This window comes from Halospina sp. K52047b (assembly GCF_008709855.1).
In the GTDB taxonomy this organism is placed as follows: domain Bacteria; phylum Pseudomonadota; class Gammaproteobacteria; order Pseudomonadales; family Oleiphilaceae; genus Halospina; species Halospina utahensis_B.
In genome coordinates this window covers 113,652-171,322 of record NZ_VYJH01000002.1, presented here as the reverse complement: position 1 = coordinate 171,322, position 57,671 = coordinate 113,652, and the positions used below count along the sequence as shown (strand labels likewise).

General features: G+C 61.6%; 46 protein-coding genes and 5 tRNA genes (1 of these 51 only partly in view). 11 read left to right on the top strand and 40 right to left on the bottom strand.

Annotated elements, in window-relative coordinates:
• Positions 1–30: 30 nt before the first annotated feature.
• The 16 genes from F3089_RS03230 to F3089_RS03155 all read right to left on the bottom strand — a co-directional run bounded on the left by F3089_RS03230 (position 31) and on the right by F3089_RS03155 (position 17,529).
• Positions 31–1,899: a SurA N-terminal domain-containing protein gene (locus F3089_RS03230; RefSeq protein ID WP_192497259.1), complete on the bottom strand. Its 1,869-nt coding sequence runs from the start codon at positions 1,897–1,899 to the stop codon at positions 31–33.
• 87 nt (positions 1,900–1,986) lie between these two features.
• Positions 1,987–2,063, bottom strand: a tRNA-Asp gene (locus F3089_RS03225).
• 27 nt (positions 2,064–2,090) lie between these two features.
• A complete protein-coding gene (gene hupB / locus F3089_RS03220) occupies positions 2,091–2,363 on the bottom strand; it encodes a nucleoid-associated protein HU-beta (protein ID WP_095617009.1) in 273 nt (90 codons plus the stop codon).
• Positions 2,364–2,572: 209 nt separating this feature from the next.
• The gene (gene lon, locus F3089_RS03215; RefSeq protein WP_151439414.1) at positions 2,573–4,990 is read right to left on the bottom strand and encodes an endopeptidase La; all 2,418 of its coding nucleotides are present in this window, start codon (positions 4,988–4,990) and stop codon (positions 2,573–2,575) included.
• A gap of 160 nt (positions 4,991–5,150) precedes the next feature.
• A complete protein-coding gene (gene clpX, locus F3089_RS03210) occupies positions 5,151–6,434 on the bottom strand; it encodes an ATP-dependent Clp protease ATP-binding subunit ClpX (protein ID WP_077531515.1) in 1,284 nt (427 codons plus the stop codon).
• 84 nt (positions 6,435–6,518) lie between these two features.
• Complete coding sequence (clpP, locus tag F3089_RS03205; RefSeq protein WP_095617011.1) at positions 6,519–7,154, bottom strand: ATP-dependent Clp endopeptidase proteolytic subunit ClpP; 636 nt, start codon at positions 7,152–7,154, stop codon at positions 6,519–6,521.
• Between the two features lie 89 nt (positions 7,155–7,243).
• Complete coding sequence (tig, locus tag F3089_RS03200) at positions 7,244–8,548, bottom strand: trigger factor (protein WP_151439413.1); 1,305 nt, start codon at positions 8,546–8,548, stop codon at positions 7,244–7,246.
• A gap of 455 nt (positions 8,549–9,003) precedes the next feature.
• Positions 9,004–9,867 carry a hypothetical protein gene (locus tag F3089_RS03195; RefSeq protein WP_151439412.1) on the bottom strand — a complete coding sequence of 288 codons (864 nt, stop codon included), beginning with the start codon at positions 9,865–9,867 and terminating at the stop codon, positions 9,004–9,006.
• Between the two features lie 79 nt (positions 9,868–9,946).
• On the bottom strand, positions 9,947–10,663 hold the full coding sequence (locus tag F3089_RS03190) for a M48 family metallopeptidase (protein ID WP_151439411.1): 717 nt from the start codon (positions 10,661–10,663) through the stop codon (positions 9,947–9,949).
• Positions 10,660–13,746, bottom strand: a complete 3,087-nt coding sequence (locus tag F3089_RS03185) for a type I restriction endonuclease subunit R (protein ID WP_151439410.1) — start codon at positions 13,744–13,746, stop codon at positions 10,660–10,662. Before F3089_RS03185 ends, F3089_RS03190 begins: the two co-directional genes overlap by 4 nt.
• A gap of 20 nt (positions 13,747–13,766) precedes the next feature.
• A complete protein-coding gene (locus tag F3089_RS03180; RefSeq protein WP_151439409.1) occupies positions 13,767–15,059 on the bottom strand; it encodes a restriction endonuclease subunit S in 1,293 nt (430 codons plus the stop codon).
• Positions 15,052–16,779: a type I restriction-modification system subunit M gene (locus F3089_RS03175; RefSeq protein WP_151439408.1), complete on the bottom strand. Its 1,728-nt coding sequence runs from the start codon at positions 16,777–16,779 to the stop codon at positions 15,052–15,054. The genes F3089_RS03180 and F3089_RS03175 overlap by 8 nt, the downstream gene beginning before the upstream one ends.
• Positions 16,780–17,064: 285 nt before the next feature.
• Positions 17,065–17,149, bottom strand: a tRNA-Leu gene (locus tag F3089_RS03170).
• A gap of 42 nt (positions 17,150–17,191) precedes the next feature.
• Positions 17,192–17,267, bottom strand: a tRNA-His gene (locus F3089_RS03165).
• 62 nt (positions 17,268–17,329) lie between these two features.
• Positions 17,330–17,406 (bottom strand) — tRNA-Arg (locus F3089_RS03160).
• Positions 17,407–17,452: 46 nt separating this feature from the next.
• Positions 17,453–17,529, bottom strand: a tRNA-Pro gene (locus F3089_RS03155).
• A gap of 140 nt (positions 17,530–17,669) precedes the next feature.
• Here F3089_RS03155 and folD point away from each other — a divergent pair.
• Positions 17,670–18,521 carry a bifunctional methylenetetrahydrofolate dehydrogenase/methenyltetrahydrofolate cyclohydrolase FolD gene (folD, locus tag F3089_RS03150; RefSeq protein ID WP_151439407.1) on the top strand — a complete coding sequence of 284 codons (852 nt, stop codon included), beginning with the start codon at positions 17,670–17,672 and terminating at the stop codon, positions 18,519–18,521.
• A 202-nt stretch (positions 18,522–18,723) separates the two neighbouring features.
• On the opposite strand, the gene F3089_RS03145 is transcribed toward folD, so the two are convergent.
• The 3 genes from F3089_RS03145 to F3089_RS03135 form a co-directional block, all read right to left on the bottom strand.
• Complete coding sequence (locus tag F3089_RS03145) at positions 18,724–20,904, bottom strand: malate synthase G (RefSeq protein ID WP_151439406.1); 2,181 nt, start codon at positions 20,902–20,904, stop codon at positions 18,724–18,726.
• Positions 20,905–21,034: 130 nt separating this feature from the next.
• Positions 21,035–22,414: a cysteine--tRNA ligase gene (gene cysS / locus F3089_RS03140; protein ID WP_151439405.1), complete on the bottom strand. Its 1,380-nt coding sequence runs from the start codon at positions 22,412–22,414 to the stop codon at positions 21,035–21,037.
• A 27-nt stretch (positions 22,415–22,441) separates the two neighbouring features.
• Positions 22,442–24,121 (bottom strand): glutamine--tRNA ligase/YqeY domain fusion protein, encoded by a 1,680-nt coding sequence (locus F3089_RS03135; RefSeq protein ID WP_151439404.1) that lies wholly within the window; start codon positions 24,119–24,121, stop codon positions 22,442–22,444.
• A 127-nt stretch (positions 24,122–24,248) separates the two neighbouring features.
• Here F3089_RS03135 and F3089_RS03130 point away from each other — a divergent pair, with 127 nt between their 5' ends.
• On the top strand, positions 24,249–24,758 hold the full coding sequence (locus tag F3089_RS03130; protein WP_151439403.1) for a peptidylprolyl isomerase: 510 nt from the start codon (positions 24,249–24,251) through the stop codon (positions 24,756–24,758).
• Positions 24,755–25,495, top strand: coding sequence for a UDP-2,3-diacylglucosamine diphosphatase (locus tag F3089_RS03125; protein WP_151439402.1), 741 nt, complete (start codon positions 24,755–24,757; stop codon positions 25,493–25,495). Before F3089_RS03130 ends, F3089_RS03125 begins: the two co-directional genes overlap by 4 nt.
• Here the strand turns inward: F3089_RS03125 and F3089_RS03120 are convergent, their stop codons facing one another.
• From F3089_RS03120 to F3089_RS03050, 15 genes are all read right to left on the bottom strand, one after another.
• Positions 25,496–26,110 (bottom strand): MiaE family protein, encoded by a 615-nt coding sequence (locus F3089_RS03120; RefSeq protein WP_151439401.1) that lies wholly within the window; start codon positions 26,108–26,110, stop codon positions 25,496–25,498.
• Between the two features lie 82 nt (positions 26,111–26,192).
• Complete coding sequence (putP, locus tag F3089_RS03115) at positions 26,193–27,674, bottom strand: sodium/proline symporter PutP (protein ID WP_192497258.1); 1,482 nt, start codon at positions 27,672–27,674, stop codon at positions 26,193–26,195.
• A 37-nt stretch (positions 27,675–27,711) separates the two neighbouring features.
• Positions 27,712–30,897, bottom strand: coding sequence for a bifunctional proline dehydrogenase/L-glutamate gamma-semialdehyde dehydrogenase PutA (gene putA, locus F3089_RS03110; RefSeq protein ID WP_151439399.1), 3,186 nt, complete (start codon positions 30,895–30,897; stop codon positions 27,712–27,714).
• A 93-nt stretch (positions 30,898–30,990) separates the two neighbouring features.
• Positions 30,991–31,638: a dTMP kinase gene (tmk, locus tag F3089_RS03105; protein WP_192497257.1), complete on the bottom strand. Its 648-nt coding sequence runs from the start codon at positions 31,636–31,638 to the stop codon at positions 30,991–30,993.
• Complete coding sequence (gene mltG, locus F3089_RS03100; RefSeq protein ID WP_151439397.1) at positions 31,638–32,693, bottom strand: endolytic transglycosylase MltG; 1,056 nt, start codon at positions 32,691–32,693, stop codon at positions 31,638–31,640. Before mltG ends, tmk begins: the two co-directional genes overlap by 1 nt.
• Entirely contained in the window at positions 32,693–33,511 is an 819-nt protein-coding gene (locus F3089_RS03095; protein WP_151439396.1) for an aminotransferase class IV, read from the bottom strand. Before F3089_RS03095 ends, mltG begins: the two co-directional genes overlap by 1 nt.
• Before the next feature lie 92 nt (positions 33,512–33,603).
• Positions 33,604–33,840 (bottom strand): acyl carrier protein, encoded by a 237-nt coding sequence (gene acpP, locus F3089_RS03090; protein WP_077531530.1) that lies wholly within the window; start codon positions 33,838–33,840, stop codon positions 33,604–33,606.
• Positions 33,841–33,966: 126 nt separating this feature from the next.
• A complete protein-coding gene (gene fabG, locus F3089_RS03085; protein WP_151439395.1) occupies positions 33,967–34,707 on the bottom strand; it encodes a 3-oxoacyl-ACP reductase FabG in 741 nt (246 codons plus the stop codon).
• Positions 34,708–34,732: 25 nt separating this feature from the next.
• A complete protein-coding gene (gene fabD / locus F3089_RS03080; RefSeq protein WP_151439394.1) occupies positions 34,733–35,674 on the bottom strand; it encodes an ACP S-malonyltransferase in 942 nt (313 codons plus the stop codon).
• Between the two features lie 19 nt (positions 35,675–35,693).
• Positions 35,694–36,698 (bottom strand): phosphate acyltransferase PlsX, encoded by a 1,005-nt coding sequence (gene plsX / locus F3089_RS03075; RefSeq protein ID WP_225741656.1) that lies wholly within the window; start codon positions 36,696–36,698, stop codon positions 35,694–35,696.
• A gap of 7 nt (positions 36,699–36,705) precedes the next feature.
• On the bottom strand, positions 36,706–36,885 hold the full coding sequence (rpmF, locus tag F3089_RS03070) for a 50S ribosomal protein L32 (protein WP_077531533.1): 180 nt from the start codon (positions 36,883–36,885) through the stop codon (positions 36,706–36,708).
• A 36-nt stretch (positions 36,886–36,921) separates the two neighbouring features.
• Positions 36,922–37,488, bottom strand: coding sequence for a YceD family protein (locus F3089_RS03065; RefSeq protein WP_151439393.1), 567 nt, complete (start codon positions 37,486–37,488; stop codon positions 36,922–36,924).
• 41 nt (positions 37,489–37,529) lie between these two features.
• Positions 37,530–38,564, bottom strand: a complete 1,035-nt coding sequence (locus F3089_RS03060) for a S49 family peptidase (RefSeq protein WP_151439392.1) — start codon at positions 38,562–38,564, stop codon at positions 37,530–37,532.
• 15 nt (positions 38,565–38,579) lie between these two features.
• Positions 38,580–39,239: an HAD family hydrolase gene (locus tag F3089_RS03055; RefSeq protein ID WP_151439391.1), complete on the bottom strand. Its 660-nt coding sequence runs from the start codon at positions 39,237–39,239 to the stop codon at positions 38,580–38,582.
• Entirely contained in the window at positions 39,236–40,213 is a 978-nt protein-coding gene (locus F3089_RS03050; protein WP_151439390.1) for an RluA family pseudouridine synthase, read from the bottom strand. The genes F3089_RS03055 and F3089_RS03050 overlap by 4 nt, the downstream gene beginning before the upstream one ends.
• A gap of 647 nt (positions 40,214–40,860) precedes the next feature.
• Here F3089_RS03050 and rne point away from each other — a divergent pair.
• Together rne and F3089_RS03040 are read left to right on the top strand one after the other, a co-directional pair.
• A complete protein-coding gene (gene rne, locus F3089_RS03045) occupies positions 40,861–43,983 on the top strand; it encodes a ribonuclease E (protein ID WP_151439389.1) in 3,123 nt (1,040 codons plus the stop codon).
• Between the two features lie 9 nt (positions 43,984–43,992).
• Positions 43,993–44,532: a YecA/YgfB family protein gene (locus tag F3089_RS03040; protein WP_151439388.1), complete on the top strand. Its 540-nt coding sequence runs from the start codon at positions 43,993–43,995 to the stop codon at positions 44,530–44,532.
• On the opposite strand, the gene F3089_RS03035 is transcribed toward F3089_RS03040, so the two are convergent.
• Positions 44,520–45,398: a PHP domain-containing protein gene (locus tag F3089_RS03035; RefSeq protein ID WP_151439387.1), complete on the bottom strand. Its 879-nt coding sequence runs from the start codon at positions 45,396–45,398 to the stop codon at positions 44,520–44,522. The genes F3089_RS03040 and F3089_RS03035 overlap by 13 nt on opposite strands.
• Positions 45,399–45,510: 112 nt before the next feature.
• Here F3089_RS03035 and F3089_RS03030 point away from each other — a divergent pair, with 112 nt between their 5' ends.
• Together F3089_RS03030 and F3089_RS03025 are read left to right on the top strand one after the other, a co-directional pair.
• Positions 45,511–45,810 (top strand): YciI family protein, encoded by a 300-nt coding sequence (locus F3089_RS03030; protein WP_151439386.1) that lies wholly within the window; start codon positions 45,511–45,513, stop codon positions 45,808–45,810.
• A gap of 65 nt (positions 45,811–45,875) precedes the next feature.
• Positions 45,876–46,565 (top strand): TIGR04211 family SH3 domain-containing protein, encoded by a 690-nt coding sequence (locus tag F3089_RS03025; protein WP_202405640.1) that lies wholly within the window; start codon positions 45,876–45,878, stop codon positions 46,563–46,565.
• A 12-nt stretch (positions 46,566–46,577) separates the two neighbouring features.
• Here F3089_RS03025 and F3089_RS03020 read toward each other — a convergent pair whose 3' ends face one another.
• The 4 genes from F3089_RS03020 to ppsA all read right to left on the bottom strand — a co-directional run bounded on the left by F3089_RS03020 (position 46,578) and on the right by ppsA (position 50,839).
• Positions 46,578–46,889, bottom strand: coding sequence for a PilZ domain-containing protein (locus F3089_RS03020; protein ID WP_151439385.1), 312 nt, complete (start codon positions 46,887–46,889; stop codon positions 46,578–46,580).
• 89 nt (positions 46,890–46,978) lie between these two features.
• Complete coding sequence (rraA, locus tag F3089_RS03015) at positions 46,979–47,461, bottom strand: ribonuclease E activity regulator RraA (protein ID WP_192497274.1); 483 nt, start codon at positions 47,459–47,461, stop codon at positions 46,979–46,981.
• Positions 47,462–47,502: 41 nt separating this feature from the next.
• Complete coding sequence (locus F3089_RS03010) at positions 47,503–48,426, bottom strand: alpha/beta fold hydrolase (protein ID WP_151439383.1); 924 nt, start codon at positions 48,424–48,426, stop codon at positions 47,503–47,505.
• Positions 48,427–48,466: 40 nt separating this feature from the next.
• Positions 48,467–50,839, bottom strand: a complete 2,373-nt coding sequence (gene ppsA, locus F3089_RS03005) for a phosphoenolpyruvate synthase (RefSeq protein ID WP_151439382.1) — start codon at positions 50,837–50,839, stop codon at positions 48,467–48,469.
• A 168-nt stretch (positions 50,840–51,007) separates the two neighbouring features.
• On the opposite strand from ppsA, the gene ppsR reads away from it, so the two are divergent.
• Entirely contained in the window at positions 51,008–51,826 is an 819-nt protein-coding gene (gene ppsR / locus F3089_RS03000; RefSeq protein ID WP_151439381.1) for a posphoenolpyruvate synthetase regulatory kinase/phosphorylase PpsR, read from the top strand.
• Here the strand turns inward: ppsR and F3089_RS02995 are convergent, their stop codons facing one another.
• Positions 51,827–54,751, bottom strand: a complete 2,925-nt coding sequence (locus F3089_RS02995; RefSeq protein ID WP_151439380.1) for an insulinase family protein — start codon at positions 54,749–54,751, stop codon at positions 51,827–51,829.
• Between the two features lie 143 nt (positions 54,752–54,894).
• Here F3089_RS02995 and F3089_RS02990 point away from each other — a divergent pair, with 143 nt between their 5' ends.
• From F3089_RS02990 to F3089_RS02980, 3 genes are all read left to right on the top strand, one after another.
• Positions 54,895–55,359 carry a hypothetical protein gene (locus tag F3089_RS02990; protein WP_225741655.1) on the top strand — a complete coding sequence of 155 codons (465 nt, stop codon included), beginning with the start codon at positions 54,895–54,897 and terminating at the stop codon, positions 55,357–55,359.
• A 120-nt stretch (positions 55,360–55,479) separates the two neighbouring features.
• On the top strand, positions 55,480–56,760 hold the full coding sequence (locus tag F3089_RS02985) for an MORN repeat-containing protein (protein ID WP_151439378.1): 1,281 nt from the start codon (positions 55,480–55,482) through the stop codon (positions 56,758–56,760).
• A gap of 48 nt (positions 56,761–56,808) precedes the next feature.
• Positions 56,809–57,671, top strand: partial view of a response regulator gene (locus F3089_RS02980; protein ID WP_151439377.1) — the 5' portion only. 223 nt of this gene lie beyond the right edge of the window; the window shows 863 of its 1,086 coding nt (coding positions 1–863); its start codon is at positions 56,809–56,811; its stop codon lies off the right edge, out of view.

Genomic DNA, 57,671 nt, shown 5'->3' with positions numbered 1-57,671 from the left:
GGTTTGACGACCCGGCTCCATAGGGGGGAATCAGTTGCGGTTGATGTCCGCTTCAGCTCTGAGGGACTCAATGTAGGCCTGATAGGCCATCTGGCCATGGCGCCGCCCCAGAGAGGCTCCAAGGTTCGAGGCCATCATGCTGACCGTGGCGGAATCCGGCGGATTGACTGCATCAAGACGGATCAGGGCGACAGCATTGGGCAGATCCACAATACGGGTGCTGGCACCGCCGTTCTGTGGCGCCGGCATCTCAAAGGCGGCATCCCGGACCACGGCCTGCGCCTGCAGGGAACGCCGGTTGACGCCCTCAAAGGACTCCCATTCCGTGCCGGTTCCCATATCCGGTTCAGGCAGCCCGGCATCCGCCGACATGTCCGCGGCCATGCCTTCCAGGGATTCCCTCAGCGCCTCGCGAGCCTTTTTCTGGCGCACAAGCTCCGTGACCTCTTCGCGTACCTGGTCAAAGGACTTCTGTTCGCGCGGATAGTACTCGCGCACCCGCGCCACCACGGAGACGCCATCACCGGTTTCCACCACCTCAGTGTTGAAACCTTCCTTGCGCACCTCCTCTGTGAACAGCTGCTCGCGCAGTCCTTCATGGTCGAAGGGAGCCCTGGCCTGATCGGGCCGTACCCCATCACGGGTCTGGATGGAGGCATCAATGAGCTCAGCTGGTGCCTGGAGGTCATACTCGGAATAGGCCATGTCCGCCAGCTCCTCGCTCAGCTCCACATAGCGGCGCTCTGCCCTCTCCCGGGCGATGGTCTCGCGCAGGGACGCCTCCATGCTCTCAAAGCTCGGAGGCTCCTCTGAGCGCACATCCAGCAGCTTGATGAAATGCTGACCGAAGGAGGTACTGACGGGCCCAACCACCTTACCGGTCTCCTCAATACTGAAGAGGGCCTCGGAGAAGGATTCGTCAAAGTCTTCCCGTGAAGAGAAGCCGAGCTTGCCACCCTCATCCGCGGTGGCTCCGTCATCGGAGTATTCCGCTGCCAGCTCGGCAAAGGAGCGGCCCTGCTTCAGACCTTCCTGCACCGCCTCGACAGCGGCTTCGGCATCTTCCCGGTCCTCACGGATCAGGATATGGGCCGCATTGCGCTGTTCATCAGCCTGCATGGACTCAACACGCTCACGGTAGCGGTCCCGGACCACTTCCTCTTCGATCTCGGAGGGATCCACCAGCTCGGAACGGTCCAGTGTGATCCAGGACGCATCAACGGATTCGCTCTGGACAAAGCGCTCCTGGTTGTCCTCGTAGAAGCTCCTGAGTTCCTCGTCAGACACTTCCATGGACTCCGCGCGCTCACCAACCGGAATCTGAAGGACAGAAAAATCCCGGGTCTGGGTCAGCAGCGAGGCCACCCGTTCCGTTTCGGAGGGCGCACTGAAGGCGCTGCCCTGGATCACAGCCTGGATGACACGGCTCAAATGATCCTGCTCCAGCATGGTCCGGAACTGGTCCACCGTCATACCCTGGTTGCGGACCGCCTGTATGAAGCGCTCCTGGCTGAACTCACCGTTGACCCGGAACTGCTCGGCACCGGTGATCATGCGGTCCAGATCGGATTCCGAAACCTGGAGCCCGCGGGAGCGGATGTCCTGACCAATCAGCTTGTCCCGGATGAGTGAATCCATGACCTCTTCATTGAGTGCGTCCATGTCGATCCGGGATGAGTCCGGGTTTTCCATTTCCTGCAGCCGCTGCTGCCGCCGGATCTGGACCGCACGTTCGAATTCCCGCTCGGTGATGGGCTCACCGTTGACCGTGGCGATCTCGTTCTCGCCGCTGCCGCCCACGATGGAGTCCAGCCCCCAGATGGACAGGGACAGGATCAGGACCACGATGATGGTCTTGGCGATCGTTCCCTGGGCGTTCTCCCGGATGTTCTGAAGCATTCCGCGTTCCCCTGTGTGCCCGCACTTCCACGGGTGACCTGTGTTTAACGTAAAAGGGCGCATCCCTTACGGCATGCGCCCAAAGTCTGGCGGAGCGGACGGGACTCGAACCCGCGACCTCCGGCGTGACAGGCCGGCATTCTAACCAGCTGAACTACCGCTCCGTCGAAACAGAATGGCGGGATCCGCCGTTACTGGACGGCGTCCTTCAGGGCTTTGCCGGCCTTGAAGCTGGGTACCTTGGAAGCGGCGATCTTGATCTCCTCACCGGTCTGCGGGTTGCGGCCGGTGCGTGCTGCCCGCTCCTTGACGGAGAAGGTCCCGAAGCCTACCAGCGTGACCGGATCACCCTGCTTGAGGGATCCGGTGATGGAATCAACCATCGCGTCCAGTGCACGACCTGCTGCGGCCTTGGAAATATCGGCAGAATCTGCGATAGCGTCGATCAGTTCGGACTTATTCACACTAAACCCCTTTTTCTATCTGGTTCCATGTTGGACGTTGTGTTTCTTTTTCGGCGCCAATGACTATGGCACACGCCATCGGAGAATTCCATGGCCGCAGGCCGGGACATCCCTCACCCTGCGAGCCCTGACAGGGTGGCCCATGGCTCCGCTGAGAGGCGAAATACGTTATACCAACGGCCTTTAAACAGTGTCAATGACTCCACCTTTCAGTGGGTATTCACCCGTTCGTTACCGTCGGCATCCTCATCACGGCTGCCCGGATGGGCGGGAGCATCCGCGGGCAGCGGTTCCGGCTGCCGGGTCAGCGCGATATCGAGCACCTGGTCGATCCATTCCACCGGACGGATTTCGAGAGATTCCTTGATGTTGTCCGGAATTTCCTTCAGATCGCGCACGTTCTCTTCCGGAATCACCACTGTCTTGATGCCGCCCCGGTGTGCCGCAAGCAGCTTCTCCTTGAGACCACCGATCATCAGAACGCGGCCACGGAGCGTGATCTCGCCGGTCATCGCCACGTCCGCGCGCACCGGAATGCGGGTGAGTGCGGAAATCAGCGCGGTGCACATGCCAATGCCCGCGCTGGGACCATCCTTGGGGGTCGCACCTTCCGGCACATGGATGTGCAGGTCCTGCTTATCCTGGAAATCCGAGGACAGCCCCAGCCCTGGGGCACGGCTCCGGACCACTGTCAGGGCCGCCTGTATGGATTCCTGCATGACGTCGCCCAGTGAGCCGGTCTTGACCACCTTGCCCTTGCCGGGCGTCACAGCGCACTCCAGAGTCAGCAGTTCGCCACCCACCTGGGTCCACGCCAGGCCCGTGACCTGCCCGATCTGGTTCTCTTCCTCAGCCAGACCGTACTTGTGGCGCCGGACGCCGGCATAGTGCTCCAGTGTCTCGGGGGTCACCTCCACGGCATGACGCTCGCCGGCTTCCACGTGCTCACGCACCACCTTGCGGCAGATCTTGGCGACTTCGCGTTCGAGGTTCCGCACACCCGCCTCACGGGTGTAATACCGGATGATGGCCTGCAGTGTCTCCTCGGGCAGGCTCAGCTCTTCTTCCTTCAGCCCGTTCGCCTTGAGCTGCTTCGGCAGCAGGTAGCGGCGGGCGATATTGACCTTCTCATCCTCGGTATAGCCGGGAATACGGATGATCTCCATCCGGTCCAGCAGGGCATCCGGGATGTTCATGGAGTTCGACGTGCATACGAACATCGTATCCGACAGATCGTATTCGAGCTCCAGGTAGTGGTCACTGAACGTGTGGTTCTGTTCCGGGTCCAGGACTTCCAGCAATGCCGAGGACGGATCACCACGATGATCCATGCCCATCTTGTCCACCTCGTCCAGCAGGAAGAGCGGGTTCTTCACGCCCACCTTGGACAGACGCTGGATGATCTTGCCGGGCAGCGCCCCGATGTAGGTGCGGCGGTGACCACGGATCTCGGCCTCATCGCGCACACCACCCAGCGCCATCCGGGTGTACTTGCGATTGGTCGCGCGCGCGATGGACTGCCCCAGTGACGTCTTGCCCACACCGGGCGGGCCCACGAGGCACAGTACCGGCCCTTTCACCTTGCGGACACGGCTCTGCACCGCGAGGTACTCAAGAATGCGTTCCTTGACCTCATCCAGACCATAGTGGTCTTCATCCAGAATGCGACGCGCACGGTCGATATCGTGGCGCACACGGCTGCGCTTTTTCCACGGAATGGCCAGCATCCAGTCAATGAAGCCCCTGACGACGGTCGCTTCCGCGGACATGGGCGACATCATCTTGAGCTTGTTGAGCTCCTGCTCGGCTTTCTCCCGGGCCTCCTTGGGCATGCCGGAAGACTCGATCTTCTGCTCGAGCTCCTCAAAATCCTGGCCGCTGCCGTCGCCGAGCTGCCCCATCTCCTTCTGGATGGCTTTCATCTGCTCATTCAGGTAGTACTCACGCTGGCTGCGCTCCATCTGCTTCTTGACGCGGCCACGGATGCGCTTTTCAACCTCGATCAGGTCAATCTCGCTGTCGAGCTTGCCCAGCAGCTGCTCAATACGATGGCGCAGGTCCAGGGTTTCAAGCAGTTCCTGCTTCTCAGCCACCTTGAGTTCCAGGTGGGAAGCCATGGTATCCGCCAGGCGGTCCAGCTCCTCGATGCCCTGCAGGGAGTTGCTGACCTCGTTGGGCACCTTCTTGGACATGCGCGCGAATTTCTCGAACTCCTCCATCAGGGTCCGGACGAACACCTCTTCCTCACGCGCCTCAACGCCGGTCTCCGGAAGCTGGCGGCAGCTGGTGGTCACATACTGGTCGTCGCCACCCAGCTCGTCCACGGATGCCCGTGCATGCCCCTCAACCAGGACCTTGACGGTCCCGTCGGGCAGCCTGAGCATTTGCAGCACCGTGGCGATGGTGCCTATGCCATAGAGGTCATTACGGCCGGGATCATCCGTCTCCGCATCCCTCTGGGCGACGAGCAGGATCTGCTTGTCGTTCTCCATGGCGGCTTCAAGGGCATTGATGGACTTCTCCCGCCCGACGAAGAGCGGAACCACCATGTGCGGAAACACCACCACATCACGCAGGGGCAACATGGGGAGTTCAAAAGGGGTATGGCCCTGGGGCTGCTCTGTCATGATCTGACCTCTGAACTGGGGAAGTGGGCGACGCCGGGATCCTGAGAGTGGGCACAGTCCCGTTTCGCTGACTCTCTAGAGAATGGGGGTTAAGAGGGGCGGCTTCAACCCGCCTGCCAGCCGGAAACTGACAGACGGGCTGAAAACAGGGATACCGGAATCAGTCCTCCGGAACCGCGCGGGCGGTTTCATTGTTGGCGTAGATCTTGATCGGGTCGGATTCCCCGTTGACCACACCTTCATCAATCACAACCTTGCACACATCCGGCTCGGAGGGGATCTCATACATGGTATCCAGAAGGATGCCTTCCATGATGGAGCGCAGCCCCCGGGCACCGGTGTTGCGTTCCATGGCCTTGCGGGCCACTGCACGCAGTGCGTCCTCGCGGAAATCCAGCTCCACGTCCTCGATCTCGAACAGCTGCTGATACTGCTTGGTCAGCGCGTTCTTGGGCTGGGTCAGGATCTCGATCAGGGCATCCTCGTCCAGCTCCGTGAGGGTCGCCACAACGGGCAGACGGCCCACGAACTCGGGAATCAGGCCGTAGCTCACCAGATCCTGCGTCTCAATGTGCTTCAGGATCTCGGATGTGCTCTTGCTATCAGACTGACCGACCACCTGGGCCGCAAAACCGATACTGGTCTTCTCGGAGCGCTCCCGGATCACCTTGTCCAGCCCCGAAAAGGCACCGCCACAGATGAACAGCATGCCCGCGGTATCCACCTGCAGGAATTCCTGCTGCGGATGCTTGCGGCCACCCTGGGGCGGCACGGATGCGACCGTGCCCTCAATCAGCTTGAGCAGGGCCTGCTGCACACCCTCACCCGAGACGTCACGGGTAATGGAGGGGTTGTCCGACTTGCGCGAGACCTTGTCGATCTCGTCAATGTAGACAATGCCGCGCTGGGCCTTGTCCACATCGTAGTCGCACTTCTGCAGCAGCTTCTGGATGATGTTCTCAACGTCCTCACCCACATAGCCAGCCTCGGTCAGCGTGGTGGCGTCCGCAATGGTGAACGGAACGTTGAGCATGCGTGCCAGCGTCTCCGCCAGCAGCGTCTTGCCGCTGCCCGTGGGGCCGATCAGCAGGATGTTGCTCTTGCCGAGCTCCACTTCCGGGCGCTTCTCACCGAAACGCAGACGCTTGTAGTGGTTATACACGGCCACGGACAGCACCACCTTGGCCCGGTCCTGGCCGATCACGTACTCGTCCAGCGTTTCCTTGATCTCGTGGGGAGAGGGCAGACGGTCGCTCGGCTCTTCCTCGGTGGTCTCCTGGATTTCCTCGCGGATGATGTCGTTGCAAAGATCCACGCATTCATCGCAGATGAACACCGACGGGCCCGCGATCAGCTTGCGGACCTCATGCTGGCTCTTGCCGCAGAAGGAACAGTACAGCAGCTTGCCGTTATCGTCGCCCCTGCCGCTACCTTTCTCTGCCATTGGATTACCTCTGTTCTGGTTCCGGCCGCCTTGCATTGACCGTGTGCCACGGTCGAGCGACAGAAATCGGGAGTGATACCAGTATTAGGTATTCCCCGAGCGTTTATCAAGTACGGCATCAACGAGGCCATACTCCGCTGACTCCGCAGCGTCCATGAAGTTGTCCCGGTCCGTGTCCTGGGCGATCTGTTCATAGCTCTGGCCGGTGTGCTCCGCCAGGATGCTGTTCAGCCGCTCCTTGGTCTTCAGGATCTCGCGGGTGTGGATCTCAATGTCCGAGGCCTGCCCCTGGAAACCGCCCAGCGGCTGGTGGATCATGACCTTCGAATTGGGCAGACAATAGCGCTTGCCCTGCGCGCCCGCTGCCAACAGCAGGGCACCCATGGACGCCGCCTGGCCCACGCAGAGCGTGGAGACATCGGACTTGATGAACTGCATGGTGTCATAGATCGCCATGCCGGCAGTCACTGCCCCACCCGGCGAGTTGATGTAGAAATGGATGTCCTTGTCCGGATTCTCGGACTCCAGGAACAGCAGCTGCGCAACAATCAGGTTGGCCGTATGGTCATCCACCGGCCCCACCAGAAAGATCACGCGCTCCTTGAGCAGCCGGGAGAAGATGTCAAAGGACCGTTCACCCCGGGCGGTCTGCTCGATCACCATCGGGATCAGACCGGAATTGGTGACGTCGCTCGCGCCGTCGGATATCTGCTGTGTCATGGGTATTGTCGTCTCCCGGTTGTTGCCTGTATGGCGGGTTTCAGAACCCCAATTGTAGACGAGCTGGCCGGGTTTTCACCCCCGGAGCCTCACGCACCCTGCTGGGGCGGCTTCACAGCATCCTCATACTTGTATTTCTTCTGCTTGACCTTGGCATTTTCAAGGACGTGGTCCACAACCTGATCCTCAAGCACCGAGGATTCAATCTGCTGCTTTTCTTCCTGGTTGTTGTTGTAGTACTCGACCACTTCATCCGGATCCTGATATGTGGAGGCGATCTCGCGGATCTTCTCATCAACCCGCTCGCTGTCCACCTCAAGATTCGCGTCCTGCACCAGCTGCTGGAACAGCAGACCGGTCTTGATGCGGCGTTGGGCCTGATCCTGGAACAGCTCGGAAGGCAGCTGTGAAGGATCCATCTGGCCACCGAACTGCTGCACCGCCTCCTGCTTCATGCGCTCGATCTCCTGATCGACCATGCCCTGGGGCACTTCCAGCTCTGTAACCTCGAGGAGGCCGTCAATGACCTGCTGCTTGATGCGGTTCTGGATGCCGTTCTTGAGCTCGCGCTCCATGTTCTTGCGCACTTCCTCGCGGAACTCCTCCTCGGTCTCGGCTTCAACGCCGAACTGCTCGAAGAATTCCTTATCGAGGGTGGGCAGCTGCGGTTCCTCAACCTTCTTGACCGTCACCTGGAACTGGGCTTGCTTACCCGCCAGTTCCTCGTTCTGGTAATCTTCCGGGAAGGTCACATCAAGGGTATGCTCCTCACCGGTCTTGGCGCCTACCAGCTGGTCCTCGAAACCGGCGATCATCTGGCCGTCTCCAAGAGTCAGCTGCTGGTCCTCGCCGCTGCCGCCCTCGAATTCCTCACCGTCGATGGTGCCGGTGAAGTCGATGGTCATGACGTCCTTCTTCTTGGCCTTGCGCTTGACCTCTTTGTAGGTAGCCTGCTGGCGGCGCAGGTTGTCGATCATCTTGTTGATGTCCTTGTCCTGTACTTCGGACCAGGGCTTCTCAACACTGATCTGGCTCAGGTCGCCCACCTGGATCTCGGGCATGACCTCGAAAACGGCAACAAATTCAAAGTCCTTGCCTTCCTCTACGGTCTGGGGCTCAAACCGCGGCTGGCTCGCCGGCTGTACGTCCTGCTCCTGGATCGCCTCCATCCAGGCATTACGCATCACTTCGCCGAGAACTTCCTGGCGTACGCCCTGGCCAAAGCGCTTGCGCACGACCTTCATGGGAACCTTGCCCGGACGGAAACCGTTGAGACGAACCTGTTTCGCGGCTTCGCGCAGGCGTTCATCGACCTGCTGCTCAACTTCCTCCGCGGGCACGCCAATCGTCATGCGACGCTCGATGTTGGACGTCGATTCAAGGGAGACTTGCATGGAATATCCTCAGTTATTGCCGTTCCGATTCAATGTAAAGCCGGGGATCATAGAAATGTGAACGCGACTTGGCAAGGCCGCGGCTTTCGGGGCGCTGATTCTATCACGTTCTGACCGCGCACTCCGATAGGGAAAGATCCGGGAAAGGGAAAGAAGTGGTGCAAAGGAGAGCTTAGAACCGGTGTGATAGTTCAACCACTTATGGCCATCATGCGGTTCGTTAGACACATAGTTAGACAAGCGACCAGCTGCTCAATTTTTTCACCACTTCTGCAACCCGATTAGCCATGGCTGCATTGAGCGGCGGATGATGCCGTATTTGCCGGTCAAGGACAACCCAAGTTGCCACTCATCAGGGGCAATGCGGACGTCGATGCATGAGCTATGGCGTTCTCTTACCAGCTCCGCCAAGCCAGTGAGCTCCAGCCGCCAGAGCACACACCTTTGGTTCTGGACTAGCTCCCGCCACAAGCAGCTCCCCCAAATACAGAGTAGGCCTGTAATACCGCCGATACCGCAATGACAAATGTGACCAAGATCAGAATACGCTCGCGCTTCGCTTCGCTGGACGCGCGGCTGAGCTCCTCATGCCAGGTGAGAGATGACGTAATCGCTTTCCCCGTCGTTTTATACGAGAGGGCATTCTTCCCATTTTTCAACTCACCTGACTCAACCAGTGACTCGAGAACCCGAACAAGCTTGTTCATTTCCGATCGCCTACGAGAACTTGGGAGAAATACATGATGCCTACCCTGCACTCGAGTCTGGATCTCGAGGTAGCTGATATCACGGAAAGGAGATGGACGTTTCTGATCCTCCAGCTCAATGGCAGCATCGAGAACAGCGACTCGATTATTGATCGATTTGACCAGCACCGAGGCCCGCTTGCGATACCAAGCTTCTGAAATCGACGCAAGAGCAGACTGAGCTTTGTGAAGATTGGTCCAGCGAAGGAAATAAGCTTGATACGGAGTTGAGAATCGAAACTGTTTACCCCTATAGAAGTGTGTCACCTCGAACTGATATTGACCCATCCGGGAATAACTCATCGGAAATTTCGGGTTTTCATTTTCCTGAGGTGATTGACGGGTGAGGCACATCGAGATCGTGCCGTCATCATCAACCTCTACGAGGTATCGGTGCCTCCTCGGTGTTGCTGCCTCATCACCTTCGAGGTTCTCCTCATACCGATCCAAATAGATCCAGTACGCATCGTAGTCATCTCTAGCAGTAGAGATGCGATCTGCAGGTGTCTCAACGCTTTTGAGGTAGCGAATAGCTTTGGCCTCACGAGACTTCTGAAAATCCCTCTCCGTCACTATTTGTCTCCCGAACTAACGCCATTACATGAGGAATCAAAGGAAGAGCATGCTAATCGTCCAAGCCTTTTCACGCCGATTAAATCTCCAACTCATGCGACGCATACCGCAACCAGCTTCTCCACTGGTCGTAATCCGGCATCACCCTCGCTACCTCCCGCCAGTACGCCGCTGAATGGTCATGCCGGATAAGATGGCACAGCTCATGGACCACGATGTAATCCACCACCCGATTGGGCGCCATCATGATCCGCCAGTTGAACGCCACATCACCCTTGGGCGTGCAGCTGCCCCAACGTGAGCGGAACGCCTTGATTTCAACCTTCCCAGGGCTCACGCCCACACTTGGCGCCAGCCGGCCCACCTTCGCCGGCAGCTTCTCCACCGCCCTGCGCCGATACCAGCGAATGATGGCATTGCGCACCATCTCGGGCGCATCAGCCCCACCCGGCACAGACACCACCAGCTGGCCCTTGTCGAGCTTCGGTGCCTTGAAGGGGCCGTCGATCACCTTGAGCCGGTAGTTGCGCCCCAGGTAGGGAATGGCCTCGCCCGAAACGAACCGACGTGCGCTCGCCGGTCGTGCTTCCCGGTGGACCAGCATCTTCTCTTTGATCCAGCTGCGCTTGTCCGCCAGCAGCCGGTCAATACGCTCATCAGAGAGCTCCTGGGGGACGATGACGGACACGACGCCCTGCTCTACCCGAATGTCGGCAGTCTTGCGTCGGCTGGAGCGGATGACCTCGGCAATGAAGCCACCCGCATCCCGGTATTCCCCATTGTCGGTCGTGGTCATTTCCCGAATTTCTTTTCAGCCAGATCCATGAACCGATCCTGAACCGCATTCACGATTGCCTTATCGGCAAAGGAGCACTCCAGGACCGTGCGCTTGATTTGTTTCTTCATGCGTTTGACCTCATCAGGCTTGCTGAAGAAGTCGATGATCTGGGTCGCCTCCTCGAACATGGCGACCAGCTCCCGGGTGGCCTGGTGGATCTCATCATGCACCGTCTCATCCACCATGGCCTCTCCCGCGTGCTGGGTTACTTCGGCCATCAGGATGTTGTAGAAGGCGAACTCGGTTTCACTCAGACCCAGCGACTCGGCCTGCGCGTGGCGGTCGGATTCAATGGAGCCCACCAACTGATGCAGCAATTCGAGCTGCTGCTCCCACTTGCCATGGGACTGCTGGATGATCTCCTCCAGGCGCTGGCTCAGGGATTTGTAGTACTCCGGGTCTTCATCCAGGTTCACGGTGATGTGATGGCGGATGGCGCTCTCGATCTTGGAGGCGCGTGATTCATCGGACTTCAGCTCATTCACCGATTCCTGGAACTCGGCATCCATCAGATCCACGGGCGGAATCCGTGGATCCACCCCGGTGCTGATGATGTGCTCCTCCACCAACTCACGGACCTTCGCCCCGGCATCGCTGATGTCGAGCCCCTGGTCGTGATACTGGTTTCGCGCCGCGTTCTGGACCTTGCCCCAGAACTTGAGCGACGGGACATACGGCTTGGCTGCCGGGTCCGGCAGCACCACGTTGAGCTGCTTGGCGAAGCGCTTGTACTGGAGCTCGAACTGCTGGCGCAGGTCTTCGTCCTTGAGCGCACGGACGTAGTCATCCACCTCATCACCGGCGACGTCCGAGAACAGCTGGGCCACGCGGGTGTGCGCCGCCTCCAGCTTCGGGATCTCATCCTTGAGCGTGTAATAAGCCCCTTCCACGTCCTCACTACTGAATTGATCCAGTGCGGCAGTGAGATGGTCTGAAAGCCCATAGTAATCGACGATGTAACCGGCTGACTTGCCCTTGTAGGTCCGGTTCACACGGGCGATGGCCTGCATCAGGGTGTGGTCCTTGAGCATCCGATCCAGGTACATCACCTGCAGGATCGGTGCATCGAAGCCGGTCAGCAGCATGTCCTTCACGATCAGGAACGTGGTCGGGTCCTCATCCAGCGGTTTCTTGAAGTTCGCAATCGCCTCCTTCTGGTGGCTCTTGTCCGCATACTTCGCCAAGTGTGGCGGGTCATTGTGATCGCCGGAGATGATCACCTCCGAGGGCGGCGCCTCCAGCTCGTCCAAGGTGTCCTTGAAGAGGGTCGCCGCATGACGGCTGCCCACCACGATCATGGCCTTGAAGCCATCCGGCTGGATCCGTTCGCGGTAATGCTTCAAGAGATCCAGGCAGACCCAGCGGATGCGAGCCGGTGCCTCCCGTACGGCCCGCTCGACGCCGTACTTCTTGCGGATCTCGACCTTTTCTTCCCCGGTCCGGTCGCCGAAGTACTCCTCGAACAGCGCATCCAGTGACCGCCCCACCACATCCGTGCGCACTTCCCGGCCTTCATAGATGATGCGCACCGTGGCGCCATCCTCGACCGCCTCATTAATCATGTAGCTGTCGATGTAGCCGCCGAAGGCATCGCTCATCTTCTGGGACTTCATCAGCGGTGTGCCGGTAAAGCCAATCTTGGGCGCGTTCGGCAGCGCCGCATTGATGGTTGCAGCCAGATTGCCGAACTGGGTCCGGTGTGCCTCATCGGCCAGCACCACCACCTTCTCGCTGGGATTGAGGTTGGTGAAATCCGCCTCAGACTCGGCATCCTGAAACTTCTGGACGGTGGCCGTCACGATGTCGGAGGCATCACTGGCAAGCAGGTGCTTGAGGCGGTCAATGGAGTCCGCGTTATGAACGGTTTCGTCCTGGGCCTCCCGGAAGGTGTTGGAGAGCTGGGTATCGAGCTGAGCCCGATCCGTGACAAACACCATCTTGTACTGCTGAAGCTCGGGATCCCGGCGCATCTTCATCGCCAGCATCACCATCGTCAGCGACTTGCCCGAGCCCTGGGTGTGCCAGACCACCCCGGACTTCGCCTTGCGGTCATGGCCGTTCCTCAGGCGATCGATCACCCGGTTCACAGCCCGGTACTGCTGATAGCGGGCCATCTTCTTGATCAGCCGGCCTTCGATGGGCTCATAGACGATGAAGTTCTGGATGAGATCCAGGAAGCTGGCTCGGTTGAACATGCCAGCCAGCAGGCGCTCCTGAGAGGACACAGAGCCATCCAACGCAGCCTGCCCTGCAACCTCACGCGCATTCGCTAGATACGCCGGTGACGGGGCCTCCTGGGCGTCCTTGCGCTCCCAGGGTTGCGGTGCCTGGCTCAGCGCCTGGATGTCGGCATCCGTGTAGGGATAGGCGTCTTTCCATTCGGCGTAGTGCGAAGCCGAGGCACTGATGGTTCCGACCCGCGCATGATCCCGGCTCAGCGCCACCATGAACTGGTTGTACCAGAACAGCCGGGGCGCCCCTTCCGCCGATTCCGGGTACCGCAGATTGGCGTAGCGGCGAAGCTGATCCACGCCTTCGGCCATGGGATCGGTAATGTAGGGCGACTTACACTCCAGCACCGCCAGCGGCAGGCCGTTCACAAAGCACACGATGTCCGGGATGATGTTCTGGACAGGACCCGCCACCTTGAACTGGCTGGTGCAGACGAAGTCGTTGTTCTCGGGAGTCTCGAAGTCGATGACGCGAACCGTCTGGCCCTTGCGCCCCTTACCCAGATCCTGATCCACCGACAGGTAGTTCACCAGCAGGCTGTAGAGCGAGTGGTTGTACTCCATCAAGCCTGCATGGTTCGGATGAGTGAACTCACGCATGACCTTGCGGAGGTTCTCATCGCTCAGCCAGGGGTTGAGACGGCGAAGGGCTGATTCCAGCGAACCAGCCAGCACAACATCACGGTAAAAGCCGCGCTCACCAGTGCCTCCCTCCGGAGACAATTCAACACCGGGGACATACCGCCAACCCAACTTCTGCAGCTGCCCGATGGCGGGCTTCTCTACCTTGTCGACTTCATCCTGGAACATGGCGATGGGATTGCCTTCAGTCAGGCAACCTCAGACTCCTTTTGATCGACGTTGACTCGGACTTTGCCAGTAAGCAGATCCTGCATAAGCGCTTTCTTGAGGTTAAGTGCCTGTCCCAGTTTGATCTCCTTCTCAGCAACCGCCGAATCAGTGCTATCTAGCAAGGAGACGATCTTTCGTCTTTCCCATTCCTCGGGCATAGCAATATGCATATTACGAATCGCCGTCAAGTTTAGCCCTGACTTGGCACCTGTATCGTTGTTCGCAATGAACTGCTTTTGGGAATTATCCGACGCGAGAAAGTGGCCAACCCAGCGCGCTTGACTCGGTTCGTTGAGCCGCACCAACGAAACATGTTGGTTTACATACGCCTCACCTATCGAATCGTTAATGACACCAATTACGCCAAGGTCAGCCGTAATTGAAATGAGGATGTCACCGGCCTGAACACGAGTGCGTCTGCCCTCTGCACTATCTGGTGGCCTGACATAAACGGTATCCGTAAAACGAAGATTTATATGATCTCTGGTCAAGTTCCCGATGCGTATGAACGGGGCTCCTGACTTTGAGTAATACTTAGCCCACCCACGTGATCCACTCGTGACAAAGGAAGCCAACTCTCTTAATGGATAAACATCCCACTCAAACGGAATCCGCCCCACCGGCGAATCCTTGAACTCCGTATGCCCAATTCCCTGGGTCAGCAACTCCTGCGTCATCCCGGTTTTCAGGTCTTTCAACTTTTCAATCTGGGCGCGTGTCTTTTCGATGACGTCATCGACGGATGAGAGGATGGTGGCGATTTTCTGTTGTTCAGAATGGGGAGGAAGAAGAAAGTTTAGTTTCCTCAAGGCGTCGCCATCTAGCATCTTGACTGTTGTACCTCGCCCGATTTGCTTCATGAACCTTCTCACTTGGTTAGAGCAAAAAAGGTAGTACAAATAATCTCGAAAAACTTTTTTCTTAATCACTAAACGACTTACGTGATGAGAGCACAATACTCCACGATCCCAGCGGTCTTCTGGGACTAGAGCTGGAGCTCCAATAATATCCCCTGCTGGAGTTACGTCTGTGTTAGCGATGAACAATTCGTTCCGACTAGCTAAGTCAGATGGACGATATTCAGCACCATAATATTTCTCGCCTGCGACGTTGTATCCTCCATCTTTCAGGAAGGACTTCATGTTTACATATAATGGTGCGTCGCCTTTGTCATCCGTCAGTTCAGAAGCAACGTAGGTAATCCCCCTTCTAATATCGACAACGTCACCGACCATGACGGTGTCCCAGTCATCCGGAGCATTCCTACTCATACCCCAACTCCTTCAGGTACCCCTGCATAACGCTTTCAGCCTCGCTCACCTGCTCATCCAGCTCATTCAGTGATACGCGGTACTTGTCCCACCAGCGCTCAAGCTGGGCGATGGCTTGGCTGTCAGCATCACCCGATGCTTCCCGGATAGCCTCCTTAGTCTCAATCTCCGGCCGGAAGTCGTAGTACTCCGCGTCACGCTCCACGAAAACCCGCGACACATCAAAATCCCCCAGAATCTCCTCACGAATGTACTCACTCTCCACTTCCCGCTTGGGAATCCCGCCGTGCAGGATGGCACGCACGTCGAAGATTTCCGGGGGCGGTGAGGTGTCGGCGTAGCGGCGGATGTTGAGGTTGTAGTCGTTCTCAGCAATCTCCTCCAGCGTGGCCACCTTGGCGTAGCGCTTGACCTCGGCGTACTCATCGAAGGTGGCGACGATCTTCTCGATGTCCTGCTGACGCAGCTTGTTCTGGTTCTTGCCTTCCTCATAATCCAACTCACCGTTGATGAACAGCACCTTGCCTAGGCGTTCAACAGGTTTGTTCTTATTGATGATGAGCAGGCAAGCCGGGATGCCGGTGCCGTAGAACAGCGAGTCCGGCAGGCCAATCACGGCCTCCAGCAGGTCATCGTTGAGGATGCCTTGGCGGATGGCCTTCTCGCTGGAGCCACGGAAGAGAACACCATGGGGCATGACTACTCCCATCATGCCTTCAGCGTTGAGGCTGGCGATCATGTGCTGGACGAACGCCAGGTCCCCAGCGTCCTTGGGCGGTGTGCCGTAGGGGAAGCGCCCGTACGGATCGCTATCCGCCGTTTCCTTGCCCCACTTCTTGAGACTGAACGGGGGATTGGCGATCACCCGGTCGAAGTGCATGAGCTCACCGCTTTCGCTGTGGTGCTGCGGGTCCCCCAGGGTGTCGCCCTTAAGAATTTTGGCGCTATAGACCCCATGCAGGAACATGTTCATCTTGCAGATGGCCCAGGTGTTCAGGTTCATCTCCTGGCCATACAGCGAGAGATCGGCGGGGTTCTCGCCCTGCTCCGCCAGATAATTCCGCGACTGGATCAACATGCCGCCGGAACCCGCGGTGGGATCGTAGATGCGCATCCCCGCGTGGGGTTTGAGCAATGACACCAGCAGCTGCACCACCTCGGAGGGCGTGTAGAACTCGCCGCCCTTCTTGCCGGCGCTGTCGGCGAACATCTTGATCAGGTATTCGTAGGCGGTGCCGAGCAGATCCGAGCGCTCAAAGTCGGTGTTGCGCAGCCGGTGCTGGCTGAAGTGGCTGATCAGATCCCGCAGCTTGCTGTCCGAGAGCTTGTTCTTCACGTTGAAGTCGATGGTGACCAGCACCCCTTCCAGACTCGGGTTGTACTCCTCGATGGCCTCGGTGGCCGTATTCAGGACTGAGCCAATGTCGTGCTTTTCATCCTTAAGAGAGCCCCAGCGGGCCTCAGGTGGGATGTAGAAGGTCTCGTCGTACTCGTCTTCCTCGTTGGCCAACTCTTCCGCCTGGGCCTGACTGCGGCCCTTCTCGAGGTAATACCGAACCACGCCCTCCTGCGCCTCCTCAAAAGCATCAGAGAGGCGTTTCAGAAAGAGCATGCCGAAGATATAGTCCTTGTACTCGGAGGCGTCCATGTTGCCCCTGAGGATGTCGGCGGCTTCCCAGAGGAAGGATTCAAGTTGTTGCAGGGTCAGGGTCTGGCTCATTCACAGGCTTCCGCGTTCAGGTTTGACTGGCAAGACTTTGGAGGCAAAGGACCGCGCCTGGCAAGGTTGAATTGTGGCTTTTATACGGTATATACGCCACATTGTGGGCGGTTTGTAGAAGCTCCGTGAATGAACTCAGCAGTAAGGAGTCACGCCCCACAGAGTTAGACACGAGAGCAAACGCTAGCCGTGGTTAAGCTTGGCTCCGCATGGTGGTCTGAAACCGGCCGAAAAGCCGTATGGCAAGGGATTTTGTTAGTGTGGTTACGTCTGAGGCGAGGGGGTTGGTGCGAAAGGAGAGACTCGAACTCTCACGGGTTGCCCCACTGGAACCTAAATCCAGCGCGTCTACCAGTTCCGCCACTTTCGCCCATAAAAGAGGTCAGCTCTGATGGCTGGAAAAAAGGAAAAATGGGGTGGACGAAGGGGATCGAACCCTCGACCGCAGGAGTCACAATCCTGAGCTCTACCAACTGAGCTACGTCCACCACTGAAAGGCCGGAATTCTACCGTACCTGAACCACTTCACCAAACGCCGTCTGCCAGAGGTTGGCGCGCCCGGCAGGACTTGAACCTGCGACCTACGGCTTAGAAGGCCGTTGCTCTATCCAGCTGAGCTACGGGCGCACATTCAATCCGCCCACAACGGCCCGCACCAGTGAGAGGCAATATCTGGTCGGGGTAGAGAGATTTGAACTCCCGACATCCTGCTCCCAAAGCAGGCGCGCTACCAGACTGCGCTATACCCCGAAAAACTCACCCACGCCGGCTCTCAGCGAAGTTGGAGCGAATCATACCGAGCGGTGCGAACAGCGTCAACACGATTGGCGCCAAACCCCAAAACTGCGACAATAGCCGCTTTTCCGGAACCACCCACACAAGGCCCCTGTATGACAGCGCAGATCATTGACGGCAAGGCCATCGCCCTGGATCTCCGACACTCCGTGGCGGAACGGGTCAGCCAACGGATCAGCGAAGGGCGTCGGCCTCCGGGTCTGGGTGTGGTACTGGTGGGCAGCGACCCGGCCTCCAACCTCTATGTGAAGCGCAAGCGCGAAGCCTGCGAGGCCGCGGGACTCCATACCGAGGATCACCACCTGCCGGCGGAGACCACCCAGGAGGAGCTGAACCAGCTCGTGGACCGTATGAACGAGGACCCGGCCATCGACGGCATCCTCGTCCAACTGCCCCTGCCGGAGCACATGAACCCGGACGAAATTCTGCTGCGCATCCGCCCGGACAAGGACGTGGACGGTTTCCACCCCTACAACCTGGGCCGCCTGACCCAGCGCCACCCGGAACTGCGCCCCTGCACCCCGGCCGGCATCATCCATCTCCTGGACCATATCGGCACCCCCTACAAGGGCCAGCACGCGGTCATCGTGGGCGCCTCCAACATCGTCGGCCGCCCGCTTTCCATGGAGCTGCTGCTCAAAGGCGCCACGGTCACGGTCACCCACCGCTTCACCGGCGACCTGCCGCGCTTCGTGGCCGACGCTGACCTGCTCATCGCCGCCGCCGGCAAGCCCGGACTCGTTCACGGCGACTGGATCAAGGAAGGCGCCACGGTGATTGATGTGGGCATCAACCGCAACGAGGAAGGCAAGCTGATCGGCGACGTGGAATTCGCCCCGGCCGCCGAGCGCGCTGCCTGGATCACCCCGGTACCCGGCGGGGTCGGCCCCATGACCATCGCCATGCTGCTGCAGAACACCCTGGAAGCGGCTGAGCGCCACGGCTGAACCAAACCTGCAACTCCTTTGCAGGAAAGAGGTGGGAGAGTGCTTGCCGGGACACGCTGTGAATACATCCCTGTACGCTTGTCTTCCGCCATCCATGGCTCCAGACAGTCCCGTCAAGCACTCCCCCACCTCTTCCCCCAACGTTAGCGCATAAAAAACCCCGCCGAAGCGGGGTTTTAGTCCAGTCAGTTCAACTCCCGTCTCACTGACCGTACTTGGCCTTCGCCTTGCGACGGTAGGCGTGCAGCAGCGGCTCGGTATAGCCACTCGGCTGCTCACGGCCCCTGAAGATCAGGTCGCAGGCCGCCTGGAAGGCCACGTTGCCCTCAAAATCATCCGACATGGGGATGTAACTCGGGTCGCCCTCATTCTGGCGGTCCACAACCTTCGCCATGCGCTTGAGCGTCTCCATCACCTGCTCTTCCGTGCAGATGCCATGGTGCAGCCAGTTGCACAGCAGCTGGGATGCGATCCGCAGCGTCGCACGGTCCTCCATCAGGCCCACATCGTTGATGTCCGGCACCTTGGAGCAGCCCACGCCCTGCTCGATCCAGCGCACCACGTAGCCGAGAATGCCCTGGGCGTTGTTGTCCAGCTCCTGCTTGATCTCGTCCTGGCTGAGCGCGGACGGATCCTTCATCAGCGGCACCGTCAGGATGTTGTCCAGGCTGGCGCGCTCGCGCTTGCCCAGCTCTTCCTGGACCGCCATCACGTTCACCTGGTGATAGTGGATGGCATGCAGGGTTGCCGCCGTCGGTGACGGAACCCAAGCGGTGTTGGCGCCGGCCTTCGGATGGCTGATCTTGGCGTCCATCATCGCCGCCAGCTTGTCCGGCATGGGCCACATGCCCTTGCCGATCTGGGCACGGCCCTTGAGGCCGGTCTCCAGGCCGATGTCCACGTTCCAGTCCTCGTAGCTGGTCATCCAGGGCGCCTGCTTCATCTCGCCCTTACGGATCACCGGCCCGGCTTCCATGCTGGTGTGGATCTCGTCCCCGGTGCGGTCCAGGAAGCCGGTATTGATGAAGATGATCCGGTCCTTCGCCTGGCGGATGCACTCCTTGAGGTTGACCGTGGTGCGGCGCTCCTCGTCCATTACGCCCACCTTGAGGGTGTTGCGCTTGAGGCCCAGGGCATCCTCGACACGGCCAAAGAGCTCGTTGGTGAAGGCCACCTCGTCCGGCCCGTGCATTTTGGGCTTCACGATGTAGACACTGCCGGTGCGGCTGTTGCCCACCCGGTTGTTGCCCTTGAGGTCATGGATGGCGATCAGGGAGGTGATCATGCCGTCCATGAGGCCTTCCGGCACCTCGTTGCCGTCCACATCCAGGATGGCATCGTTGGTCATCAGGTGGCCGACGTTACGCACCAGCATCAGGCTGCGGCCGTGAAGACTCATGGGCTTGCCACTGGCATCCAGGTACTCACGGTCGCCAGCCATGCTCCGGGTGACGGTCTTGCCGCCCTTCTCGAAGCTTTCCTCCAGGTTGCCCTGCATCAGGCCCAGCCAGTTGCGGTAGACGCCGGTCTTGTCCTCAGCGTCCACGGCTGCCACGGAGTCCTCGCAGTCCATGATCGTGGTCAGCGCGGATTCCATGAGCACGTCCTTGACGTGCGCCGCGTCGTCCTTGCCAATCGGGTGGCTGGCGTCGATCTGGATCTCGAAATGCACGCCGTTGCGCACCAGCAGGATGCCTTCCGGCTCGCTTTCAGAGCCCTTGTAGCCCACGAACTGGGCCGGATCCTTCAGACCGGCCTCGCTGCCACTGTTCAGGGTTACTTTCAGCTGCCCACCGTCAACCCGGTAGCCTGTGGCGTCCGCATGGCTGCCGCTGGCCAGCGGTGCGGACTCATCCAGCATGGCGCGGGCGTAGGCGATAACCTTCTCGCCACGCACCGGGTTGTAACCCGGGCCCTTGGTGGCGCCGCCTTCCTCGGAGATGATGTCGGAACCGTAGACGGCGTCATAGAGACTGCCCCAGCGCGCATTGGCGGCGTTCAGCGCGAAGCGTGCGTTGGAGATCGGTACCACCAGCTGAGGACCAGCCACCTGGGCGATCTCTTTATCCACGTTCTCCGTGGTTGCGGTGAAGTCTTCGCCTTCCGGCTTGAGGTAGCCGATGTCCTTGAGGAAGGTCTTGTACTCGTTCAGGTCGATGGACTGGCCCTGGTGCTCGCGGTGCCAGTCGTCCAGCTTCTCCTGCAGTTCATCCCGAACCTTGAGCAGTTCACGGTTGCGCGGCGCCATGTCCGCCACGATGCGGCCGAACTCGTTCCAGAACTGGTCGGCGTCCACACCGGTTCCCGGCAGGGCTTCGTTGTTAACAAAGTCGTACAGGATTCGGGCGACCTGCAGGCCGCCTGCATTCACGCGTTCTGTCATCTTTGTGCCTCAGATTGCTGTTTTAAGACGTTTTTATGCGGAATAACCGGACCGGTAAGCGCTGGCCCGGCGACCACGTATTCTGGGTGTGCGTATTCTAAGCCAAACGTACCGCAAAAGGACAGGCGCCCTACTCCCGGCGCCAGGTCGTGCCTTCGCGGCTGTCCTCAAGGACAATACCCTGTTCGAGGAGCTCATCCCGGATGCGGTCGGCCTCGGCAAAGTCCTTCGCTTTCTTGGCCCGGGAACGCGCTTCAATCAGTTCCTCGATGCGCTCTGGTGTGAGATCCCCGGTGCCGCCCTGGAGGAAGTCGGAGGGCGCCCGCTCCAGCACGCCAAGCACGGCGCCGAGCCGTTTCAGAACCCCGGCCAGCCGGGCCGCTTCCGCTTCATCCCCATTGCGCCGCGCCCGGTTCAGTTCGCCCGTCAGGGCATGCAGCTCGGCTGTGGCCTCAACGGTATTGAAATCATCGTCCATGGCTTCCACGAAGCGGCTGTCATACGCCGTCTCCGCCGGGTCCGTCTCGGGCTCGATGCCATCCAGCGCCTGGTAGAACTTCATCAGTGCGCCCTTGGCTTCCGCCAGGCTGTCCGGGGTGTAGTCAATCTGGCTGCGGTAATGGCTGGCGATCAGGAAGTAGCGCACCACTTCCGGATCGTGTTCCTGGAGAATATCCCGGATAGTGAAGAAGTTACCCAGGGATTTTGACATCTTTTCGTGGTTCACCCGCACGGCCCCGGCGTGCATCCAGTAGTTCACGAATGGCTGCTCATGGGCGCACTCGGACTGGGCGATCTCGTTCTCGTGGTGCGGGAACATGAGGTCCGGGCCGCCGCCATGGATGTCGAAGGTCCGCCCCAGGTGTGAGCGGGACATGGCCGAGCACTCGATGTGCCAGCCAGGGCGCCCATCGCCCCAGGGCGAGGGCCAGCTGACCTCACCGGGTTTGGCGGCCTTCCACAGAACGAAATCCGCCGGGCTGGCCTTGGCCTCGACCACGTCCACACGGGCGCCGGCCACCAGGTCCTCGAGCTTCTTGCGGCTGAGCTTGCCATAGCCGTCGAAACTGGACACGGCGAAATACACATCGCCGTTGTCGCCCTGGTAGGCATGGCCCTTCTCAACGAGGGTCTCGATCATGGCCACCATCTCATCAATGGTCTCGGTGGCCCTGGGCTCCTCGCTAGGGCGCAGCACGCCGAGGGCACCCTCGTCCTCGTGCATGGCGGCAATCATGCGGTCGGTCAGCGCCCGGAAGTCCTCGCCGTTCTCCCGCGCGCGATCCAGGATCTTGTCGTCAATGTCGGTGATGTTGCGCACGTAGTGCACGTCGTAACCGCGGTGGCGCAGGTAGCGCGTTACCACATCGAAAGCCACCAGCACCCGGGCATGGCCAAGGTGACAGTAATCGTAGACCGTCATACCGCAGACGTAGATGCCGACCTTTCCCTCCACGATGGGCTGGAAGGTTTCCTTGCGACGACTGAGCGTACTGTAGAGCTGGATCACGGGGTCTCCATCCTTTCCGGTCTCGATTTACTGGCCGCTGATCTTGGCCCAGGAGTCACGCAGGGTGACGGTACGGTTCATCACGATCCGGCCTTCACTGCTGGCCTCGGGATCAAAGAAGAAATAGCCCTCGCGCTCGAACTGGTAGGGAATATCCGCGCGCGGCGAGGCGAGGTTCGCCTCTCCCTTGCAGCCTGTCAGAACCACGAGGTTGTCCGGGTTGAGATCCTCGACAAAATCCCGCTCCTTGTCGGTGCCCGGATTCTCCACCCCGAAAAGCCGGTCATAGAGGCGCAGCTCAAGGTCCACCGCGGTCTCGGCAGAGACCCAGTGGATGACACCCTTGGGCTTGTAACCCTCGGGATTCACTCCCAGGGTCTCCGGGTCGTACTCGGCATGGATCTCGGTCACATTGCCTTCGTCATCGGCAACAAAATCATTGCAGGTGATGACATAGCCGCCACGCAGGCGCACGGCATTGCCCTTTGAGAGCCGCTTCCACTTCTTGTTGGGCGGCACCTCCACGAAGTCCTCCGCGTCGATGTACATCTCGCGCGTCCAGGTCACCTCGCGGGTTCCCATGGATTCGTCCTGGGGATGTACCGCCGTGGTCAGGGTCTCGGCCTGCCCTTCCGGATAATTGGTCAGGATCAGTTTGACAGGCCGCAGGACACACATGGCGCGGGGCGCGTTGCGGTTCAGGTCATCCCGGATGGCGTGTTCGAGCATGCCCAGGTCCACGGTGCCGCCGGTCTTGTTCACGCCCACCATATCGCAGAACTGGCGTATGGAAGCCGGGGTGAAGCCGCGCCGGCGCATACCCGAGAGGGTCGGCATGCGCGGGTCATTCCAGGCATCCACATGGCCCTCGTCCACCAGCCGCATCAGCTTGCGCTTGCTGGTGATGGTGTAGTTCACATTCAGGCGTGCGAACTCGGTCTGGCGCGGGCGGCACGGCGGGGTCACGTGTTCCAGAACCCAGTCATACAGCGGCCGGTGGTCCTCGAATTCCAGGGTGCACAGGGAATGGGTCACGCCCTCTTCCGCATCGGAGAGCGGATGCGTGAAGTCATACATCGGGTAGATGCACCACTTGTCCCCGGTCTGGTGGTGCGTCAGGTACCGGATGCGGTAAAGGATCGGATCGCGCATGTTCATGTTCGGGGACGCCATGTCGATCTTCGCCCGCAGCACATGCTCACCTTCGGCGAATTCCCCGGCCCGCATGCGCCGGAAGAGGTCCAGGTTCTCCTCGACGGAGCGATCCCGATAGGGGCTGTCCGTGCCGGCCTGGGTCAGTGTCCCCCGATACTGCGCGGCGGTTTCCGGATCCAGGCTGCAGACATAGGCATGGCCGCCGCGGATCAGCTCCTCGGCGTATTCATAGAGGCGCTCAAAATAGTCCGAGGCGTAACGGACCGGCCCTTTCCACTCATAACCCAGCCATGTCACGTCCCGTTTGATCGCCTCGATGTACTCCTGGCTCTCTTTCTCCGGGTTGGTGTCGTCAAAACGCAGGGTACAGTCGCCGCCGAACTGCTCGGCCATGCCGAAGTTGACTACGATCGACTTGGCGTGACCGATATGCAGGTAGCCATTGGGCTCCGGTGGGAACCGGGTGACGACGTGGTCATGACGGCCTTCGGCAAGGTCGTCCTGGATGAGGGTTCGGATGAAGTTGCTGGCCGGAGCTGATTCGGAACTCATGGATGCTGTGACACCACCGGGTTGATTTGAAAGCCGCCATTGTACCTGCTCACCGCCACGATCTCATGCATGGCGGAAAACGATGCCTTACAATACGGCCCATTTGGACGCGAAAGGATATAATCTCATGGTCGTTCTGGAAACCAGCGAAGGCCGCATCCTGCTGGCCACCGACGCGGAGAACGCCCCCGTCACCACCAGGAATTTCCTTGCCTACATCGATTCGGGTTTCTACAACGGCCTTATTTTCCACAGGGTCATCAGCAACTTCATGATCCAGACCGGCGGCTTCGGCCCGGACATGGAGCCCCGCAAACCCGGTGAGCCGATTCCCAACGAGGCGGACAATGGCCTCAGCAACCGGCGCGGCACCATCGCCATGGCGCGCACCATGAGTCCGCATACCGCCTCTTCCCAGTTCTTCATCAATGTCAACGATAACGGCTTCCTGGATCACACCGCCAAGACCCAGGACGGCTGGGGCTACTGCGTCTTCGGTAAGGTGGTGGAAGGCATGGACGTGGTCGACCGGATCCGTGAGAAACCCACCACGGGCCGCGCCGGGCACCGCGATGTGCCGGTGGAGGATGTCATCATCCATCAGGCCTATCGCACCAATGAGGGAGCGGACGCATGACCACGCGTTTCATTGCCGACCTGCACCTGGAGGAAAGCCGCCCGGACATTACCGACGCTTTCCTGGGATTCCTCCCGGCATACGCCCACAACATTGACGCGCTCTACATTCTCGGAGACTTCTTCGAGGCCTGGATCGGGGATGACGAGCACACGCCCCTGCAGGAAACGGTTGCCGAGGCACTTCAGGCGGTGACGGCCACCGGCACCGCCCTGTACCTGATGCACGGCAACCGGGATTTCCTCATCGGTCAGGACTTCTGTGACCGGGTGGGCGCCACATTGCTGGATGACCCCACAGTCATCGACCTCCATGGGGAACCCACCCTGCTGATGCATGGCGACAGCCTCTGTACCGCGGATGAGGAATACCAGAAATTCCGTGCAACCATGCGCAACCCCCAGTGGCAGAAGGCATTCCTCCAGCGCCCCCTGGCGGACCGCCAGACCGTGGCCCGCCAGATGCGCGAAATCAGCCAGGCGAAAAACCAGGGCAAGGAACAGACCATCATGGACGTCACACCGGAAGAGGTGGTGGCGGACATGGAACGCCACGGGGTGCAACAGCTCATCCATGGCCATACCCACAGGCCAGCAGTGCATGAGCTGGAAGCCAATGGCGCTCCCGCCAGACGTTATGTGACCGGCGACTGGCACGAAAGGGCCTGGTACATCGAAGCCCGGACGGGAGCCGCCCCCGAACTGCTCAGCGTGCCCTTCGCGCAGCTGGCCGGCTGATCACAGCCAGTCCGGCACACCACTGTGGAAGCGGAAGCTGTCGTCCGGTGACTGGATCAGTTCCGCCTCCACCGCCAGCAGCGTCGCAACCCGCTCCGTCACTTCGTCACCCGCCGCTTTCTCCGCAAGCCTCAGATAATCCTGATAGTGGCGGGCCTCGGACTTCAGCAGTGAGTCGTAGAACTCCGCCAGCTCTGAATCCAGCAGTGGGGCCACCACCGCAAACCGCTCACAGGAACGGGCCTCAATGATGCCGCCGATGATCAGGGTATCCACCAGCCGCCCCGGCTCCTCCTTACGGGCATGCTGGTGCAGCCCCTGGGCGTAGCGGGCCGGTGTGAGATGCCGATACTGGATGCCGCGTTTCTGCAGGATCGACAGCACCTGCTCGAAGTGCCGCAGCTCCTCGCGCGCGAGCCGGGACATCCGATGCAGCAGATCCGGATCCTCCATATAGCGATACATCAGGCCCAATGCCGTTGAGGCAGCCTTTTTCTCGCAGTGGGCATGATCAATGAGCAGCAGTTCCTGGTTCGCCAGTGCGGCGTCGATCCAGGGCTGTGGTGTTGCGCAGGGAAGAAAGTCATGAATGGGGGAAAGATCAACCCGGGCCATGCCAGCGCTCCGTTAAAAAGCGCCAAGCATAGACCCGGGCTGATCCGGGGTGCAAGGCCGCCCCTAGGGGCAGCCCATGGAGTCAGCCGTTAACCTTGGCGAACTCGTCAGCAATCTCCTTCTCCGGCTCGCCGGTCGCCAGGGAAGCGATCACAACAGCAATGGCTGCGAACAGGAACCCGGGCACGATCTCGTACATGTCGAACAGACCGCCGGAGAGCTGCTTCCAGACCACCACGGTCAGGCCGCCGACAACCACACCCGCGAGTGCACCCATCTTGTTCATCCGGGGCCAGTACAGTGACAGCAGGATGACCGGACCGAAAGCGGCACCGAAGCCGGCCCATGCATAGGAGACCAGATCCAGCACCATGCTGTCGTCATCCAGCGCGACCACACCGGCGATCACCGCGATCACGATCACGGCAACGCGGCCGATGCGGACCAGCTCCACAGCATCGGCGTCTGGGCGGAAGAAGCCCTTGTAGAAGTCCTCCGCCAGCGCGGACGACGACACCAACAGCTGCGAGTCGGCCGTGCTCATGATGGCGGCGAGAATAGCGGCCAGCAGGATGCCCGCAATCACGGGGTGGAAAAGCGCATCCACCAGCATCATGAACGCTGTCTCACGGTCCTCCAGCCCCTCAGGCCCGAAGTAACCGACGGCCGCCAGCCCTACCAGCACAGAGCCGACCAAAGTGATGGCAGTCCAGGAAACGGCGACACGGCGGGCATAGGGTACCAGGGACTCATCGCTGATGGCCTTGAAGCGGGCAAGCACGTGGGGCTGCCCGAAATAGCCAAGCCCCCAGGCCAGCGAGGAGATGATCGCAATGGCTCCCAACGCTTCTCCATCGGCACCTGAGAACAGCGAGAGCGTACCCTGCCCTTTCTCAAGCAGCGACGCTTCCATACCGGACCAGCCGCCAACCTCGCCACTGTTGATTGCGAGAACCGGCACCAGCATCAGAGCAGCCAACATCAGAAGCCCCTGGACCACGTCTGTCCAGGATACCGCCAGGAAACCACCGAACAGCGTGTAGGATACCACCGCGAGCGTGCCCACAATCACTGCCCACTGGTACTCGAGGCCAAAGACGGTTTCAAAGAGCTTACCGCCGGCAACCAGCCCTGAACTGGTATAGAACAGGAAGAACAGCAGAATGAAGAAGGCGGCGATAACGCGCAGCGCCCGTGTGTCATCCCGGAATCGGTTCTCCAGAAAGGACGGGATCGTGAGCGAGTCCTTGGCCGCCTGCGAATAGTTTCTCAGGCGCCTGGCCACAAACAGCCAGTTCAGGTAGGTGCCCACCAGCAGCCCGATGGCGATCCAGCTCGCGCCAACACCATTGGCAAAGGCCGCCCCGGGCAGCCCCAGCAGCAGCCAGCCGCTCATATCCGAGGCACCGGCACTCAGAGCCGAAGGAATCGGCCCCAGGTTCCGCCCGCCAAGGATGTAGTCCGACAGGTTCTGGGTGCGCATATAGGCAATGACACCCAGCGCCAGCATTACTGCAAGGTAGAGAATAAAGGTCCAGGTGACCGCAACTGTGTTTTCAATCATGATCCGGCTCCATCGGGGAATGCCCGTTTATAATTGTTCATCCGATTTCCTCTACACCCAGCGATAGGAGGGTCGCATTGCCACCCGCCGCCGTAGTGTTGTTGGTCCTGACACGCTCCGTTGCGAAACGCGGCAAGTAGTTGGGGCCACCGGCCTTGGGGCCGGTCCCGGAGAGTCCACGTCCACCAAAGGGCTGGACGCCGACCACAGCACCAACCTGGTTGCGGTTGATATAGGTATTGCCGACTTTGACCCGCCGCTCAATATAGGCGGCTGCGGATTCACTGCGGCTGTGAATGCCCAGGGTGAGGCCATAGCCCGCCCCGTTGATCTCGTCGATCACGGAGTCGAGCTCGCGCGCCTCATAGCGGACCACGTGCAGGATAGGTCCGAAGAATTCACGTTCCAGATCCTTCATGCCATTGATCTCATAGGCCACAGGGGGTACGAAGTAGCCTTTCTCCGCATTGTCGGGCAGCGGAGCCTCACCGATCAGGCGGTTACGCTCACGCAGCTCAGCCACATGCTTCATGAGGTCATCATAGGCCTCCTGGTCGACCACCGGCCCGACATCCGTTTCAACCCGGATGGGATCCCCCAGGCGCAGGTCCCGCATGGCACCGGCAAGCGTTTCTTCGATGATGTCGGCAACATCCTCCTGTACATACAGTACGCGGAGCGCCGAGCAACGCTGGCCGGCGCTGCCGAAGGCGGACATGATCACGTCCTTGACCACCTGCTCCGGCAGTGCACTGCTGTCCACGATCATGGCGTTCTGGCCGCCGGTTTCCGCAATCAGCGGAATGATCGGCCCTTCCCGGGCGGCCAGTGTCCGACTGATGTGATGGGCAACACCAGTGGAGCCGGTGAAGGTGACACCCGCAAGGCGCTGATCGGAAAGCACCTGGCCGCCGATGCCCGCACCGTCACCAGGCAGGTACTGGATCACGCCCGGCGGGAAGCCGGCCTGCAGCATCAGTTCCGCGCACCGGCCACCGATCAGGCTGGTCTGTTCCGCCGGCTTGGCCAGTACCGTATTGCCCGCCGCCAGCGCCGCCATGATCTGGCCGGTGAAGATCGCAACCGGGAAGTTCCAGGGGCTGATGCACAGAAACACCCCGCGGCCTTCCAGGTAGTATTCGTTGGATTCCCCGGTGGGCCCTGGCATCTCCATGGGCTCGGCAAACTGCCGGCGCGCCTGCATGGCGTAGTAGCGGCAGAAATCCACGGCCTCGCGCACCTCGGCAATACCGTCCGGCAGGGATTTACCCGCCTCACGGCTGCACAGGGCAATCAGCTCATGCTCATTGGCCTCCAGCAGATCCGCATAGGCTTCCAGGCACTTCGCCCGCTCCTCTGCTGGCGTACGGTTCCAGGACTCGAAGGCCTCGTGGGCCGTACTCAGCGCCTTCTCGACAATGTCCTGACGGCTCCAGGCGATCTCGCCGGCAACCCGGTCACTGTTGTGGGGATTGATCACCCGGGTCCTGGTATTCGAATCGCAGCGCTCCCCGTTCACGATCGGCGTTGCCTTCCACTGGTGTTCCGCCCACCGCTCCAGACCCTGCTGGAAGGGCCTGAGATCGGACAATACCGCCAGGTTGTGGCCACGGGAATTGCGTCGTTCACTCCCGTAAATCTCCGGGGGCCGGGGAATCCGCAGATCCGGCAGGCTGCTGTGGGCCCGCAGTGCATCCGCGGGGTGCCCTATGAGATCCTCAATCGGCGTCTCGGCATCCACCAGGCGGTGAACAAAGGAGGAGTTGGCACCATTCTCCAGCAGCCGCCGTACCAGGTACGGCAGCAGATCCTTGTGGGCGCCCACCGGCGCGTAGATCCGCACGGGAACCCTGGGGACCTCGCCCATCACCACGGAATAGAGGGCATCGCCCATGCCGTGGAGCCGCTGGAATTCGTATTCCGCGCCGTTCTCATCGGCCATGTTCAGCACCGAGGCCACAGTGTGTGCGTTGTGGCTGGCGAACTGCGGGAAGATATAGCCCTGGGCGTAGTCACTGAGCAGGAACCGGGCACAGGCCAGATAGCACACATCCGTGCCTTCCTTGCGCGTGTAGACCGGATAGGTCTCAACACCCATCATCTGGGCGTGCTTGATCTCGGTATCCCAGTAGGCTCCCTTGACCAGCCGCACAGGAATGCGATCCCCCTGGCGACGCGCCAGAGCGGCAATCCAGCACAGCACCGGCAGCGCCGGCTTGGAGTAGGCCTGCACGGCGAGACCCAGCTCCCCCCAGCCCTTCGCGGCTTCGGACTCGTAAACACTGCGGAAGATCTCCAGCGAGAGCTCAAGGCGGTCCATTTCTTCCGCGTCCACCGTCAGGGGCACCTGCTTCTCCCGGGCAAAGGTCACCAGCCGGGTCAGCCGCCTTACGAGTTCCGTCTTTGCCCTTTCCTCCTGAGCACGCTCATAGCGCGGGTACAGCGCGGACAGCTTGATGGAAACCGAGGGCACCGGACGTTCGCCACGGGGATAACGGTCATTGCCCACCGCCTCAATCGCCGTCCAGTAATCATTGAAATAGCGCGAGGAGTCGGACTCGTTGAGGGCCGCCTCCCCCAGCATATCGAAGGAGTAGCTGTAGCCCTGATCCCGGTACTGGCGGCCTTCCTGAAGGGCTTCATCAATATCGCGGCCTAGCACGAACTGGCGGCCCATGATCGCCATGGCCTGGTACATGGCCTTTCGGATCACCGGCTCACCGGCACGGTTCACCAGCTTGTGCCAGATGGATTTGGGATGGCCGTCCAGCCCCGGGTCCATCTTGACCACACGACCCGTGAGCAGCATGCCCCAGGTGGAGGCATTGACCATGACGGATTCGCTCCGCCCCAGGTGCCTGCGCCAGTCGGCGTCACCCATCTTGTCGCGGATCAGCTCATCAGCGGTATGCGCATCCGGAATCCGGATCAGCGCCTCCGCCAGGCACATCAGCAGGATGCCTTCTTCAGTATCCAGGCTGTATTCCTGCAGAAGCGCATCCACCATGTGGACGGAATCATCCTGCTCCCGGACCTTGCGGATCAGCCCTGTGGCCCGGTCCGCAATGGCCTGGCGCTCGCGCCCATCGGGCTCCGCCAGCGCCAGCAGTGACTCAAGGTAGGCCGTTTCATCGGTGTAATGGTTATCAACGATACCCTGCCAGAGAAAATCGGTATCATCGTGGGGGAACGACGGGTCAAGCACCCGACTGGCATCAAACATAGCGTTCGGCCTCCAGCAGCTCTGGGCGTGATACCTCTGCCCGCATGGTCTATCCATTCATTAAAGCAGAGGTTGTGAAACCCTGCACAACAATCATTGCAGGGACGGCCACTCCCTGTGGAGTTCCTCCATCGTCCTTCGAACAGCGTCCGCGACCTCATCCGCTGTCACTTCTGCATCAATACGCCGGTAACGGTTGGCAGGATTGCCGGCGCGCGCCTCGTAAACCTGGCGCACGCGCTCAAAGAACCGGACCCGTTCGTGCTCAAAACGGTCCGGCTCCCCACCACGCCCGGCAACCCGGGCCATGCCCGTTTCCACTGGCGCATCGAGCCAGAGTACGGCATCGGGGCGCAGCGTTTCCCCCTGGACCAGGGATTCAAGCTGCGCCACCGGTGCTGAATCCAGCTCTCGCCCACCCCCCTGGTAGGCGTAGGTGGCATCCGTGAAACGATCACAGAGCACCCACTCTCCCGCTTCCAGCGCCGGCCGGATGACACGGGCCAGGTGCTGTGCCCGGGCCGCGAACATCAGCAGCAGCTCGCAGGTGCGGTCGACCGGTTCCTCCCGGGAACGCAGGAGCAGTTCCCGGATCTCCTCCGCCATGGGCGTACCACCCGGTTCACGGGTCACACGGTGCGCCACACCCTTTTGCGTAAGCCAGTCACTGGCACCGCGGATAGCGGTGGACTTTCCCACCCCCTCGGTCCCCTCAAAAGTGATGAAAAGCCCGCGCGCCATCAGTCTGCTCCGTTCTCCGGTGCCGGAAAGGACCGGTAGTCCTCGCTGCGATTGAGTTGATACCGGCGCACCGCCTCATTATGCCCTTCAAGCGTGCTGGAGAACTGATGGGAGCCATCACCCTTGGCAACAAAATAGAGGGCATCGCCTTCCGCCGGGTTCACCACCGCCCGCAGCGACGCCTCTCCCGGCATCCCAATGGGGGTGGGCGGCAGACCATCGATCCGGTAGGTGTTGTAGGGCGTGTATTCCCTCAGATCGGCGTGGCCGATGCGGCCCTGGTAATCATCGCCCATGCCATAGATCACGGTGGGATCCGTCTGCAGACGCATTCCCCGCTCCAGCCGCCGCACGAAAACACCGGCGACCCGGGGTTTCTCCTCACTGAGCGGCGTCTCGAGCTCGACAATCGAGGCCAGGATCAAGGCTTCATAGGGGCTATCCAGAGGCAGGTTTTCCTGGCGATCCCGCCAGACCCCGGAGAGAATCCGCTGCATGCGGTCATGCGCCCTTTCCAGAACATCCAGGTCCGAATCGCCATGCTCATATTCATACACCGCCGGGAAGAACCAGCCCTCGGGGTGCATGCCTGAGCGCCCTAAACGCTCCATCACCGCCTCACCGCTCATGCCCTCCAGCTCATTGCGCAAAGGCTCCGCGTCAGCCAGGCGTGCGCGGACCCGTTCGAACGTCCAGCCTTCCGGTATGCGCACGGTCCAGGTCTGGGTATCACCTGCTACCACACGACGCACGAAGGCCATTGGGGACATGCCGTCCTCCAGCTGATACACACCGGACTGCAGCTGCGTCAGTTCAGGCTCCAGGCGCGCCCGCAACCGGAGCCAGAAAGCGCTGGGAAGACGCCCCCGCGCCTCGAGCTCGCGCGCCAGTCCCTGCAGGGTGGTCCCGCGCTCAATCTCGATGGTGACGGGATGCTCAAGCGCCAGCGGCTCCTCCATGCGCTGGAACTGCTGCTCGATGAACAGCCAGCCCGCGATTGCCGCTACGGCAGTCAGAAGGAGCATGAAACCAACAACACGCTTAACCAACCGCATCACCCGAGTCCAAGCTCCCTGTTCACATCGTCAACCAGCCGTGTAGCCTCAACGTTGGTCGGCACGATACTGTCACCACACTCGCTGACGGGCACCAGGCCCATGACGCTGTTACCCAAAAGCAACCCGTGGTTCCGGAAGTCGGCGCCCAGCAGAGCCCGCTCCTCGACCGCCAGGCCGAAGCGGCCCGCGTTGCGCACGACCCACTCCCGCAGAGTTCCCGCGACGGCGAGCTGCTCCCGTGGCGGCGTCACGAGAGTTCCATCGACCACGGAAAACAGGCAGGTACGGGTTCCCTCGACCCAGCCGGAACCTGCGCCCGCGGCCATCAGGCCCTCGAACTCACCGTCTGAGAGTTCGGCACTGGCAAGCACCTGCTCCAAGCGTGCCAGGGTCTTGTAGCCGCCGCCCGCTGCCATGGAAGACAGGGGCTGCTGGCAGAGACGGACCCTGGCGCCTTCACGCGGCACCGACGGAGCCGGCACCAGGGCCGAGATCACCCTGGGAGACACAGTGTCAGGCGGCCGATACCCCCTGCCACCCGAGCCCGCCGTAACCGTGACCTTGAGCACAGCCGGCGCCTGCGGCGCGAGCAGCCCGCGTTCGGCGGCCTGCTGCTGCCAGGCATCCAGCCCGTCCGCATCAAACGGGATTCCAAGCGCATGGCAACCGGCCAGAAGCCGTTCCCGGTGCGCATCCAGCAGGACCGGCCCGGCCGGGGTCACCCTGAGGGTCTCGAAAACCCCCTGGCCATAGGCCAGTCCCCGATCATCACACGGCAACACCGGGTCACTCCCCGGCCAGATCCATTCGGCCATCAGCTCCACTCCCGCTGCCTGGGCCAGTTACGATCAAAAAAGCCGCCCCTGCTCAGGGCGGCTTTCGTACCGATCGAACCGCGTTGGCCCGCTCAGCTGCTGTGGGACTCGATGTAGTCCACCGCGTCCTTGACCGTGGTCAGCTTCTCGGCTTCCTCGTCCGGGATCTCGGTCTCGAACTCTTCCTCGAGAGCCATGACCAGCTCAACCGTATCCAGGGAGTCGGCACCCAGATCCTCTACGAAGGAGGAAGTGCTCTGTACTTCGGACTCCTTAACCCCCAGCTGTTCACAGACAATCTTCTTAACGCGCTCTTCAACTGTACTCATAATGTCCTCATTTGTGCGTCCAGCAGTGCTGGCGTGCCAGTTTAGTTGAATCCCCCGGGCCGAACAACCAACCCGGAGGGGGCTGACCGGAAGCCGTACCCGCCCTGATGACGGGAACGCCCTCCTTCAGTTCATGTACATGCCACCATTGACATGGATTGTCTCGCCATTGATGTAGGCTGCCCCTTCAGAAGCGAGGAACACGGCCAGATCGGCCACTTCCCCCGCCTCACCGAGACGGCCTGCCGGAATGGCTGACAGCATGGCATCACGCTGGCTTTCGTCAAGCTCCCGCGTCATGTCCGTTTCGATGAAACCCGGCGCAATGGCATTGACGGTGATACCACGGCTTGCCACTTCCCGCGCCAGGGAACGGGTCATGCCCTCGATGCCCGCCTTGCTGGCGGCATAGTTCATCTGCCCGGCGTTGCCCATACGGGCAACCACCGAACTCAGGTTGATGATGCGCCCGGTGCGCGCCTTCATCATGCCCTTGAGCACAGCCTGACTGGTGCGGTAGACCGCCGAGAGATTGGTGTTGATCACCTCGTCCCAGTCATCGGGCTTCATGCGCATGGCCAGACCATCCCGCGTCACGCCGGCATTGTTGACCAGCACCGTTGGCGGTCCGAACTTCTGGCCAATCACCTTGATGCCCTCGGTGACGCTCTCCGCATCACCCACATTCATGACCACACCATCACCCTGCCAGCCATTCTCGCTGATACGGCCGGCAATGGCGGACGCGCCGGATTCCGATGTTGCTGTTCCGATCACCGTGGCACCGGCGCGGGCAAAGCGTTCCAGAATCGCGCTGCCGATGCCACGGCTGGCGCCAGTCACCAGGACCACCTGTCCTTCCAGCATCCTTTTCTCCCGTTGAGCGTCGCTGTCAGGCGCCTTCGCGAACCGCTTCCAGCGCCTTTGTCATCTGTTCGGGGGTCTCCGTGGGATGACACCCCATGCTGCGGTCAATGCGCCGCGCCAGCCCCGACAGCACCTTCCCGGGGCCGCATTCGGCCATGACGCCGACACCCTGTTCGCCCATGTAGCGTACGGATTCGGTCCACCGCACCGGCGAAATCAACTGCCAGTAAAGGTTCTCACGGATGGAGGCGGCGTCGGTCACCACCCCGGCGGTCACGTTCTGAACCACCGGAATGGCCGCGTCCTGAACGCTCACGCCCGCCAGCGCCCCGGCCATGCGATCCGCCGCCGGCTGCATCAGCGCACAGTGAGAGGGCACGCTGACATCCAGAGGCATGACTTTCTTCGCCCCCTCTTCCCGGGCGCGTTCAATCACCCGGTCCACTGCTGTTGCAGAGCCAGCAATGACCACCTGCCCGGGGGCATTGAAATTGACCGCCTCAACCACGCCCTCGGAGACATGCTCCTGGCAGAGACTGATAACGGCCTCGTCATCCAGCCCCAGGATCGCGGCCATGCGCCCTGCGCCTTCCGGCACGGCATGCCGCATGGCATCGCCACGGATACGCACCAGGTCGACGGCGTCGGCAAAATCCAGGCACCCCGCAGCCACCAGCGCGGAGTATTCCCCGAGACTGTGCCCCGCCAGATAATCCGGCCTGGGGCCGCCCAGATCCTGCCACACGCGCCACAACGCAACGCTGGCGGTAAGCAGTGCCGGCTGGGTCACATCGGTACGGTTCAGCTCTTCCGCCGGGCCCTGCCGGCAGAGTTCGGCCAGATCGTAACCCAGCACGCCGGAGGCCTGCTCAAAGGTCTGCCCGACCAGCGGCCACTCGGCAGCTGCCTCGTCCAGCATTCCAACGGACTGGGAGCCCTGACCGGGAAACACCAGTGCTGTCGTCATCTGTCCTTCCTGTTCTGTTCTAGAATTCAACCTGTTCCAGCAAGTCCCCGAGCCTGCGCGGCAGTTCATGCTCGACCTCACGGGCCGCCTGTTCAATGGCTGCCACCAGTCCGGTCACGTCCGCATTGCCGTGGCTTTTGATCACCACGCCGCGCAGGCCGATGAAACTCGCGCCATTATGCCGTGCGGGATCCAGGCGCCGCTTGATCCTGCGTAACACCGGTGCGGCCAGGGCCGCGACCAGGCGTGAATACCAGCTGCCCGCAAAAGAACGCCGTATCAGATCGCCGACCAGTTCCGCCACGCCCTCTCCGGTCTTCAATGCCACATTGCCGACAAAACCGTCACACACCACCACATCGGCGACGCCCCGGAAAAGGTCGCTGCCTTCAATATAGCCGATGTACCCGGATTGCTCCCGCGTCTGCAGCATATGGCCCGCCAGCCGGACCTGCTCATTGCCCTTGACGGCCTCCTGGCCCACGTTGAGCAGCGCCACGCGGGGCTCGCGGATACCGTCCACGGCCTGGGCCATGAGGCGCCCCATCAGGGCGAACTGCACCAGATGCTCGGCGCTGGCGTCCACATTGGCGCCCAGGTCCAGCACATAACAGTGGCCGTCATGGAAGGGGATGCGCTTGATGATGGCGGGGCGTTCAATGCCCGGCCAGGTCTGGAGGGTGTTGCGGCCCAGGGCCATCAGTGCACCGGTGTTGCCGGCGCTGACACAGGCATCGGCGCCGCCGCTGCCGACCAGCGCGAGCGCACATGCCATAGAGGACTGCTGGCCATGGCGCAGCGCATGGGAGGGACGCTCCTCCATGGTGACCACGTCGGGGGCATCCTGGATCTCGATGCGGTCGTGGCCCGCAGACAGAAAGGCCTCGAGTTCCGTGCGCCTGCCCAGCAGCACGACCCTCAAGGCCCTGTTATTCGAAACGGCGATTTCCGCGGCGCGGACCACCGGCTCACAGCCGCGGTCGCCACTCATGGCGTCAACGGCGATGGTGGTCTCAACCGCCACCGGTCACTCAGTCTTCCGGTGTTTCGATCACCTTCTTACCCCGATAGAAACCATCGGGGGAGATGTGATGCCGACGATGCACTTCCCCGGTAGTCGGGTCCATGGAAAGCGCGGGCTTGCTGAGCCCGTCGTGGGAGCGACGCATACCGCGCCGTGAACGGGTCTTGCGATTCTTCTGAACGGCCATAGCAGATTACTCCTGGAGTCGTGCTTTTCTCTTGAATTACGAATCCGTTCCGCCCTGATCCTGCCCCCCACTGCCAAGGCCGGCCAGTACACGGAACGGGTTGTCTGTATCATGCTCGCGCGCCTGAGCAACAGCGTCGTCGGCATCCCGGTTGATGCGTTCCAGCGTGGTGGATGCGCTGCAGCCTGCCTCCTCATGCACCGGATAGTCCGGCAGGCTCATGATGAGCTCATCCTCCAGAAGATCATGGATCGGCAGCTCCCGCTGCCCCGCCACCATGGGCTCAAGGCTGGCCGGCAGCTGCTCTGCCATCACCTCTGTGTCCACCACGCCCACCCGGAAGTCTGACTCCACCGGCAGACGCATGGCCTCGAGGCATCGCTGGCACAGTACCACCAGCTCCGCCCGGACCCAGCCTTCGATGACGCGACGCCGCTCGTCATCAAAAAAGAACGCCAGCCTGACCGCCGCCTCGCCTTCTGTTTCCAGAATCAACGGCTCCAGCCGGTTCATACCGGCAAGGGCCAGACTGCCCTCTTTTACGGTCCCCTGTTCGAACGGCTTCAGCGCATCGACCGACAGGGGTATCTCCGGGTTCGACATAAGGCCGCGATTCTAGGGTGCCCACCGTTGATTGTCAAAGCTCAGCGCAGCACAGGGCCGCTGTTGATGAGCGTTTCCGTAACACCCTGCCCGACCGAGCTGCCCAGGTCACGCATGATCCGCTGGAATGGTGACGGCTCATAACTGTAGTCCACGATTTCCTCGGCACCGACCACATTGCGGGCCACCTGCCCCGGGGAGTTGAAGCTGTCGACCAGCCCCAGCTCGCGTGCCCTCTGGCCAGTCCAGATGAGCCCCGAGAACAGATCCGCCTCGGATTCCTTCAGCTTGTCACCCCGCCCTTCGCGCACACGCTCGATGAACTGGTCATGGGTGCGGTCCAGCACACTCTCCCAGAACGCAACCTGTTCCGGATCCTCCGGCAGGAAGGGGTCCAGGAAGGCTTTGTTCTCGCCCGCTGTGTACAGCCGGCGCTCTATGCCCAGTTTCTCCATCGCGCCGGTGAATCCGAAGCCACCGCCACGCACGCCAATGGAACCAACCAGGCTGGAGGGATTCGCGTGGATCCGGTCAGCGGCGGCGGCAATGTAATAGGCTCCGGACGCTCCGATGTCCGAAATCACCGCGTGCACCTTCTTGTCGGGGTACTCGTCACGCAGCCGGTTGATGGCCTGATAGACGTAATCGGCCTGGACAGGACTGCCGCCCGGGCTGTTGATGCGCAGGATCACGCCTTTGGACTGCTCCGCCGAGAAGGCGTTCTCCAGCGCGGTCACCAGATTGTCGGCACTGGCATCCTGGCCCTGGACGATCGCACCCTCCACATCCACCAGCGCGGTATGGGGCCCGCCTGCGCCAGGTGTGAGATCACCAGAGCCGAAGGGTGACCCGAACGTGAACAGAAGCGCGAACAGGTAGAGCAGCCCCAGCGTCTTGAACAGTATGCCCCAGCGCCGGCTGCGACGCTGCTCCGCCTGCATCGACATCATGGTCTTCTCGATCAGGCGCCATTCCTTGGAGTCCTCCCGGGCCTCCTGGGTACGTCCTTCCGGTCGCTGAGCGGATTCTTCCCGCGTCACGCCCCATTCCGCATTTTCCGAATCCCACTCGGACATGGTGTCTCCTTGCAGTTATTCACGGGTGCCGCCGGAAGCCATCAGCTCCCGCAGCTTTGAGATGTCAGAGGCAATGGCCATGGGGTTGTGTGCCGAAAGCTGCTCCTCCGAGTGCACCCCCCAGGTCACGCCAATAGCCGGCATGCCGATGCGGCTCGCCATTTCCATGTCGTAGATGGTATCACCGACCATCACCATGCGCTCCACGGAGGCACCAGTTTCGGACACAATCTGGCGCAGCATCAGAGGGTCGGGCTTGGAGGCGGTCTCATTGGCACAGCGGGTCAGAGGGAAAAACCGCCCCAGGCCGCTTGAGCCCAGCGCCCGATCCAGCCCAGGCCGGCTCTTACCGGTGGCCACCGCGAGCATGGGGCCACCATGCAGCGTTTCGAGCAGCTCATCCACCCCCTCGAACAGATCCGCCGGTGTGGTATCGCGCTGAAAGAAATACCGGGCATAGACCTCGCGCAGCTGTGTCATCTCTTCACGGGTGATGCCCGGCCAGAGCTGGCTCAGCGCCTCTTCCATGCCCAGCCCCACAATATGGCGCAGCGCCTCGCGCTTACGCACCGGATAACCCAGATCCCCTGCGGCCAGCTCAAGACTGTCCGCGATATGGTCCACGGAATCAATCAGGGTGCCATCCCAGTCAAAGATCACTACGTCAAAGTTCATTGGCGCTTTCCCAGTCGCTGAATCTGCGCTTCGAAATCATCCGGAACCGGCGCTTCAAAAGTCACTCTTTCGCCCGCGGGCGTCTCGAACGTCAGCTGCTGGGCGTGCAGCATCAGCCGGTCACCACCGCCCCGCTGCCAGGCCGCCTGCGACGCTCCGTCAAGATACTTGGCATCCCCCGCGACCGGGCACCCCTGGCAGGCCGCATGCACCCGGATCTGGTGCGTACGCCCAGTCAGGGGCGTGGCCTCCAGGAGGGTGTAGCCTGAAAAACGCTCCAGAACCCGGAAATCCGTCCGCGCCGCCTTGCCCTGGTCGGCGCTGACCCGCACCAGCCGCTCGCCGGTCCCACCGGTGACCCGCTGCAGGGGCGCCTCCACGCGATTCACCGCCTGCGGCCACTCCCCGACTACCAGTACCCGGTAGACCTTGTGCGTACTCTTCTGCCGGAACTGATCCTGCAGTGCCTTGAGGGCGGAACGGCGCCGGGCTACCAGGATCAGCCCGGACGTGTCACGGTCCAGCCGGTGCACCAGCTCCAGGTAACGATCATCGCGCCCGGCACGCAGGGTCTCAATCAGCCCGAAATTCACACCACTGCCACCGTGCACCGCGATGCCCGCGGGCTTGTTCACCACCAGAAAATCCGGTGCCTCATGCAGAACCGCCGCTTGCATGCGCCGCTGCACCCGACGGCCCGGCTGGGCACGATCCGGCTTCTGCTCGGGCTCATGCAGTGGCGGCACGCGGATCGAGTCACCGGCAGCGATACGATAGTCAGGCTTGACCCGCTTACGGTTGGCCCGCACGGCCCCCTTACGGATCACACGATAGATGACGCTTTTCGGAACGCCCCGGAAACGCCCCATGAGGAAGTTGTCGAGACGCTGTCCGGCCCACTCCGGCGCCACCTCCAGCCACTGGACCCTGGGTCTGGATTCGGCGCTGTCATGGCTGCCCGGGTGCCCTGGCATTATGTGTTTCTCCTGGGATGCGGAGCCATTCCGCAGCTCGTTGATGAGGCAGGGGATTACTGCTATATTGACTCTGTTTTCCCACTCCGCTCGGCCGACGATCTTGGCCGGCTGGACTGGCGGAACACGGTCAGCGATTGAATCCGCAATTATAGAGCCTTCGGGCCCGGTATGAAACGAGCAGCGGACGCACCGGTTCCACCTGGCAGGAAAACAGCGAGAGCCAACAGAATCACACAGGCGCGCGTCTGAGTCCTTTCACCCGCTGGCCGGAGCTCAGGAGGCTCCTCCGGTGGACGGTCACGGAAACTGAGAACAACGCGCGTCGTGATGGGTGTTCCGCCCGGCTGGAGTCAAGGCCGGAGGAACTGATGTCAATCCGGGCGGAAGCGCGCGGCAGGGTCATCGCAACGGTTTGAAAACACAGAAGCACCGGTTCGGGCTGTCCTGATCATGAATATGACATAAGACCTCGTAGCCGGTACGGGACAGACTTCGGTGGCATGCGGCCACAGAACCGCATGCCTCAAGCACGGGGTGGCCATAGAAGGCCCCCCGGCTTTGCTGAAGCGGGCGGACGCAGGCCCGCTGTCTCGTCATTGCGCCCCGCACCGCTTCCGTCGCAGAACGATGGAAGTTTGTTCCACATGAAAAGAATGCTGATCAATGCAACTCACGAAGAGGAGTTGCGTGTCGCCCTGGTCGATGGCCAGCGTCTGGTCGATCTTGATATCGAATCCAGCACCCGCGAACAGAAGAAGTCCAACATCTACAAGGGCCGCATCACCCGCATCGAGCCCAGCCTTGAAGCAGCCTTCATTGATTACGGTTCCGAACGCCACGGCTTCCTGCCCCTGAAGGAAATCGCCCGCGAATACTTCAGCAAGGCCCCGTCCGATATTGATGGCAAGATCAACATCAAGGACGTGCTCAACGAGGGCCAGGAACTGATCGTCCAGGTCGACAAGGAAGAACGCGGCAACAAGGGCGCAGCCCTGACCACCTTCATTACCCTCGCCGGGCGCTACCTGGTACTGATGCCGAACAATCCCCGTGCCGGCGGCATTTCACGCCGCATCCAGGGGGATGAGCGCAGCCAGCTCAAGGACGCCATGTCCGGGCTCAAGGTGCCCAAGGCCATGGGCGTGATCGTCCGCACAGCCGGGATCGGCCGTGAAACCGAGGAACTCCAGTGGGACCTGGACTACCTGCTGCAGTTCTGGGACGCCATCACCCAGGCTGCGGAAGCGCGCAAGGCCCCCTTCCTGATCTACCAGGAAAGCAACGTCATCATCCGTGCCGTGCGCGACTACCTGCGCCAGGACATCACCGAGGTGATGATCGACTCCCCGAGTGTGTACGAGGATGTCCTCAATTTCGTACGCGCGGTCATGCCCTCTTTCGAAAACCGGATCAAGCTCTACACGGATGACATTCCGCTGCTCAGCCGGTACCAGATTGAGGCGCAGATCGAGACCGCCTTCCAGCGGGAGGTATCCCTGCCTTCCGGCGGCTCGTTGGTGATCGACCCCACCGAGGCACTGGTGTCCATCGACATCAACTCCTCGCGTGCCACGCGCGGCGGTGACATCGAGGAAACCGCCTTCCAGACCAACCTGGAGGCCGCGGACGAGATCGCACGCCAGCTGCGCCTGCGTGATATCGGCGGTCTGATTGTCATCGATTTCATCGACATGTCCCCCAACCGCCACCAGCGCGAAGTCGAGCAGCGCATCCGGGAGGCACTGGAGCTGGATCGCGCCCGGGTCCAGCTTGGCCGCATCTCCCGCTTCGGCCTGCTGGAAATGTCGCGCCAGCGGCTGCGGCCCTCACTGGGCGAGACACGCAGCGAGGTCTGCCCACGCTGTAATGGCCAGGGTTCCATCCGCAGCATGGAATCCCAGGCGCTGAGCATCATGCGCCTGATGTACGAGGAATCCTCCAAGGACAAGACCGCGGAAGTAAGGGCACTGGTGCCGGTCACGGTCGCTGCCTTCCTCCTCAACGAGAAGCGCGACGAGATCAACGCCATTGAGCGGCGCGAGAACGTGCGGGTACGGGTCATCCCCTCCCAGAACCTGGAGACACCCCATTTCGAGGTTCAGCGCCTGCGGACCGATGACACCGAAGTCACCGTTGGTGAAGCGAGCTTCGAGATCGCTGCAAGGCACGAAGACGAGCCGGAAGACGCCTGGTCCGTTGGCCAGAACACGGGCGAGCGGGAAGAAGCTGCGGTGAAGGCAGTTACCCCCGCCAACCGCACCCCTGCCCCGGAAGCCAAAGCCGAAACCCCGGAAGCCGCTGAGCCGCTTGGGTTCTGGCAACGGGTTGGGCGCAAGCTCCAGACCATGTTCGCGCCACAGGAAGAATCCGGCAGCCCCCAGCAGGAGACCGGTTCAGGCACCCAGCGCCAGGACAATAATGCCTCCGACCGGAAACAGGGTCAGAGCGGTGACAGCCAGCAGCGTCAGCAGGGGGGCAGCCAACAGCAGAGTGGCCGTCAGGGCCAGGATGGCAACAACCAGCGCGGCGGCCAGAACAGGCGCCGCCGTGGTGGTCAGAACCGCAACCGGGGCCAGGGCCAGCAGGATTCGGATAACCAGCAGAAGTCCGGTGGCAAGCAGGACGGCGGCAAACAGGAAGGTTCCGGCCAGGGTGGCAAAGGCGGCGGCAATCAGTCCCGCCAGTCCGGTAAAGGCGGCGGCGGACAGAAATCCGGTGGCGACCAGAAGTCCAATGCCGACCAGAAGTCCAATGCCGACCAGAAACCCAAGGCCGACCAGAAGCCGAAGGGCGAGCAGAAATCCGGTTCCGACCGCAAATCCGATACCGACCCGAATGCCGGTGGCGGAAACAAAGGCGGCAGTAACGACGGCAGCCCCCAGAAATCCAAGGGGGGAGGTAACCGTCGCAATCGTGATTCGGACCGTGACGAGCCGCAGAAGGAGGAGTCCTCTGACAAACAGTCCCAGGGCAGCGGCAATAAAGCCCCTGAGAGCAATGGCGACGACCAGGGCCGCTCGGACAACCGCAGAAAGAACCAGAGTCGTGGCGGCTCCGGTGGCAGAAACCGCAACCAACAGGAAAGCGCCGAGGACGAAACACCGAACCCGGAATTCCAGCGCCCCCGCCGGCCCCGCCATAAGAACGGCAAGCCTGCTGATCAGGAATCCGCCGAGAGCGTGAAAACGGAAACCGGAAACGCCAAGGCAGAGAGGGAATCCGGCGCTGGCTCCGAGGGGCAATCCGAAGCCCCCAAGGCAAAGCAAAGCGCCGCAAAAGCTAAGGAGACCCCGGCTGCCGAAAAGGATGCGGGTTCCGCTAAGGAAAGCGCCGCTGAAAGCGCACAACAGAAACCCTCCAAGGCGGCCACTGATAAGGCAACCTCAACCGATGAGGCGCCTTCTGCCGGGACCGAAGCCGGGAAACAACCGGAAGCGGAGGGCCGTGGCGAGCCTGCCAGTGGCGCCGACGAACCCGCCAGCGCCCAGGCGGATGAAACAACGCCCTCCACGGAGGCGTCCGGTGCCCCGTCTCAAGCAGAGCCCCAGACAGAGACTGCTCCCCAGGCTGAATCGGCATCCGCCGCGCCTGAGCAGCCAGCCGCAGCGGAAACCGGAACCGCTGAGGCGGAGAACAGCCCGGCGGAGGATGAGGTTCACCTGGACCCGATCAAGGGGCGCGCCTACAACGATCCCCGGGAGATCCGCCGGCGTCAGGAGGAGTTCCGCAGGGCCCGCAACCAGGCACAGACCAACGAACAGGAGTGAAACCAGGTTATGCTGACTGATCAGGACGTGGAAACCCTGGAATCAATCCTGTTCGCCCCCGGACAGGGCGATGAGGCACTGGATGTGTTTGGCCTGCACGGCGTGGTCACGGCCTCAGTCGTGGGGCCGGCACCGGTGTCGGCGGAGCGCATCCACGCGATTGCCACCGGCCAGCCCGAGGCCGGTGGCGACGCCATGCCCGACGAGTTCGGGACACTGGTATCGCGGCTCGCCAGGACCATCCAGCAGGAGCTGGAACAGGGTCAGACGCTGGAGCTGCCCGAACCCGAGGATGACGACACCGCCGAGGAGGCGCTTGAGAACTGGTGTGCCGGTTTCACAGACACCTTCCTGCTGGATGAGGATCAGTGGCTGGGCGAGGACGAGGAAACGGTGGGACAGCTGATGACGCCTATCCTGACCCTCTCAAACCTGTTCGATGATGAAGCCTTCCAGCAGGCCCGCAGGGACCCCAAGCGCCTGGCGGACTATGCCGACGCCATACCGGAACTCCTGACGGATCTCTACCTGCACTATCATTCGCCCTGAAGACGGGCCTGTGTTTCCCTGCGGAAGTGCCGCCAGACCGGGTCAGGCCCGGCGGGCAGTTCCGGAAGGCGGCCCAGCTCCGACCAGGGCCGCTCCGGCCAGTGGAAGTCACTGCCCCCGGAAGCCCAAAGCCCACCATCCAGGCACAGGCGCGTGAGATAGCCGCTATCCTGAGGCGAATGGCCGGCACTGAGCACCTCCAGAGCCTGACCTCCCGCATCCAGGAACGCCTGTACCAGCTTCCTCAGCTTATTGTTGGTCAGCCCGTAACGGCGGGGATGCGCCAGTACTGGAATACCACCCGCCTCACGGATCCATCCAACAACCACTGCCAGTTCCGGCCAGCAGGTCGCCACGTCTCCCACCTTCCCGGTTCCCAGATAACGCTGGAACGCCTGCCGCTCCCCGGGGACCACGCCAGCATCAACCAGCGCCCGGGCAAAGTGGGGGCGCCCCGGAACACCGGCTGCCAGATCCCGTGCCTGTTCCAGCACCGAGGGCAGACCCTGTTTCCGGAGCCGCTCGTCAATGGTGCCCGCGCGCTGGTGCCGGACACTCTCCTGCCCTTCCAGCACCTGCAGAAACCCCGGCTCGTCCGGATCGAAATCCAGGGCCACTACATGGATGGTCTGGCCACGCCAGAGGCAGGACAGCTCCACGCCGCTCACCAGGTGCATGCCGTCAGCCACAGCCGCCTCCCGGGCCTCGCCCATACCGGCAATGGTGTCATGGTCGGTCAGCGCCAGGACGCCCACACCGTTCTCCGAGGCGCGGGCCACCACTGAGGCCGGTGAAAGGCCGCCGTCGGAGGCGGTGCTGTGGCAATGCAGGTCCGTTAGCAGCGGACTGTGTCCGTCGATGTGCATAATACTCCGGGAAATAAGGCGCCGTGCCGGGATTGGCGTAAAGACGGGGGCAGCTTATCATAGGCGGCTGTTGCCACTCATACGCACCCGTTATTCCAGGCAGGAGATCCCTATGTTCTACGCCATCATCGCCAACGATGTCGCAGACAGTCTTGAGCGCCGCAAGCAGGCCCGTGCTGCGCACCTTGAGCGCCTTGAGGCTCTCAAGAGCGAAGGGCGCCTGCTCATGGCCGGCCCCTTTCCGGCCGAGGATACCACTGAGCCGGGAGAAGCTGGTTTCACCGGGAGCCTGGTGGTAGCAGAGTTTGAATCCCTGACCGCGGCACAGGCATGGGCCGATGCGGACCCCTATGTGGAAGCCGGAGTTTACGAGAAGGTTACAGTCAGACCATTCAAACCGGTACTCCCCTGAGCCTCACTGGGCAAGGCGAATACGCTGTGGCAGAATCCGGACTTCGTTTAACAGGGAATAACATCATGACCCCACAGAAAGGCATGAACAGAGCATTACGTTGCATCGTGCCGCTGCTGCTTGTGTTTGCCTCCGTGGCACAGGCTCAAACCAAGTATGTGGACGACGTGATCTACGTCCCCGTCCGCACCGGTCCGGGCAACGAGTACCGGATCATTGAGTCCGCCCTGCGCAGCGGTACCGCTGTAGAGGTGCTGGAGGAAGATGAGGAGACCGGCTACTCGCGCGTGCGCTTTGGTGATGGTGAGGAGGGCTACATCGCAAGCCGGTTCCTGAGTTCCGAGCGCATCGCGGAAGAACGACTCCAGGATGTAAAGCAGCAACTGGCCAGCACTGAAGAGGATCTCTCCGGAGCACGCTCACAGCTGGAGGAGACCCGATCTAAGCTCGAACAGGTTCAGCAGGAGAAACAGTCCCTGGAATCGGAACTCAGTGAAACCAGTGACGAGCTGGAGCGCATCCGGTCCATCTCCCAGGACGCGATCAACCTCGAGAAACGCAACCGCGAACTGCGCGAGGAACGCCAGGAGCTGCGCAAGGAGGTTGAGCTGCTGACCAACGAGAACCAGCGCCTCGAGGACAGCCGTGAATCCAGCTACCTCCTCACCGGTGGCGGCCTGGTGATTGCGGGCATTTTCATTGCGGTTATCTTCCCGCTGCTCAAACCCAGTCGCAAGAGCGACAACTGGGCCTGACCATGGTCAGGCTCAGCGTTTGACCTCCTCGATCCGCAGACCCACCCGCCAGCGGCCGCCATCAATCGACTCGCTCCTCAGCACGGTGGCAACGGTCTCGAACGGCGGAAAATCGGGGTTTTTTGAGGGCAGCGAGGTGTGCACCCGCTGCCCCTCAGCCAGCTCCCGTTCCATCTCTACCGCCATGCCCGTGGCGCTCAGGTCCACGCAGCGTCCTTCCATACGCTGATCGCTGCCCTCCTCGAAAAGCTCAATCACCGTATCCACGTGCATACGGATGAAATCGCGCTTCTCGGAGGTATCCCGCATTGAATCTCCAGTCATGAGATTGTCCCGTCCCAAGGTTGTTATTGTTACTGGTTCAATACGTTATACCGGGAGGGGGCAGCAGGCGTCAAAGATTAAGGCGCCTGTTACACGGAGACTTCCGGCAGCGGCTCGGCGGATACGATGATGCCGTTGTTGTCGGCATAGACGTAATGACCGGGTTCAAAGGTGACACCGCCGAAACTCACGGCCACGTTAAGATCTCCCAGACCACGCTTTTCACTCTTGCGCGGGTGGGTGGCCAGGGCCTGGACACCGATGTCCGTCTCACCGATCACGTCCACATCGCGGATGCAGCCGTAGACAATCACGCCCTGCCAGCCATTCTTCGACGCCTTCTCCGCCAGCATGTCACCCAGAAGGGCGATGCGCAGCGAACCGCCGCCGTCGACAACGAGAACCCTGCCATGCCCCTCCTTGCCAACCTGCTCCTTGACCACGGAGTTGTCCTCAAAGCATTTCACGGTCACGATCTCACCACCAAAAGCGCTGCGCCCGCCCAGGTTAACGAACATGGGCTCCACCACAGCCACTTCCGGATGCTCATCCACAAGATCCGGTGTAACGATTGTCTCTTGCGACACGATTTCCTCCTGATCCAGTTGCGATTTCAGTCAATACTGTCCGCCCGCAGGTCGCGGGTATGTTCTGTCAGCCAGGCGCGGATGTCATCCTGAAGCGCCGTTCCCAGGACACTCTGACCGGCGGCGCTTCTGCCCCCTTCCCCCGGCCCCAGGGTGTGGCGGACCTGTCCGCCAAGATTGCCCGCGAAACCGCGCACAGTGGCCTCATCATCCTCGACACCGACCACCAGACCCGGGCAGCGGATGACGCGCAGCCCCTCGTGGGTGGGGTGTCCCTTGCCCCTGCGATAACGTTTCTGGGTCCGGTAAAGGTCCCGGAACAGGGCGCTGGGCTCATCCTCCGGCCCCCAGCCGTGCAGACCGCCAAGGAAACGCTGGCGACGACGGAGCCCCAGTTTCTCGCCCATGGTGGCCTCGGATTCCGTCCAGTGGGCATCCGCCCGACCGGGGTCCACAAAGACCGCAGCGGGCACCAGGCGCAGAAAGCGATGATTGTTGATCAGGGCATGCGCCAGCATGCGGGCACCAAGCCCCTGCCCCAGCCAGGCCGGGGGCACGCCGCTCTGCTCTTCCACGAACCGCTGCACCGGAGGAAGGTCCTCCTCCGCCAGCAGCGCAATGTGACCCAGGGCCCAGTCGCGGTTACGGGGGGACATGCCATGGCCGCGCATCTCCGGCAGCCAGACGTCAAATCCGTAACGGGCAAGCAGCCCCGCCAGACCCTCCCCTCCGGGCGAGAGCCACTGGCGTTTGTTCTGGAACTCCCGGTGGATGAGCACCACCGGCACGCGCCGGCCCTGCCAGGCCGGATCACGCACCCGCGTCACGGCGATGCGGACACTGGGATCCGGACTCACGCCCGGGTTCAGCAGATACACGTCCTCATAGAGGTCAGCGGCCATTTCGGTGGCCGACAGCGTCACCGGAAACAATCGGCTGCTGCTCTGCATACCCGCCTTCCTCAAGCCTGCCTGGGGTTCCACCGGACGATCAGGAGTGCTGCCCTTCCGCCAGGAAGAACCAGGTGTCCAGAACCGAATCCGGATTCAGAGAAACACTGTCGATGCCCTGCTCCATCAGCCATTTGGCCAGGTCCGGATGGTCCGAGGGCCCCTGGCCGCAGATGCCGACGTACTTATTGGCCTTGCGGCAGGCGGCTATGGCACTGGCCAGCAACGACTTGACCGCCTCGTTACGTTCATCAAAGAGGTGGGCCACGATCCCGGAATCCCGGTCCAGCCCGAGCGTGAGCTGGGTCAGGTCATTGGAGCCGATGGAGAAGCCATCAAAATGCTCCAGGAATTCCTCGGCCTGGAGGGCATTGGCTGGCAGCTCACACATCATGATCACGCGCAGATCCTCACGACCGCGCTCGAGACCGTTCTCCGCCAGCAGTTCCACCACCTGGCGCCCCTCACCTGGAGTGCGTACGAACGGCACCATGACCTCTACGTTGTTCAGGCCCATCTCTTCCCGGACCCGGGTCAGTGCCCGGCACTCAAGTTCAAAGCAGTCCCGGAAGGAATCCGAGATGTAGCGGGAAGCCCCCCGGAAGCCGAGCATCGGGTTTTCTTCATCCGGCTCGTACAGGGTGCCCCCGATCAGGTTGGCATACTCATTGGATTTGAAGTCCGACAGCCGCACGATGACGGGCTTGGGATAGAACGCTGCCGCCAGTGTGGAGATGCCCTCCACCAGTTTGTCGATGTAGAAATCCACCGGCGAATCGTAACCGGCGATGCGCTTCTCGACCGTCTGCTTGATGTCCCCCGGCAGTGATTCGAAATTCAGCAGCGCCTTGGGGTGAACACCGATCATGCGGTTGATGATGAACTCCAGCCGGGCAAGACCCACACCCTCGTTCGGCATGGCCTGGAAATCGAAGGCCCGATCCGGATTGCCGACGTTCATCATGATGCGGAACGGCAGATTCGGCATGGACTCAACGGAATTCTCGCGCAGTTCGAAATCCAGACGGCCGTCGTAAACCAGCCCGGTATCGCCCTCAGCGCAGGAAACCGTGAGCTCCTGGCCTTCGTGAATGAGTTCTGATGCATTGCCGCAACCCACGACAGCGGGAATACCCAGCTCACGTGCAATGATGGCCGCGTGACAGGTACGCCCGCCACGGTCTGTGATGATCGCCGCCGAACGCTTCATGACCGGCTCCCAGTCGGGATCGGTCATGTCCGTTACCAGCACGTCCCCTTCCTGGACGCGGTCCATCTCGTTGATGCTGGTGACGATCCGGGCCGGGCCGGCACCGATGCGGTGGCCGATGCTCCGTCCCTCAACCAGCACTGTCCCCTTCTCCTTGAGCAGGTAGCGCTCCATGGTGTGCAGGCCCTTGCGACTGCGGACCGTTTCCGGCCGCGCCTGCACAATGAACAGCTTGCCGGTGTCACCGTCCTTGGCCCATTCGATGTCCATGGGCCGCCCATAGTGTTTCTCGATCGTCAGGGCCTGGCTGGTCAGCTCGGTGACGTCCTCATCGCTGAGACAGAACCGGTTACGGTCCTCGGCATCCACCTTGACCGTCTCCACCGAGCGGCCCATTTCACCGTCACCGGCATAGACCATCTTGATGGCTTTGCTGCCCAGATTGCGCCGCAGAACGGCAGGGCGCCCGGCCTCGAACGTTGGCTTGTGCACGTAGAATTCGTCCGGGTTCACCGCACCCTGCACAACGGTCTCACCCAGACCATAGGAGGCGGTAATGAACACCACCTCCTGGAAACCGGATTCGGTATCGAGGGTGAACATCACACCACTGCTTCCGGTCTCGCTTCGCACCATGCGCTGGATACCGGCGGATAGCGCCACCTTGTTGTGGTCAAAGCCGTGATGCACCCGATAGGAAATCGCCCTGTCATTGAACAGGGAGGCGAACACCTCCTTGATGGCGAGCTTGACGTTGTCCAGCCCCACAATATTCAGGAAGGTCTCCTGCTGGCCCGCAAAGGAGGCGTCCGGCAGGTCTTCCGCCGTCGCCGAGGAGCGCACCGCCACCGCCATGCGTTCGTTCCCCTCCTGCATGGCGCCGAAGCGGTCCGCAATCGCCTGTTCCAGTGCCGGCGGAAAAGGTGTATCGATGATCCACTGGCGGATCTTAGCGCCGACCCTCGCCAGTTCGTTCACATCATTGATGTCCAGACTGTCCAGGGTCTCATCAATGCGCTGGCGCAGCCCGTCCTTCTCAAGAAACTCGCGGTAGGCCTGTGCTGTGGTGGCGAACCCACCGGGTACCGTCACACCGGCATTGGCGAGGTTACTAATCATCTCCCCGAGGGAGGCATTCTTGCCGCCCACGCGTTCGACATCGTCCATGCCGAGTTGCTCGAAACCGATGATGAAATCGTCCAAAGCCCATCTCCCTCGTTATTGCCTGTCACCCGGGGCGCCACGCGCCCTGCAGAGCCCGCGTATCATACTGTAACCGGCGGGGTCATCTCCACCATTGCGCGGTCCGGGTTCACACACCGAACGTATCGGCCTAGGATACCGGAAAATCAGGAGGGAGCCCCTCGCCCCATGAAACGCACCGCATTCTTCATCTCCGACGGCACCGGCATTACCGCGGAGGCCCTTGGCAACAGCCTCCTGGCGCAGTTCGACAGCATCCAGTTCGAGAAGATCACCCTGCCCTACATCGACTCCGTGCAGAAGGCCCGGGAAGCGGTGGCGCAGATCAACAAGGCGGGCGAACTTGATGGGGCACGGCCGTTGACCTTCGACACCATTGTGGACAGCGAGATCCGGGGCGAACTGTCCGGGGCCGACGCTTTCATGGTGGACATCTTCGGTACCTTCCTGTCGCCACTGGAGAACGAACTCCATTCCAGTTCCTCCTACACCGTGGGTAAATCCCACGCCATCTCCCGCGATGGGGGCTATGAAGAGCGGATCAAGGCGGTGAACTACGCGCTGGAGAACGACGACGGCGCCCGCACACGCTACTACGACGATGCCGACGTCATCCTGATCGGCCCGTCACGCAGCGGCAAGACGCCCACATGCCTGTATCTGGCCCTGCAGTACGGGATCAAGGCAGCGAACTACCCGCTCACCGAGGAGGATATGGAGGAGCAGCGCATTCCCTCGGCCCTGCAGCCCCACCGGCAGAAGCTTTTCGGGCTGACCATTGACCCCAACCGGCTGTCGGCGATCCGCAATGAACGCCGCCCCAACTCCGGTTACGCGTCTCTGCGCCAGTGCATGATGGAAGTCAGCGAAGCGGAGAGCATGTACCGCCGCGAGCGGATCCCGAATCTGAACACCACAGACTACTCGGTGGAGGAAATCTCCACCCGCCTCCTGGTCCAGACCGGGATCGAACGCCGGGCGCGCTGATCAGATTTCGAGCACCTTCATGCCCAGATCGGCCAGCTTCTGACGGTTGCCGTGGCCGGTCACAACGGCCGTGCTGGCCCGGTCAGGCGTGAGCCAGCGTTCGGCAGCCTCCTGCATGGAGGCCAGGTCCACCGCCAGAACCCGTTCCCGGAAGCGCTGCTGCTGCTCGGGCGTGCGCCCGAACAGCCGGCTCTGATACGCGAAGCGTGCTTCGCCCGCCGGTGAGCGCGGCCGGTCCAGCTGGGAGATCACGCCCAGTATGGCCTCTTCCACGGAGGCCGCAGTCTGCCCACCAGCATGCAGCCACTCCAGTGAGCGATCGAAGTCGGCCAGGGTCTCCTCGAGGCGCGGGTCGCGATAGGAGAAGAAACGGAAAACCCCGTTGGCGCTGTCCTGCCCCGCGCCGCTGCCGTAGGCGCCGCCCTGCTCCCGGATACTGCGGTGCAGGTTGTCATTGCGCAGCAGCACACCCAGAACGCTCAGCGGCGCCGCATCCGGATGTTCCACCGGCACTGTCGGAAAGGCCCGGGCGCAGAAGTTCACCTGGGTCGCGGTCAGCCAGCCTTCGTTGACCTGTTCACTCACCGGATCCAGATGGAAGCCACCTTCAGCCCGATCCCCATCCAGGGACCAGTGGCCACGCACAGCGGCCTCGGAGCCTTCCAGTCCACTGCTCTCGCCAATCAGCAGAAAGTCCGGCCCGCCCGCGTGGATCCGCTCATGAAGCTCCGACAAGCGCTGGCAGAAGCGGTCAAGCTCGGCGCTGTCGTCCAGGCGGTCATCCAGAGCCACAAGCTGGCGGATGCCCTCGAGCCCACCGAGTTCATAGGTCAGGCGGGCGCCGGGGCTGGCCCCGTGTGAAGCCGCACCCATGGCCAATGCGTGACCGCTGCCGGTGATGGAATGTTCCCTGCGGGCGCGCATCTGCGCCACCAGCTCACGCACCCGCTCTTTTTCGTCAAACCGTGCGGCAGAGGCAACGTCATGCAGAAGCCCGGCGAGATCGTCGCTGTTCGCGGCCAGGGCCTTGCCGCCCAGGGTAAAGTAGCCGCGCACGGACTGGACATCGTCAACGTTGCCCTTGATAGTGGCCGCCCCGCTGATGCCACCACTGCCCGCCGAGATGCGGTCCTGCATACGCAGATAGTCCTCGGAGCCCGCACCCACCTCGCTCAGCATGCTCGAATAGATGGGCAGAAGCTGGCGCTGTTCCGGGGCGAGATCCGGCAGCGGCGCCACAAGCTGCTGGTACACCAGGCCATTGGTGCCCATGTGATAGCGGGTGATGCGCCCGGACGCGTCGGACTCCCCTTCCGGGATCTTCAGCGACGCCGGCACATCCTCGATGCCCACGCGCGGCAGCATGCTGTCGTCCGCTTCCTGGTTCTGGCGCGCCTGCAGGGCCTGCGCCTGCTCGACCAGGGTCCGCTGCTCCTCTTCGGTCAGGCTCGCCTTCTGCTCGTCCAGCGCCTGCCGCACCGCCTGTTCCCGGCGTTCGTTGAGGCCGGTGTCCGGCGCCAGTGCCAGGCGCACCCGGTGAGGGTTGTCCAGAAGCAGGCGCCGGATCAGCCCGGGCACATACTCCGGATCCCGGATGCGTTCACGAAGCCGTTCCAGTACCGGCTCCAGGTCGAGCAGATCCACCGGATCACCACCGTGCACCATGGGCGAGAGCGCCTGCATGATCAGCTGCAGACCGTAGGGGAACCCGTCACCCGAGATCTCGCGCTGCTGCAGTTCCAGCTGGTGCACGATGGCCTCCAGCTTCTCATGGGCGACGCCCTCGCGTGCCACCTGCTCCAGTGTCTCAAGAATCAGATTCTCCACGTCGCCGGCCTGCTCCGGCTCCGTGCCTTCGATGCCGCAGACAAAGGTCATTTCCCGGTTGGAATCCTCGAGCCCGCACAGCGGCGAGGGTGCCTGCCCCAGGCTGGTGGTCTCCAGAGCCTGCAGCAGCGGCGAGGCACTGTTTTCCAGCAGAACGGCTGTGAGCAGTTCCGCCTCAAGGTTCTTCTCCAGGTCGAAGCTCTCCCCCAGCAGCCAGCCCATGACCACATGGGTCCGGTTGTCAGTGCCCTCGTCCGGGTCCACGCCGTAATGCTCCTGAACCCTCACAGGGGCGTAGTAGCGCTTCTCATTGCGCACCGGCAGGTCGATCTCCGCCGCCTGGAACCGGTTCAGCGCCAGGGATTCAAAACGCTCCTGGTGCTCGCGCGCCGGGATATCGCCGAAGGTGGCGAAGATCGCGTTGCTGGGGTGGTAGTGGCGGCGATAGAACTGGACCAGCTGGTCATAGGTCAGGTCCACGATATGGTCCGGCTCGCCGCCGCTGTTGTAATGATAGGTCGTGGTCGGGAACAGATGCTTGGACAGCGTCTGCCAGAGCTGTGACACCGGCGAACTCATAGCGCCCTTCATCTCGTTGTAGACCACGCCCCTGTGCACCAGTGGCGTACTGGGGTCGTCCGGAGTCTCGAATTCGAGCCGGTGGCCCTCCTGGGCGAAATCCAGCGGGTCCAGATTGGAAAAGAACACGGAATCCAGATAGACCGAGAGCAGGTTGTCGAAATCCTTCCGGTTGCGACTGGCAAACGGATAGGCAGTCCAGTCACTGCTGGTCAGCGCGTTCATGAAGGTGTTCAGCGAACGCTGGATCATCATGAAGAACGGATCGCGCGTGGGGTAGTTCTCGCTCCCGCACAGGGCCGTGTGCTCGAGGATGTGCGCGACCCCGGTGGAGTCCATGGGGAAGGTCCGCAGTGCCACGAGGAAAACGTTCTCGTCGTTGTCTGAAGCGAGATGCAGATGGCATGCCCCGGTGGCCCGATGGCGGTACTCCTCCACCTCCAGGTGAAGTGTCTCGATCCGGTGATTGCGTACCCACTCGAAAGCCGGGTGAACCTGCGGTTCCGCCTGATCCAGCATGCTCTCGTCCTGTCCGATGAATGTGCCGCCATTCTAGCGGTTGCGCGCCCGTGTTCCCACAGCCGTAGCGGGGTGGCCTCTGGCAACCGCTCACATCTTGTTTATAGTGAGGGGACACTGGGCAACTTATGCATGGACAATCATTGACCAGCCAAAACGAGCATACCGAGACTTCCGGATCCCGTCCGCGGGTTGAAGCCTACTGGGTTGAACGCAAGCGCTACCTGGAAGAGATCCGGGGCATACCGGAACTGCGGCGGCGATACGTCAACGCGCTGGCGATCTATCTGATCCGCCGGATCCTCTGGTCCTTCGGATTCTTCCCGGTATTTCTGGGATTCTGGATTCCGCTGGTGTTCGCCCGCTTCAATCCCGTGGCGCTGGTGGACAACGCCCTGCCGCACCTGGAGCGCTTCGTGGACGCAACCGCCCAGGTCCAGGCCACCACCCTGGAGACGCTGGTACTGTCCTGGCTTTCCGTGGGCCTGCTTTTCGCGGTCTTTGACCTGGTCCTGACGCCGTTCAAATCGCCCTACGAGTACGAAGCAGACGTGCATATGCGCGCCTGGGAGGAACTGCAGCAGCAGAGCCGCTCGGAAAACGCCTGAAAAGTGCGTCACTTCACGCAGCCAGTACCCGTTCTCCGATAACATGAAGTCAGACTGAACAGGTGGCCGCCATTGCCCCCTGCCTGACCCGCGGTGCCGCAATGAACGGAGTGGCATGCAATGATCGACTACAGACCACTGCTGTTTGCGAATTTTCTCGCGATCATGCTGCTGGTGACGGCCGGCTTTGCCACCATCCAGCGCTCTCCGGAGCTGGTGGGCTCACGCATTCCGGCGGTTTCCCCCTCCTCTTCCGGGGAGACGCAAACCAGCGCGGGTGATGAGCGCGCCCCAGCAGACAGATCCCAGGCCAGCGCCGACAGGATTCCTCGGGTCATCCCGGCCGTTTCCGTACCTGATACGGGTAGCAGCTCCGAAAACACGCCTGATGACGCTCGCGCCGAAATGGCAGCTGATTCCCAGCCCACCGCCGGCGGAAAGGCGGAGCAGAAGAAAAAGCAGCAGCCGACACAAGCCCGGCTGACACTGCGCTCCAACGTCTACGACGACCAGGTGCGGATCAATGGCAAGCCCCGGGGGTCCACCGCCATGGACCTGGAGCTGGCCCCCGGAACCTACACCATCGAGATCAGCAAACCGAAACACAGTACCTGGCGCGAGCGGATCCACCTGGATGCCGGCGACTCCCCCACCCTGATGGCGCGCCTTGAGCGCTACACCACTGTCCGTTACCGCAACGGCACCTGGGAACACGGCGTGAAAACCGGCGAAGGCACCTACCGCGACAGCGACGGCCTCACCTACGAGGGCGAATTCCGCAACGGTGAGTTCCACGGCGAGGGGACAGCCCACTTCCCGGACGGGCGCATCTATGAAGGCGAGTGGCGGCAGGGCACCATGCATGGCGAAGGCAACCTGCAGCGCCCCAATGGTGATGTCTATGAGGGCGATTTCCAGGATGGCGAGTACCACGGCCGTGGCACACTCACCGCCAGCAACGGCGACACCTTCACCGGTAACTGGGAAGACGGCGAGCTTAACGGGCACGGCACCCTCACCACCGCTGAAGGACTCATGTACGTGGGTGATTTCCGGGACGGCGAGCTGCACGGCGAGGGCCGCCTGACCTACCCCAACGGCGGCTATTACCGTGGCGAGTTCGCCAACGACCGTTTCCATGGCGAAGGGGTCCGCACTTTCAGCAGTGGGCGCCAGTACCGGGGCCAGTTTGTCGATGGCCGTTTCCACGGCGAGGGCGAGATCCGTCATCCCAGCGGCGCCAGCATTGAAAGCACGTTCCGGGAAGGCGAACCCTACGGCGAGGTCCGCATGACCACGCCGGAAGGTGAGGTCTTCATCGCCCGCACTTCGGAGCCGGGAGTGTGCTACCGCAAGGGCAGCTACCGGGAAACCCAATGTCCATCCATGGAGGCGTGGTGACCCATGTCAGCCCATCCGGTAACAACGCAGTACGCAAGAGGAAGCCAGATGACCATCAATACCGCTCTGCTGGTGGACGACTCCAAAGTCGCCCGCTTCGCCCTGAGCAAACTCCTTGAGAGCCGGAGCATGGACGTAAGCATGGCGGGCTCCGCCGAGGAGGCTCTGGATCTGCTGAACAGCGAACAGCCACCGGACGTCATCTTCATGGACCACCTGATGCCGGGCATGAATGGCGTGGAGGCCACCAAGGCCATCAAGCGCAACCCGGCAACCGCCTCCATCCCGGTGGTCATGTGCACCTCAAAGAAATCGGATGATTTCATTCAGGAAGCGCAGGGATACGGAGTCTACAACATCCTCACCAAACCCCCGCAGGCGGACGGTCTCGACAGCATCCTCACGGCCCTGACCCAGGACCTGAACCAGGGGACCCTGCCCGAACCACCGGCCCCCGAGGATGTGGCCGAACCACCCGAGGATTCCGAGCCCCTTGAAACCGGGGCCAGCGTGCGGCTTGCGGACAGCCCCCAGAGCACGGGAACCGAGGGGGACACCGTTCCCCTGACCACGGAGCTGATCGAACAGATCGCGCGTTCAGCGGTGAAGACCCACATCCACAACCGGCTGCATGAGCTGCTTTCCAGTCTCTTCGACGAACAGCACGACCATGTCCGCCGCCTGATCGAGGACAGTGAACGCCGGCGTGAAGAGGCGATTGAAAAGCAGACCGCGGATTTCCGTGAACTGGTGGAAAACCGACTGGAGGCGCTGAAGAATGAAGTGGCCGCTGAAGTCACCCTCAACCTGGGCAATGAACTCAGTGAACTGCGCCGGGAGCTGCGGGAGCAGAACCAACAGGGACTGACGGAAAGCGACCTGAACGCCCTCAAGGATCACCTGACAGCGAC

What these genes read in the sequence shown, in the direction of transcription:
- clpX (WP_077531515.1), bottom strand. Translation starts at nt 6,434, where the DNA reads ATGGCAGAGAAAGGTAGCGGCAGGGGCGACGATAACGGCAAGCTGCTG.
- F3089_RS03020 (WP_151439385.1), bottom strand. Translation starts at nt 46,889, where the DNA reads ATGACTGGAGATTCAATGCGGGATACCTCCGAGAAGCGCGATTTCATC.
- putP (WP_192497258.1), bottom strand. Translation starts at nt 27,674, where the DNA reads ATGATTGAAAACACAGTTGCGGTCACCTGGACCTTTATTCTCTACCTT.
- F3089_RS03050 (WP_151439390.1), bottom strand. Translation starts at nt 40,213, where the DNA reads ATGCCAGGGCACCCGGGCAGCCATGACAGCGCCGAATCCAGACCCAGG.
- mltG (WP_151439397.1), bottom strand. Translation starts at nt 32,693, where the DNA reads ATGCGGTTGGTTAAGCGTGTTGTTGGTTTCATGCTCCTTCTGACTGCC.
- F3089_RS03060 (WP_151439392.1), bottom strand. Translation starts at nt 38,564, where the DNA reads ATGTCCGAGTGGGATTCGGAAAATGCGGAATGGGGCGTGACGCGGGAA.
- putA (WP_151439399.1), bottom strand. Translation starts at nt 30,897, where the DNA reads ATGTTTGATGCCAGTCGGGTGCTTGACCCGTCGTTCCCCCACGATGAT.
- tig (WP_151439413.1), bottom strand. Translation starts at nt 8,548, where the DNA reads ATGCAAGTCTCCCTTGAATCGACGTCCAACATCGAGCGTCGCATGACG.
- F3089_RS03035 (WP_151439387.1), bottom strand. Translation starts at nt 45,398, where the DNA reads ATGCACATCGACGGACACAGTCCGCTGCTAACGGACCTGCATTGCCAC.
- fabG (WP_151439395.1), bottom strand. Translation starts at nt 34,707, where the DNA reads ATGCTGGAAGGACAGGTGGTCCTGGTGACTGGCGCCAGCCGTGGCATC.
- F3089_RS02985 (WP_151439378.1), top strand. Translation starts at nt 55,480, where the DNA reads ATGATCGACTACAGACCACTGCTGTTTGCGAATTTTCTCGCGATCATG.
- ppsR (WP_151439381.1), top strand. Translation starts at nt 51,008, where the DNA reads ATGAAACGCACCGCATTCTTCATCTCCGACGGCACCGGCATTACCGCG.
- F3089_RS03065 (WP_151439393.1), bottom strand. Translation starts at nt 37,488, where the DNA reads ATGTCGAACCCGGAGATACCCCTGTCGGTCGATGCGCTGAAGCCGTTC.
- F3089_RS03120 (WP_151439401.1), bottom strand. Translation starts at nt 26,110, where the DNA reads ATGGCCCGGGTTGATCTTTCCCCCATTCATGACTTTCTTCCCTGCGCA.
- F3089_RS03040 (WP_151439388.1), top strand. Translation starts at nt 43,993, where the DNA reads ATGCTGACTGATCAGGACGTGGAAACCCTGGAATCAATCCTGTTCGCC.
- folD (WP_151439407.1), top strand. Translation starts at nt 17,670, where the DNA reads ATGACAGCGCAGATCATTGACGGCAAGGCCATCGCCCTGGATCTCCGA.
- F3089_RS03135 (WP_151439404.1), bottom strand. Translation starts at nt 24,121, where the DNA reads ATGAGTTCCGAATCAGCTCCGGCCAGCAACTTCATCCGAACCCTCATC.
- fabD (WP_151439394.1), bottom strand. Translation starts at nt 35,674, where the DNA reads ATGACGACAGCACTGGTGTTTCCCGGTCAGGGCTCCCAGTCCGTTGGA.
- F3089_RS03175 (WP_151439408.1), bottom strand. Translation starts at nt 16,779, where the DNA reads ATGAGCCAGACCCTGACCCTGCAACAACTTGAATCCTTCCTCTGGGAA.
- F3089_RS03125 (WP_151439402.1), top strand. Translation starts at nt 24,755, where the DNA reads ATGACCACGCGTTTCATTGCCGACCTGCACCTGGAGGAAAGCCGCCCG.
- F3089_RS03130 (WP_151439403.1), top strand. Translation starts at nt 24,249, where the DNA reads ATGGTCGTTCTGGAAACCAGCGAAGGCCGCATCCTGCTGGCCACCGAC.
- F3089_RS03190 (WP_151439411.1), bottom strand. Translation starts at nt 10,663, where the DNA reads ATGACCACGACCGACAATGGGGAATACCGGGATGCGGGTGGCTTCATT.
- F3089_RS03025 (WP_202405640.1), top strand. Translation starts at nt 45,876, where the DNA reads ATGACCCCACAGAAAGGCATGAACAGAGCATTACGTTGCATCGTGCCG.
- F3089_RS03095 (WP_151439396.1), bottom strand. Translation starts at nt 33,511, where the DNA reads ATGGCCGAATGGATCTGGCCGGGGAGTGACCCGGTGTTGCCGTGTGAT.
- rne (WP_151439389.1), top strand. Translation starts at nt 40,861, where the DNA reads ATGAAAAGAATGCTGATCAATGCAACTCACGAAGAGGAGTTGCGTGTC.
- acpP (WP_077531530.1), bottom strand. Translation starts at nt 33,840, where the DNA reads ATGAGTACAGTTGAAGAGCGCGTTAAGAAGATTGTCTGTGAACAGCTG.
- F3089_RS03180 (WP_151439409.1), bottom strand. Translation starts at nt 15,059, where the DNA reads ATGAGTAGGAATGCTCCGGATGACTGGGACACCGTCATGGTCGGTGAC.
- F3089_RS03185 (WP_151439410.1), bottom strand. Translation starts at nt 13,746, where the DNA reads ATGTTCCAGGATGAAGTCGACAAGGTAGAGAAGCCCGCCATCGGGCAG.
- F3089_RS03055 (WP_151439391.1), bottom strand. Translation starts at nt 39,239, where the DNA reads ATGAACTTTGACGTAGTGATCTTTGACTGGGATGGCACCCTGATTGAT.
- F3089_RS03030 (WP_151439386.1), top strand. Translation starts at nt 45,511, where the DNA reads ATGTTCTACGCCATCATCGCCAACGATGTCGCAGACAGTCTTGAGCGC.
- rpmF (WP_077531533.1), bottom strand. Translation starts at nt 36,885, where the DNA reads ATGGCCGTTCAGAAGAATCGCAAGACCCGTTCACGGCGCGGTATGCGT.
- F3089_RS03145 (WP_151439406.1), bottom strand. Translation starts at nt 20,904, where the DNA reads ATGACAGAACGCGTGAATGCAGGCGGCCTGCAGGTCGCCCGAATCCTG.
- F3089_RS03010 (WP_151439383.1), bottom strand. Translation starts at nt 48,426, where the DNA reads ATGCAGAGCAGCAGCCGATTGTTTCCGGTGACGCTGTCGGCCACCGAA.
- F3089_RS02995 (WP_151439380.1), bottom strand. Translation starts at nt 54,751, where the DNA reads ATGCTGGATCAGGCGGAACCGCAGGTTCACCCGGCTTTCGAGTGGGTA.
- lon (WP_151439414.1), bottom strand. Translation starts at nt 4,990, where the DNA reads ATGACAGAGCAGCCCCAGGGCCATACCCCTTTTGAACTCCCCATGTTG.
- F3089_RS03230 (WP_192497259.1), bottom strand. Translation starts at nt 1,899, where the DNA reads ATGCTTCAGAACATCCGGGAGAACGCCCAGGGAACGATCGCCAAGACC.
- clpP (WP_095617011.1), bottom strand. Translation starts at nt 7,154, where the DNA reads ATGACACAGCAGATATCCGACGGCGCGAGCGACGTCACCAATTCCGGT.
- tmk (WP_192497257.1), bottom strand. Translation starts at nt 31,638, where the DNA reads ATGGCGCGCGGGCTTTTCATCACTTTTGAGGGGACCGAGGGGGTGGGA.